The organism is Scandinavium sp. NPDC088450 (assembly GCF_044900545.1).
Classification (GTDB): domain Bacteria; phylum Pseudomonadota; class Gammaproteobacteria; order Enterobacterales; family Enterobacteriaceae; genus Scandinavium.
In genome coordinates, this window is record NZ_JBJDNI010000011.1 from 84,150 (window position 1) to 141,820 (window position 57,671).

Annotated in this window: 49 protein-coding genes (1 of these 49 only partly in view); 16 read left to right on the forward strand and 33 right to left on the reverse strand. The window is 55.0% G+C overall.

What is annotated here, in order from left to right; genetic code table 11:
* Positions 1-199: 199 nt before the first annotated feature.
* The 20 genes from eutR to maeB all read right to left on the reverse strand — a co-directional run bounded on the left by eutR (position 200) and on the right by maeB (position 18,288).
* Complete coding sequence (gene eutR / locus ACI2I2_RS12210; RefSeq protein WP_404658143.1) at positions 200-1,252, reverse strand: HTH-type transcriptional regulator EutR; 1,053 nt, start codon at positions 1,250-1,252, stop codon at positions 200-202.
* A 47-nt stretch (positions 1,253-1,299) separates the two neighbouring features.
* Positions 1,300-1,818 carry an ethanolamine utilization microcompartment protein EutK gene (gene eutK, locus ACI2I2_RS12215; RefSeq protein ID WP_404658144.1) on the reverse strand — a complete coding sequence of 173 codons (519 nt, stop codon included), beginning with the start codon at positions 1,816-1,818 and terminating at the stop codon, positions 1,300-1,302.
* 11 nt (positions 1,819-1,829) lie between these two features.
* Positions 1,830-2,489: an ethanolamine utilization microcompartment protein EutL gene (gene eutL, locus ACI2I2_RS12220; protein WP_404658145.1), complete on the reverse strand. Its 660-nt coding sequence runs from the start codon at positions 2,487-2,489 to the stop codon at positions 1,830-1,832.
* 9 nt (positions 2,490-2,498) lie between these two features.
* The gene (gene eutC / locus ACI2I2_RS12225; protein WP_404658146.1) at positions 2,499-3,395 is read right to left on the reverse strand and encodes an ethanolamine ammonia-lyase subunit EutC; all 897 of its coding nucleotides are present in this window, start codon (positions 3,393-3,395) and stop codon (positions 2,499-2,501) included.
* Positions 3,396-3,415: 20 nt separating this feature from the next.
* Positions 3,416-4,777: an ethanolamine ammonia-lyase subunit alpha gene (eutB, locus tag ACI2I2_RS12230; RefSeq protein WP_404658147.1), complete on the reverse strand. Its 1,362-nt coding sequence runs from the start codon at positions 4,775-4,777 to the stop codon at positions 3,416-3,418.
* A gap of 11 nt (positions 4,778-4,788) precedes the next feature.
* Positions 4,789-6,192, reverse strand: coding sequence for an ethanolamine ammonia-lyase reactivating factor EutA (gene eutA / locus ACI2I2_RS12235; RefSeq protein WP_404658148.1), 1,404 nt, complete (start codon positions 6,190-6,192; stop codon positions 4,789-4,791).
* Positions 6,189-7,421, reverse strand: a complete 1,233-nt coding sequence (gene eutH, locus ACI2I2_RS12240; protein ID WP_404658149.1) for an ethanolamine utilization protein EutH — start codon at positions 7,419-7,421, stop codon at positions 6,189-6,191. The genes eutA and eutH overlap by 4 nt, the downstream gene beginning before the upstream one ends.
* A gap of 119 nt (positions 7,422-7,540) precedes the next feature.
* Positions 7,541-8,728, reverse strand: a complete 1,188-nt coding sequence (eutG, locus tag ACI2I2_RS12245; RefSeq protein ID WP_404658150.1) for an ethanolamine utilization ethanol dehydrogenase EutG — start codon at positions 8,726-8,728, stop codon at positions 7,541-7,543.
* Positions 8,718-9,557 carry an ethanolamine utilization protein EutJ gene (eutJ, locus tag ACI2I2_RS12250; protein WP_404658151.1) on the reverse strand — a complete coding sequence of 280 codons (840 nt, stop codon included), beginning with the start codon at positions 9,555-9,557 and terminating at the stop codon, positions 8,718-8,720. Before eutJ ends, eutG begins: the two co-directional genes overlap by 11 nt.
* A gap of 12 nt (positions 9,558-9,569) precedes the next feature.
* A complete protein-coding gene (locus tag ACI2I2_RS12255; RefSeq protein WP_404658152.1) occupies positions 9,570-10,973 on the reverse strand; it encodes an aldehyde dehydrogenase family protein in 1,404 nt (467 codons plus the stop codon).
* An 11-nt stretch (positions 10,974-10,984) separates the two neighbouring features.
* A complete protein-coding gene (gene eutN, locus ACI2I2_RS12260) occupies positions 10,985-11,272 on the reverse strand; it encodes an ethanolamine utilization microcompartment protein EutN (RefSeq protein ID WP_404658153.1) in 288 nt (95 codons plus the stop codon).
* Between the two features lie 103 nt (positions 11,273-11,375).
* Entirely contained in the window at positions 11,376-11,669 is a 294-nt protein-coding gene (eutM, locus tag ACI2I2_RS12265; protein WP_330982964.1) for an ethanolamine utilization microcompartment protein EutM, read from the reverse strand.
* Positions 11,670-11,703: 34 nt separating this feature from the next.
* Positions 11,704-12,720: a phosphate acetyltransferase gene (gene pta / locus ACI2I2_RS12270; RefSeq protein ID WP_404658154.1), complete on the reverse strand. Its 1,017-nt coding sequence runs from the start codon at positions 12,718-12,720 to the stop codon at positions 11,704-11,706.
* Complete coding sequence (eutT, locus tag ACI2I2_RS12275) at positions 12,717-13,520, reverse strand: ethanolamine utilization cob(I)yrinic acid a,c-diamide adenosyltransferase EutT (protein WP_404658155.1); 804 nt, start codon at positions 13,518-13,520, stop codon at positions 12,717-12,719. The genes pta and eutT overlap by 4 nt, the downstream gene beginning before the upstream one ends.
* Before the next feature lie 9 nt (positions 13,521-13,529).
* Entirely contained in the window at positions 13,530-14,231 is a 702-nt protein-coding gene (eutQ, locus tag ACI2I2_RS12280; protein ID WP_404658156.1) for an ethanolamine utilization acetate kinase EutQ, read from the reverse strand.
* Positions 14,209-14,688, reverse strand: a complete 480-nt coding sequence (gene eutP, locus ACI2I2_RS12285; protein WP_404658157.1) for an ethanolamine utilization acetate kinase EutP — start codon at positions 14,686-14,688, stop codon at positions 14,209-14,211. The genes eutQ and eutP overlap by 23 nt, the downstream gene beginning before the upstream one ends.
* Before the next feature lie 12 nt (positions 14,689-14,700).
* Complete coding sequence (gene eutS / locus ACI2I2_RS12290) at positions 14,701-15,036, reverse strand: ethanolamine utilization microcompartment protein EutS (RefSeq protein WP_330982969.1); 336 nt, start codon at positions 15,034-15,036, stop codon at positions 14,701-14,703.
* Between the two features lie 216 nt (positions 15,037-15,252).
* Entirely contained in the window at positions 15,253-15,615 is a 363-nt protein-coding gene (locus tag ACI2I2_RS12295; RefSeq protein WP_404658158.1) for a type II toxin-antitoxin system HicB family antitoxin, read from the reverse strand.
* Positions 15,612-15,887 carry a type II toxin-antitoxin system HicA family toxin gene (locus ACI2I2_RS12300; protein WP_404658159.1) on the reverse strand — a complete coding sequence of 92 codons (276 nt, stop codon included), beginning with the start codon at positions 15,885-15,887 and terminating at the stop codon, positions 15,612-15,614. Before ACI2I2_RS12300 ends, ACI2I2_RS12295 begins: the two co-directional genes overlap by 4 nt.
* A gap of 121 nt (positions 15,888-16,008) precedes the next feature.
* Positions 16,009-18,288: an NADP-dependent oxaloacetate-decarboxylating malate dehydrogenase gene (maeB, locus tag ACI2I2_RS12305; RefSeq protein WP_404658160.1), complete on the reverse strand. Its 2,280-nt coding sequence runs from the start codon at positions 18,286-18,288 to the stop codon at positions 16,009-16,011.
* A gap of 277 nt (positions 18,289-18,565) precedes the next feature.
* Between maeB and tal the strand changes: the two genes are divergently transcribed.
* Both tal and tkt read left to right on the forward strand, forming a co-directional pair.
* Positions 18,566-19,513, forward strand: a complete 948-nt coding sequence (gene tal / locus ACI2I2_RS12310; RefSeq protein WP_404658161.1) for a transaldolase — start codon at positions 18,566-18,568, stop codon at positions 19,511-19,513.
* A gap of 21 nt (positions 19,514-19,534) precedes the next feature.
* Positions 19,535-21,529 carry a transketolase gene (gene tkt / locus ACI2I2_RS12315; protein WP_404658162.1) on the forward strand — a complete coding sequence of 665 codons (1,995 nt, stop codon included), beginning with the start codon at positions 19,535-19,537 and terminating at the stop codon, positions 21,527-21,529.
* 74 nt (positions 21,530-21,603) lie between these two features.
* On the opposite strand, the gene ACI2I2_RS12320 is transcribed toward tkt, so the two are convergent.
* Together ACI2I2_RS12320 and nudK are read right to left on the reverse strand one after the other, a co-directional pair.
* Complete coding sequence (locus ACI2I2_RS12320) at positions 21,604-22,650, reverse strand: DUF1176 domain-containing protein (RefSeq protein ID WP_404658163.1); 1,047 nt, start codon at positions 22,648-22,650, stop codon at positions 21,604-21,606.
* Between the two features lie 75 nt (positions 22,651-22,725).
* Positions 22,726-23,301, reverse strand: coding sequence for a GDP-mannose pyrophosphatase NudK (gene nudK / locus ACI2I2_RS12325; RefSeq protein WP_404658164.1), 576 nt, complete (start codon positions 23,299-23,301; stop codon positions 22,726-22,728).
* A 219-nt stretch (positions 23,302-23,520) separates the two neighbouring features.
* Here nudK and acrD point away from each other — a divergent pair, with 219 nt between their 5' ends.
* A complete protein-coding gene (gene acrD, locus ACI2I2_RS12330; RefSeq protein WP_404658165.1) occupies positions 23,521-26,634 on the forward strand; it encodes a multidrug efflux RND transporter permease AcrD in 3,114 nt (1,037 codons plus the stop codon).
* A gap of 260 nt (positions 26,635-26,894) precedes the next feature.
* On the opposite strand, the gene ypfM is transcribed toward acrD, so the two are convergent.
* Entirely contained in the window at positions 26,895-26,954 is a 60-nt protein-coding gene (gene ypfM / locus ACI2I2_RS12335) for a protein YpfM (protein WP_015572204.1), read from the reverse strand.
* A 354-nt stretch (positions 26,955-27,308) separates the two neighbouring features.
* On the opposite strand from ypfM, the gene ACI2I2_RS12340 reads away from it, so the two are divergent.
* The 4 genes from ACI2I2_RS12340 (at position 27,309) to ACI2I2_RS12355 (ending at position 29,807) form a co-directional block, all read left to right on the forward strand.
* Complete coding sequence (locus ACI2I2_RS12340) at positions 27,309-27,662, forward strand: ArsC family reductase (protein ID WP_404658166.1); 354 nt, start codon at positions 27,309-27,311, stop codon at positions 27,660-27,662.
* Between the two features lie 3 nt (positions 27,663-27,665).
* Complete coding sequence (gene dapE, locus ACI2I2_RS12345; protein WP_404658167.1) at positions 27,666-28,793, forward strand: succinyl-diaminopimelate desuccinylase; 1,128 nt, start codon at positions 27,666-27,668, stop codon at positions 28,791-28,793.
* Between the two features lie 27 nt (positions 28,794-28,820).
* A complete protein-coding gene (locus ACI2I2_RS12350; protein ID WP_330982979.1) occupies positions 28,821-29,015 on the forward strand; it encodes a YpfN family protein in 195 nt (64 codons plus the stop codon).
* 93 nt (positions 29,016-29,108) lie between these two features.
* A complete protein-coding gene (locus tag ACI2I2_RS12355) occupies positions 29,109-29,807 on the forward strand; it encodes an RluA family pseudouridine synthase (RefSeq protein ID WP_404658168.1) in 699 nt (232 codons plus the stop codon).
* 23 nt (positions 29,808-29,830) lie between these two features.
* Here the strand turns inward: ACI2I2_RS12355 and ACI2I2_RS12360 are convergent, their stop codons facing one another.
* Together ACI2I2_RS12360 and ACI2I2_RS12365 are read right to left on the reverse strand one after the other, a co-directional pair.
* Complete coding sequence (locus tag ACI2I2_RS12360; protein ID WP_330982981.1) at positions 29,831-30,370, reverse strand: DUF2058 domain-containing protein; 540 nt, start codon at positions 30,368-30,370, stop codon at positions 29,831-29,833.
* Between the two features lie 97 nt (positions 30,371-30,467).
* Positions 30,468-31,877 (reverse strand): MFS transporter, encoded by a 1,410-nt coding sequence (locus ACI2I2_RS12365; protein ID WP_404658190.1) that lies wholly within the window; start codon positions 31,875-31,877, stop codon positions 30,468-30,470.
* Between the two features lie 344 nt (positions 31,878-32,221).
* Here ACI2I2_RS12365 and ACI2I2_RS12370 point away from each other — a divergent pair, with 344 nt between their 5' ends.
* Positions 32,222-33,136, forward strand: a complete 915-nt coding sequence (locus ACI2I2_RS12370) for a LysR family transcriptional regulator (RefSeq protein ID WP_404658169.1) — start codon at positions 32,222-32,224, stop codon at positions 33,134-33,136.
* Here ACI2I2_RS12370 and ACI2I2_RS12375 read toward each other — a convergent pair.
* Positions 33,120-33,713, reverse strand: coding sequence for an L-threonylcarbamoyladenylate synthase (locus ACI2I2_RS12375; protein WP_404658170.1), 594 nt, complete (start codon positions 33,711-33,713; stop codon positions 33,120-33,122). The genes ACI2I2_RS12370 and ACI2I2_RS12375 overlap by 17 nt on opposite strands.
* A gap of 34 nt (positions 33,714-33,747) precedes the next feature.
* The gene (locus ACI2I2_RS12380; protein WP_404658171.1) at positions 33,748-34,527 is read right to left on the reverse strand and encodes an L-threonylcarbamoyladenylate synthase; all 780 of its coding nucleotides are present in this window, start codon (positions 34,525-34,527) and stop codon (positions 33,748-33,750) included.
* A gap of 234 nt (positions 34,528-34,761) precedes the next feature.
* Between ACI2I2_RS12380 and ACI2I2_RS12385 the strand changes: the two genes are divergently transcribed.
* The 8 genes from ACI2I2_RS12385 (at position 34,762) to ACI2I2_RS12420 (ending at position 41,815) form a co-directional block, all read left to right on the forward strand.
* Positions 34,762-35,238, forward strand: coding sequence for a YbhB/YbcL family Raf kinase inhibitor-like protein (locus ACI2I2_RS12385; RefSeq protein WP_404658172.1), 477 nt, complete (start codon positions 34,762-34,764; stop codon positions 35,236-35,238).
* Between the two features lie 46 nt (positions 35,239-35,284).
* Complete coding sequence (locus ACI2I2_RS12390; RefSeq protein WP_404658173.1) at positions 35,285-36,475, forward strand: HlyD family secretion protein; 1,191 nt, start codon at positions 35,285-35,287, stop codon at positions 36,473-36,475.
* A gap of 12 nt (positions 36,476-36,487) precedes the next feature.
* Complete coding sequence (locus tag ACI2I2_RS12395; RefSeq protein WP_404658174.1) at positions 36,488-37,093, forward strand: L-threonylcarbamoyladenylate synthase; 606 nt, start codon at positions 36,488-36,490, stop codon at positions 37,091-37,093.
* Positions 37,090-38,316: an MFS transporter gene (locus ACI2I2_RS12400; protein ID WP_404658175.1), complete on the forward strand. Its 1,227-nt coding sequence runs from the start codon at positions 37,090-37,092 to the stop codon at positions 38,314-38,316. The genes ACI2I2_RS12395 and ACI2I2_RS12400 overlap by 4 nt, the downstream gene beginning before the upstream one ends.
* A 110-nt stretch (positions 38,317-38,426) precedes the next feature.
* The gene (locus ACI2I2_RS12405; RefSeq protein ID WP_404658176.1) at positions 38,427-39,785 is read left to right on the forward strand and encodes an aconitase/3-isopropylmalate dehydratase large subunit family protein; all 1,359 of its coding nucleotides are present in this window, start codon (positions 38,427-38,429) and stop codon (positions 39,783-39,785) included.
* A complete protein-coding gene (locus ACI2I2_RS12410) occupies positions 39,772-40,311 on the forward strand; it encodes a 3-isopropylmalate dehydratase (protein ID WP_404658177.1) in 540 nt (179 codons plus the stop codon). Before ACI2I2_RS12405 ends, ACI2I2_RS12410 begins: the two co-directional genes overlap by 14 nt.
* Positions 40,312-40,398: 87 nt before the next feature.
* Positions 40,399-41,355 (forward strand): taurine catabolism dioxygenase TauD, encoded by a 957-nt coding sequence (locus tag ACI2I2_RS12415; protein WP_404658178.1) that lies wholly within the window; start codon positions 40,399-40,401, stop codon positions 41,353-41,355.
* 169 nt (positions 41,356-41,524) lie between these two features.
* Positions 41,525-41,815: a hypothetical protein gene (locus ACI2I2_RS12420; protein WP_404658179.1), complete on the forward strand. Its 291-nt coding sequence runs from the start codon at positions 41,525-41,527 to the stop codon at positions 41,813-41,815.
* A 62-nt stretch (positions 41,816-41,877) separates the two neighbouring features.
* Here the strand turns inward: ACI2I2_RS12420 and ACI2I2_RS12425 are convergent, their stop codons facing one another.
* The 6 genes from ACI2I2_RS12425 to purC all read right to left on the reverse strand — a co-directional run.
* Positions 41,878-51,483, reverse strand: coding sequence for an autotransporter-associated beta strand repeat-containing protein (locus ACI2I2_RS12425; protein ID WP_404658180.1), 9,606 nt, complete (start codon positions 51,481-51,483; stop codon positions 41,878-41,880).
* Between the two features lie 650 nt (positions 51,484-52,133).
* Complete coding sequence (locus tag ACI2I2_RS12430; protein WP_404658181.1) at positions 52,134-52,571, reverse strand: hypothetical protein; 438 nt, start codon at positions 52,569-52,571, stop codon at positions 52,134-52,136.
* An 845-nt stretch (positions 52,572-53,416) separates the two neighbouring features.
* Positions 53,417-54,112, reverse strand: a complete 696-nt coding sequence (ypfH, locus tag ACI2I2_RS12435; protein ID WP_404658182.1) for an esterase — start codon at positions 54,110-54,112, stop codon at positions 53,417-53,419.
* Positions 54,113-54,190: 78 nt separating this feature from the next.
* Positions 54,191-56,176, reverse strand: a complete 1,986-nt coding sequence (locus tag ACI2I2_RS12440) for a tRNA(Met) cytidine acetyltransferase TmcA (protein ID WP_404658191.1) — start codon at positions 56,174-56,176, stop codon at positions 54,191-54,193.
* Between the two features lie 17 nt (positions 56,177-56,193).
* Positions 56,194-57,072, reverse strand: a complete 879-nt coding sequence (locus ACI2I2_RS12445; protein WP_404658183.1) for a neutral zinc metallopeptidase — start codon at positions 57,070-57,072, stop codon at positions 56,194-56,196.
* Positions 57,073-57,199: 127 nt separating this feature from the next.
* Positions 57,200-57,671: the 3' portion of a phosphoribosylaminoimidazolesuccinocarboxamide synthase gene (purC, locus tag ACI2I2_RS12450; protein WP_404658184.1), read on the reverse strand. 242 nt of this gene lie beyond the right edge of the window; 472 of the gene's 714 nt are visible here — the last part of the coding sequence; the start codon falls outside the window, past its right edge; it ends in the stop codon at positions 57,200-57,202.

Genomic DNA, 57,671 nt, shown 5'->3' on the forward strand with positions numbered 1-57,671 from the left:
TCGCCCCGTAGGTCGGGTAAGCGTAAGCGCCACCCGACAACACAGACACCGCCCCGTAGGTCGGGTAAGCGTAAGCGCCACCCGACAACACAGACACCGCCCCGTAGGTCGGGTAAGCGTAAGCGCCACCCGACAACACAGACATCGCCCCGTTGGCCGGATATGACGCATTAGCGTCGCATCCGGCACAATAATTCCATTACGCCCAGTGGCGCATACGCTGATGCAGCGTTAACGACGGTTTCTCCGCAAACAATTGCTGGTAGTCGGTGGCAAACTGCCCCAGATGCCAGAATCCCCACTGCATGGCAGCCTCTTTGACCGTCGGGTTTTGCGACCACGGGCTTATCAGCTCGCGACGCACGGCATTCAGACGAATACGTTTTAACCAGGCATTCGGACCAATACCAAGTATCGTGTGAAAGGCGTTTTGCAACGTCCGGCGGCTAACATACAGCTGATTACACAGGTCGAGTACGGTCAGCGGTTCGGACATATTTTCCAGCACATATTCGTGCGCACGCGACAGCAGGCGACGATAGCTCTGATGGCTGATGCTCTCGGCCGTGATCATCGGCTGCGCTTCTTCCAGCATGGTGCCCATCGCCAGCAGCAGATTATCGCCCAGCACTTTGCGTACCGCGGGTTGGTGGAGGTGTTCCGGGTTCTCGCTAAAGGTCGCCAGCGCCTGTTGCACAAAGCCCCATAGCGCGGCTTTGTGCTGTTCTTTCACTTCCAGCGCCGACTGGTTACGCAGCATATGCAGCACCTTTTCCGGGTTATGCAGGAAATTGGCCTGACGGGCAATGGCCTCTTCTGAAATAACGACCCCCAGAATGGTGTAATCATCCGGCGTACTCAGTTCAAACTCCGTCCCGCCCGGGCGGGTGGCAATCTCAGCGTTCCCCAGACACTGGGTGCCAATAAATCCCTGTTCGCCGCGCGTGGCCGGAATACCAAACCAGAAGGAGTTCGGCCAGACCAGACACGACTGACGCAGCGCCAGTCCGGTGTATTCACGGAACACCTGAATATCGTCAAGCAGGATTTCCGTGAACTCGCCATGAAATTTTCCCGGATGCAGCTGGTCGTAGATCTGCTGCCATGCGGTAATCGTCAGCGCATGCTCATACACATCCGTTGTTCGCCGCTGGTGAACGTTGTCCACCTCCACTTTCGGCGTAAGTTTAACGTTTTCGGGTAATGCTTCATGATAAAGATGGTGCAGGTCGGCAGTACGGTTCTTTTTCATGATCTTTTAAGCCGGAAGCTTCAACGAAGCCCCGGCCCTCCGACTGATTAATTTTTTAAGCGGTAGCGACTACTGCGTTTACGCAACACTCCGTCAGAAAAGAGCTGTTCCAGCGCCTTTCTGGCTTCATCAAGTGACCAGCCAACGTGGGCAGCCACTTCCCCTGCCGTCATTCCTTGACGGACCGATGCCAACAGCGTCAGAAGTTGCCCGGAGGATTCAGGCGTCAACGGGGCGTCCTGCGTCTTCTCTGCTTTTCCGTCTGGCTTCTGTTCTGGTTTCTTCGGCTGGCGCTTAAAACCGCCGATCAGCCACTGGGTGTCCTCGTCCGGCCGGCCTATTTCCTTACGGCTGATAACACGGCCTGTACGCGCTACGGCTGCGCTGCCAGCATCAAGCGCTGCGCGGCACGCCGCCAGATCGCCTTCCACCACCAGCGTCAACCGGCCAGGATCGAGCACTTCGTGGCTGAGCAGACGCACGTTCGCGGCTTTCAGCATGGCATCCGCCGCCTCCACGGCAGCCACCATGCCATCCACTTCCAGTAATCCCAGTGCATTGATCATCACAACCTCTCTTACGCGCGCTGGACTGGATGACGGGCAATCTCCAGAACGGCATCGGCAAAGGCGTTACATGCAGCTTTACACGCGGCCTGGCTCCCGGTCAAAAACGCAGCCGAATAGTTGGTTTCTGACGGCGGCGGGACATAGGTCACCAGTTGAACATCGGCAGATTTCAGTGCTGCATCAATGCCCACTGTCGCTTCCAGCGGCGGTGCCACCAGATACGCCATCGGATCGCCAGGTCGGCATCCTGCGGTAGCCGAGAGATAGGACCCGGTACGCGAAACGACATGCGCCAGGAAAGCGGTATCCTCGGCATCATTCGCCCACTGGAACGCCGCACCGCTTTCAATATGGGCCACCATCGCGTCCAGACCTGCGCGAACTTCGGCCGGGTTTGGCCCTCCAAGCATAATCAGGACTTCGCCCGAGGTTGGAGAGGGACTGTGCGCCGCACCGGCATACAGCGAGCGGCCATAAACCACCTCAACCATGGCCTGTTTTGTCGCTTCGTCTGCGGCAATGTACGCCACGTCATCAGAATCGACTGTGATGAGTCCGAGGCTGCGTATCTGTGGCGCTAGTTTAAGTTCACGGGCAAAACCGTCATTTACCGAGGCAATCACGCGCATGGCGGTGACGGAAGGTCTGATCAAATCTAATGCTGGCATGATGCCTCCTTAACGGGTCATATTGATGCCGGATGCTTTTTGCTCCAGCATGCGCCTGGCCAAATCCACAATCACCGCCGCCGCTTCAACCGGTGGCGTCCCGCCCTGGTGAATGTTCGAGATACAGGTACGGTCAGCTTCAACGGTCGTCGCCACTCGTGGCGAATAGATGGCGTAGCAGGAAAGGCTTTCAGACTGGCCAAGGCCCGGACGTTCCCCAACCAGCAGGATCACCGCTTTCGCGCCCAGCAGTTCGCCGATCTGATCTTCGATTTTCACGCGACCATAGCGAACAAAGAACGGCGTCCCGACCTTCAGTCCGGCCTGGTTTAAGCCCGACAACAGCGGCGGCAGGATCTCTTCGTAGTTGGCGGTGATAGCGTCAGTCGACAGGCCATCAGAGATAATCACCTGCACATCCGGGTTCATTACACACTGTGATTTCAGCGCTTCAATGGCTTCCGCACTCAGACGACGCCCCAGATCCGGACGTGTCAGATACAAGTTCTTGTTACTGATTTCCGAGCGCACTTCCAGCAGCCCCTGGGCTTTTACCCACTCTTCCGGCACTTCTTTCAACACCGTATCTTTCGAACGCGAGTGGTCCGCCAGGAAACGCAGGAGCGCCTGGGTGCGCGGACGTGGACCGGCACGGCCAGTACAGACACGCGCGGCGGTGCTGCGACGCAACTCAGTCAAGACCTCTGGACGGTGCGGATCCTCAACGCCAATCCATGCTTTGGCTTCCGCTGAGCCTAAGTCCATCGCACAGCTTTCATCCGTCGGCGCGGCGCCTGGCGTGGTGCTGGATTTTTCTTGTTCTGACGGCGTCTGAGCCTGCTGTTGCGGCTCCCCCATTGATGCCATCACGCTACGTACAATGTCTTCAATCTGCTTTTGATCCATGATGTGTCATCCCCGCGTCATTAAAAGAACAGTGACGGATCGCCCGCCCGTTTGGTCAGGCGACCGTTTGCCATAATGCCCATGGATTCCAGCCAGCGTTCAAACTCCGGCGACGGCCGTAAATTCAGCAACTGACGGACGGTGGCGGTATCATGAAACGCGGTGGTCTGATAGTTGAGCATGATGTCGTCACCGAGCGGCATGCCCATGATGTAGTTGCAGCCAGCGGTGGCGAGCAGAATCATCAGGTTTTCGTTGAGGTTCTGGTCAGCATCAGCATGGTTGGTGTAGCAGCAGTCGCAGCCCATTGAAATGCCGCTCAGCTTACCCATAAAGTGATCTTCCAGACCCGCGCGAATAATCTGACGGTCGTTGTAGAGATACTCCGGCCCGATAAAGCCCACCACGGTGTTCACCAGGAACGGATCGTAGTGGCGCGCCAGCCCATAGTTACGTGCTTCCATCGTCACCTGATCGGCACCGAAGTTCGCACCGGCGGAGAGCGCAGACCCCTGCCCGGTTTCGAAGTACAGGCAGTTTTCCCCGGCGATGCGGTTGAACTCAGCGCCCACTGCGCGTGCTTCATCCAGCATAGCCAGCTCAACGCCAAACTCTTTTAAGCCTTTCTCGCTACCGCAGATACTCTGGAAAATCAGCCCGCCAGGCGCGCCGCGACGAATCGCTTCGATCTGGGTGGTCACGTGTGCCAGTACGCAGCCCTGGGTCGGGATGTTGAATTTGTCGATAACGCCATACACGGTATCGAGGACGCGGCTTAAGTTGTCCACGTCATCCGTTACCGGGTTAACGCCGATCACCGCATCGCCCGCCCCAAAGGACAGCCCTTCGTAAATTTGTGCGGCAATACTCTGCACGTCATCACGGGTGTCGTTCGGTTGTAAACGGCAGCTGAAGGTGCCCGGCAGACCGATGGTGGTGTTGGCCTTTTTGATCACCGGCATTTTCTTACCGCCGTAGATCAGGTCCGCGTTAGAGCAGATTTTTGCTACCGCAGCGACCACTTCCGACGTTAACCCTTTGCGTGTAAACGCAATATCATCAACGGAGGTTTCATCGCTCAGCACGTACTCGCGCAGTTCGCTGATGCTCCAGTTTTTGATGCGGTTATAAGCCGTTTCGTTGACGTCATCCTGAATCAGACGCGTCACGCAGTCCTCTTCATAGGCAATCACCGGGTTATTGCGGATATCCGCCACCGTCATTTCCGACAGCACCTGCTTGGCCGCCACGCGCTCCTGCGAACTGGTTGCAGCAACCCCTGCCAGCACATCCCCCGAACGCAGTTCGTTGGCTTTTGCCAGCACTTCTTTAACATCCTTAAACTGATAAACATTGCCGAACAATGTGGTCTTTAGTTTCATAAGTCGTTCCTTCAGGAAGGAAATGCGAGTGATTTCACCGTAACCGGCACAACCGATCCGCCAAAAAGAGGCGTACCTATGTCGATATAGTCCCCCGCCCGGACAACCACCTCATCGATGACCGCCAGCGGGTGTTGCTGTAAATGCGGGCGTAACAGCATGCCCAGGGCTTTACCAAAATCCTGCTCGGCGACCACCAGCAGGGGATGCGGATTCGGATAGCGCGCGACAAAGGCCAGCAGCGCATCAATAACGGTTAACAGCGAGGCGTAGCGCACCGGCAGCGAACCGGGCAATGCCAGCACGTAGGCGTCCGTTTGCGGATCCAGATCGAGTTGCATCAGCGCTTGCTGCCAGGCGGCAACCAAATCAGTCTCATCAACCGGGATCGCCACCGGCAGGTTGCGCAGCGGAAGCGCCACGCCTTCTAACCAGATAGTGCTGCCCGAAAGCGACAGCGTATGCGCACCGGCGCCAATCACCGTGGCGCGCACGGTTTGCGCCGGGAACTGCACCTTCATCTCACGCAGGCGCGGATGTTCATGCAGCGCCGTCGCTAACAGCGGCCCGATATCAGAAAAACAGAAAGGATCGGCAGGTTGGTTGCGGTAGCACTCGCCCACCCCACCGGACAACGTAATCACATCCGGCTTCACGCCAGTTGGCAGCAGACCGGTTTGCATCAGTGCCTGCGCCAGCGGTGACAGCGTGCCGTCAATCACCTCCACAATCAGCGCCGCCATCCGTCGGGCCACCTCAACAAGTTGCGCCGCGTTGAGGGTTCGGGCATCAGTGCCCGGACCCAATACGTCATCAACAATCCTCTGTCCCGGCGGATGCGCATGCCCCACTCGCCCCTGACCGTCCGTTTCAAGCAGCCGCCCACCAACGTTCAGGCAGGCCGAACCGCTGACCTTTCCGGCATCGAACAGAACGTAGTTCGACGTCCCGCCACCGATGTCGATATTCAGCACGCGGCACACCTTTTGCTCAGAGAGGGTTTGAGCTCCCGCACCGTGACCGGCAATCACCGATTCCAGATGCGGACCGGCGCTGGCAACCACGAAATCCCCCAGCGACTGGGAGAGCGCCATCACCGCCGGTCGCGCATTGCGGGTTTTGGCACTTTCCCCGGTAATGATGATGGCACCGGAATCGACGGTCTCAGGTTTGATCCCCGCCGCCTGATACTGGGCGAGGATCAGCGCCTCAAGTTCGGCCTCTTTCAACCCGCCCTGCTTATCAACAGGGGTAAAGCACACCGGGCTTTGCCAGCTAATTTCGCGTTTGATGAATTCGTAGCGCGGCACCTGCGACACAGCCGCACGGTTGACCAGCTCAAGGCGCGAGAAGATCACCTGAGTGGTGGTGGTGCCGATATCGATACCGACGCTCAGTAGCTGGCGAGTATTCACGATTGCGTCTCCAGGTTGGTTTCTACGGCTGCGGGCACATTTTCATCTTTCGGTACCAACAGCATAGCCACACCTATCGCCGTCACGCCGCCAATCAGCTTGCCGACAATCATCGGGAAGATCATCGCGTTCATGTTGGCAGCGGCGAAACCTAAGTGGTCACCCAGAGCGAAGGCCGCGGAGACAGCAAAAGCGCAGTTGATCACTTTGCCGCGGGTATCCATATGCTTCATCATGCCGAACATGGGGATATTGTTTGCCAGCGTCGCGACCATGCCTGCAGCCGCAATGTTATTGACTTTTAACAGGTTACCGACGTTCATCAGCGGTTTTTCAAACCAGCGAGTCAGCAGCAGCACCATGGGGTACGCGCCGAGCAGCACGCAGGAGATAGAGCCGATCACTTCGATGGCGCGCATCACTTCACCCGGATTGTCTCCCGGTGCCATGAAGATAGGATCAAGACCTGGAATCAGCTCCCAGCCGAGCAGGAATTTGACAACCGCTGCCGCCAGGCCGAGGGTGATCAGCGCCACCAGGCATTTCGCGAAGATCTGGAAACCGTTGATCATTTTTTCCGGGATGAATTTCAATCCCAGCGCCACCAGCACGGCCACGATCAGCACCGGGATCATGTTCATCAGGATCAGCGCGAAGGTGAACTCCACCGGTTGCCCGTTGATTTCGACGCCGGAGTACATCGCGACCAATCCCCCCGCAATACAGCCAACTGGAATGGTGACAATGCCGGCCAGCACGCCCAGTGCCAGATAACGACGGTCAGACGGTTCAATAATCCCCAACGCAACCGGAATGGAAAAGACCAGCGTCGGCCCCATCATCGCGCCGAGGATCAGGCCAGAATACAGCCACGCCGCAACGTCGCCGCCCGCCAGTTCTTTCGCCAGGAAGAAGCCGCCCATATCGCACGCCAGCAGCGTTCCGGCAAACATCGACGGGTTCGCGCCCAGCATTTCGTACAGCGGAATAATCACCGGCCCGAGCACATGCGCCAGTACCGGTGCCAGCGCGGTCATACCGACCATCGCCAGGCCCAGCGCGCCCATCGCCATAAAACCTTCTTCAAACTGGCCGCCCGCCCCCTCAATGCTTTTACCGAACTTTCCGAGGAAGCGCGCCGAACCGCCGAACTGCGACAGGATCCTGTCCACGGCGGCAATCAGCATAAAGAACATCATGATGTACATGATGATTTCGTTAATTCCCATAGCCCCTACTCCCTGTCATGTGTGATTTGTAGGCCGAATAAGACGTTTACGTCGCCTCCGGCACTCACGCCGTGCTATTGCCGGATGGCGGTGCGAGCACCTTATCCGGCCTACAGGCATTACCCGGCAGCCAGGTACAGGTCGATAATCTGTGCCTGCGTGGCGGTGCGTGGGTTACTGCGTATACAAATATCCTCCAGCGCGGCCTGAGCCCATGCGCTGTAATGCTCGGGTTTTGCCCCAACGTCAGAGAGTCGTTTGGTCTGGCCTACTTCGCTAATCAGCTCGCTGACCGCATGGATGGCATCGCGATCGTCCGACTTCTTGTTGGTTAACGCCCGTCCGATATGGCTGAAGCGCTCACGACACACCAGGCGGTTGAACCCCATTACCGTGGGCAGCAGCATGGCGTTAGCCTGTCCATGCGGGATGTGCAGCGCAGCACCCGGCTGGTGCGCCATCGCATGACACAACCCCAGTCCCGCACTGGAAAACGCCATCCCGGCCATACAGGAAGCCAGCAGCATACTTTCCCGCGCAGCCAGATCCTGTCCGTAGCCGACGGCCTTCGGCAGCGATTTACCAATCATCGCCATCGCGCCGATCGCCAGGCTGTCGGTAAATGGCGTCGCGTTCAGCGCGCTATACGCTTCAACGGCATGCGTCAGCGCATCGATCCCGGTCATCGCCGTGACGTGTGCGGGCACACCTTCCGTCAGCGCAGCGTCAAGGATCGCCACATCAGGCATCAGTGTTGCGTGGGCCAGCACTTGTTTGAGTCCGGTCGCGGCGTCGATAATCACCGTAACGTTAGTGGTTTCTGAACCGGTTCCGGCGGTAGTCGGTACGGCAATCAGCGGCAGACGCGGGCGTAACGGGCTGCGCTCGTCCATGTCAGTCAGCGTCTGGGTGGGGTTGGTCACCAGCAACGCCACTGCCTTTGCGGCATCCAGTACCGAACCGCCGCCGAAGGCCACCACGCCATCGCACTTCGCTTCACGCAATTGCGCGACCGCCGCACAGACGTCCGTAATGCACGGTTCGCCCACCGGACAGGGCCACAGCGTCATCGCCACGCCTTTCATCGCCAGGCTGCGCTCCAGTGCGGCGGTCATCCCCGCCTGATGCAGGAAGCTGTCAACCATGACGAACAGATGCGTCAACCCGCGCGTTTGTGCTTCCTGTCCGCAGGTACTGAGCGCTCCCAGTCCACATAACGTCACCGGGGGAACGCTAAACGTTTTTACGCGTTGTAGATTCAGGGTATCGAATGCCTGAAAGAGCGCGGTCTGCAATTCAGCTTGCATAGAGTCCTTCCGCTTTTTCTTTTCCGCTATTTGCAATCGCCAGCGGGGTCATAAACAGGCTGTGCTGGGGCAAATGCACCTGCAGCTCCGGGAAACGCTGACGAAACAGTTCCTCAACGCCCGGCTGCATACAGGAGCCACCGGCCAGCCACAAGTCAGCAACGTCTTGTCCGGCAATATGCTGGGCCACGATTTCCGCCATCTTTTCGTAGACCGGCTTCACCACCGGCCAGATTTCCTTGCCGTTGCTGCGCTTGTACTGCTCGGCTTCCTCGAGTTGAATGCGACGGTTCCCGGCCAGCGTCAGAGAAATGTGATGCCCGCCAGTCGCTTCATCGGCGGAGTAGGTCACCTTGCCCCGCTTCACAATTGCAATCCCGGTGGTACCGCCACCGATATCCACCACGCCAGCGTTATCGAGCTGCAACAGGTCTGCCACCGCGGTCGGTTCGTCGAGCGCATGACTCACTTCAAGCCCGGCAGACTCCAGCACGTTGATAGAAATTCGCGGGTCCGTTCCCGGTGGAAACGAGGTTGCCGCATGGGTAAAACGGCAACCCAGCTGTTGTTCGAGCGTATCGAGATGGCGGCGAACGAGGGTCACCGCGCCGAAGAAATCCCAGACGATGCCATCGCGCACGACATCGGCCCAGTCCAGACAAACCGCAACCGGCTGCCCGTCGCTGTCGACAACCATCGACACCACATCACAGGTTCCCAAATCAACGCCCAGCCACAGCGGTGAATCGCTGGTAGCAGGTGTCTGGTTACAGAGCGTGGCCGCTTTTAGCAGCCTGGGTGTCAGCCAACATTGTTCGTCGTGCGCCATCTCTTTGACTCCTTATACAATTCTGAAGGCGTCCACCAACACACAGCGACGCAGACGCACAAACGTACGCGCGCTGGTCACCCCTTCCCCGGTTGGCGTGGTAATGGTCATCGTGGTCCAGCCTTCGCCACCGAGTCCCAGACCGGCAATACACGGTCCGTTCTTGACGAAAATGCTGGTATCAATGGCATTTGCCATGCGGTTCATGTTGTCGATATTGCGCGAATGCATCGCCGCCGTATGGTGGCAGCCGTCTTCAAGCCTGACCGCCAGTTCAATGGCTTCATCGACGTTGGCAACCCGCATGACTGGTAGCACCGGCATCATCAGTTCGGTGACAGCAAACGGATGCGTCGCTGAGGTTTCGACGAATAACAGCCGGGTTTGCTCCGGCACATTCAGCCCTATCGCCGTAGCGATTTTTCCTGCGTCACGGCCTACCCAGTCGCGATTGACCGTGCCTTTACCGCGCTCATCGATATTTTTCAGCAGCACCGGTTGCAGCTGTTCGGCCTGAGCCGCAGTCAGCTTCACCGCATGCTGGCTTTCCATCAGACGCATCAGTTCATCCGCGACGCTATCGACCACGATCAGCACTTTTTCGTCGGCGCAGATGATGTTGTTGTCAAACGAAGCGCCTTTGACGATCGACTGCGCCGCGCGCGCCAGGTCGGCCGTTTCATCAACCACCACCGGCGGATTACCTGCCCCGGCGGCAATCAGACGTTTGTTGGTGTGCTTACGCGCGGCATCCACTACGGCTTCACCGCCGGTCACTACCAGCAAGCCAATACCTGGGTACTTAAACAGACGCTGGGCGGTCTCGATATCCGGATTGGCCACGGTCACCAGCAGGTTTGCCGGGCCACCTGCGGCAACCACCGCCTGGTTGAGCAGAGTGATAGCGCGCTGAGACACACTTTTAGCAGCCGGATGCGGTGCGAAGACCACGCTGTTGCCAGCGGCAATCAGGCTAATAGCGTTGTTAATGACGGTCGCGGCCGGGTTGGTGGATGGCGTCACCGAGGCCACCACGCCCCACGGCGCATTTTCAATCAGTGTCAGGCCGTTATCGCCGGTCAGGACCTGTGGAGACAGGCATTCCACCCCCGGCGTGCCACGCGCCTGTGCCACGTTTTTGGCAACTTTATCTTCAACTCGTCCCATGCCGGTTTCTGTGACGGCAAGTTCCGCTAATTCTCTGGCGTACTTCACGCCCGCCTCACGCACAGCCGCGATAGCCAATTGGCGCATGGCGACGCTTTTCAGCGCCTGCTGAGCCAGTTTTGCTGCCGCCACTGCGTCATCCAGGGAGGCAAAAACGCCCATTTCTTGAACGGCACTGACGGGTTGGCTGCTGTCTTTCATTTTCAGCAGCACCGCTTTCACAACCTGTTCAATATCCTGTTGATTCATGATTTTCTGCCTTATTTATGGAAGATCACCTGACCACCAGCCACCACTTCATCAACAATGCCAATCACGCACAGATCGACAGGTGACGATTCGTTACGGTGCGCCTGGCGGGCTGAGCTACCGCTGACCAGCAACACCCACTCGCCGGTTCCCGCCCCGATACTGTCGATAGCAACCGCACATTGCCCATCGGGATTTCCGCATTCATCAATCATTTCCACCATCAGCAACTTGTCGTGTGCGAGCCCCTGATGACGTACGGTACAAACAATTTGTCCTGTGACGATGGCCAGTTTCATACGCGCCTCCGTGGCCTGTTTTACCCCTACCTTTCACAGAAGGTCATGTGAAAAGGAGAGAGGATGACGCCAGCAATGAAGGTTGTGGCGTCACATCGACGACTTATATGTCGTTGCTGTCGCCTTTAAAGCCGATCGGGAACACGTCTTCCAGATCACCATGCGGACGCGGGATCACGTGTACGGAAACCAGCTCGCCAAGACGCTGTGCAGCCGCAGCACCTGCGTCCGTTGCGGCTTTGCATGCCGCTACGTCGCCACGGACCATCGCAGTGACCAGACCGCCACCAATCTGCTTCACGCCAACCAGTTTCACGCGTGCCGCTTTGACCATCGCGTCAGAAGCCTCAATCAGTGCAACCAGGCCCCGGGTTTCAATCATTCCTAATGCTTCCATTGTGTTTTCCTCATAAAAGGGTCCAGAACGGGACCTAAACAACCAGTGTGTGCGAGGCGTTTTCACGACTCACGTCAGTCTGGCGCGGCACGGCTGCCACTAACGCCAGCTCGATAATTTCCTGTACGCTACAACCGCGAGAAAGATCATGAAGCGGGGCGGCCAGCCCTTGAATCAACGGCCCCACTGCACGATACCCTCCCAGACGCTGAGCGATTTTGTAGCCAATATTGCCGGCCTCCAGCGACGGGAAGACCATCACATTGGCATGGCCCTTTAACGGACTGGCGGGCGCTTTTTGTGCGGCGACCTCCGGAACAAAGGCGGCATCAAATTGCAGTTCGCCATCCACGCTAAGCTGCGGAGCACGTTCACGAACAATCTCAGTTGCCTGCTGCACGTTTGCGACGTTGGGATGGCGAGCGCTGCCATTGCTTGAAAACGACAGCATCGCCACGCGCGGTGCTTCACCTGTGATCGCCTGCCATGTCTGCGCGCTGGCAATCGCAATATCCGCCAGCTGTGCGGCGGTGGGCTGCGGCACGACGCTGCAATCGGCAAACCCTAATGACGGCCCGAGGTACTGCGGCAGCATCAGGAAAATTGACGACAGTGTTTTACAGCCCGGCTGTAGCCCAATAATGCGTAATCCGGCGCGCAGCACGTTTGCCGTCGACGACAGATTGCCCGCAATACAGACGTCAGCGTTGCCCGCGCTGACCATTGCCGCGGCGAACATCAGCGGATCGTTGAGTTTTTCCAGCGCATCCTCAGGCGTTTTATCTCCCGCACGGGCCCGCCAACGCAGCGCAAATTCTTCACGCATTGGCAGGTTGAATTGCGGATCGATAACCTGAATGCCATCCATCGCCACCCGGTGGCTGAGGGCAAACTGGCGCAGCGTAAACGGACTGGCGACGAGAATGGGATGTGCCAGGCCCTGCTGGTGCAGGTAATTTGCTGCCTTCAGCACCCGAACATCCAGCGCATCCGGGAACACCACTCGTGCAGGCGAACGCTGGGCGAGTTGACGAGCACGTTCAATGATCATGGCTTCTCCCCCAGTCGCTGTTGAATTTGGCTAACCGTCAGCGGGTGCTTCACAACGCTTAAAATCATCATCACGTAGACCGTACTGGAAAGGCGGTTGAGTGCCTGCAGGATGTCCGGTCGCACAACGTCAAAACTACGGGTGATGAAAACCTGCGCCGCCACCGTCTCCGTTTCACGGACTTTGGTACGCAGCAGATTAAGCCACGCGCAATCACGGCCGTGGCTGGCTTCAGGCACCAGATGGTCGTGGTCCAGATAGCGCAGCGGCTGATGCGAAAGCCGATGTAAATCTTCGTCACTTAAGCCGACGATAGCTTGTGCTGCCAGTGGCTCGTCCATCGCGTCAGCGCGCATAATGTTGCCCAGGCGCGAACGGATATCCGCCAGCCACGGCTGCCACGGTTGCGCCAGCTCTATCTGCAGCCACACAGCCAACGCGATAGTGCTGTCCAGCGCAGCGCGAAATCCCAGGCGCGGATCGCTTTTAGCGACCATCTTGTCCGCCGTCAGATGCGTCAGCGTATCTGGTTTCTTCAACATCGGTTGATGACACAGTTCGCAGCTGGCCTGTGGAGACGTATCACTGCTGGTTAACCCATGCACCGGCTGCGGCTGCTGGTCTTCGTTATCAAGAAACAGGCTGCCCTGCTCGTCGATAAACTTAATGCGCAGACGTCGGCTTTCCAGTAATTCCCGGGCAGATGGCGTCAGGCGAGCGTCAGCGGGGAGATGAATTTCAGCCCCTTCGCTGAGCGTATGATTTGCTCTGAGCCATGCTTCGGTAATGAAATCCTTCATACAGCCGCCTTAGCAGGACTGCCAGTTCGCAGGCCAGGCCACATACAGAAACTTCACCGTCGAGGGCGTACCAAATTCGATGCTGGAACCTTTCGGGATAAACATCACGTCCCCGGCTTTAGCAATCAGGGTTTCGCCTTGGTGGCGAACGTGCAACTCGCCTTGCAGAATCATGTCGATTTCGTCGTAGTTCAGCGTCCAGGGGAAAAAGGCGTTATCCCACTGCATGAACCCGGCGGCCATGCTGCTACCGTCCTGGTCGGTCACCAGATCGGTTAACCCCACGCAGTGAGGCTGTGCGCCGTCAAAACGACCCAATTTCACGCTACTGCCGTCGATGACTTTGACGCCGCCTTTGCCGGTCACCGAGTGAAAGCTCGGCTGCATGCCGCCTTGCTCCAGCGACTGTTTCTCCTTCATGACTTTTTCCATCAGTTGGGTCACCAGGCTTTCGGTAAACTGCCCTTCCGGTAACTGTGCAATGATGGTTTCGCGAAGGCGTTGGCTTTCCGTTTTGCTCTCGTCCACCGCAGTCGGTGCAGCGGCGGCGCTTAGCGCGGATTCCTCGCATTCGCTGAGGGTAACGCCCAGTACCTCCGCCACTTCGCGAGCCTCCGGGGTGATAATGCTGGCGCGCAGAACAACCGACATTTCCTGTTCACCGCGTGCGTGGGCCGCACGAATATCGTTAGCTGTGATAAGTTTTTTCACCTGCCCTTTCCTCCTTTTGGCTGAGCTCAGTCAGATAATCCACCAGGTGCTGCACACTGCGCGGGTCATGGCTATTGAGCTCAAAAATCGGCTCCTGAAACCCCATCCCGCGAAGGAGTTGTCGCGTTGCGGCGACGTCGGCATCCGGCATGTCCGTTTTGCTGATAGCGGCGATTTGTCGTTTACTGGCGCCGATATCCAACAGCCCGGCAGGTAAGCGACTTTCTTTATCATTTGCCGCGTGTATATAAATCAACGTATCGACATCCTGCAGTGTGGTAATTAAGGCGTGATACCATCGCGGATGGCTAAAATATTCCCCTGGCGTATCAATATCGCCATTCTCATTAAATTCCACGGCCTGTGTTTTTCTGGCGAGAGAATAATTCCCCTGTAGCGCATTAAAGAGCGTTGTTTTCCCCGCCCCCACCGTACCGACAAACGCAATACGTTTCATCGCCGCTTCTGATTAACTTTTTGTCAGATTGCACAAAGTGAAATTTAATAACCGACCCAGACCACTGACCGTTTGTAATAACGCTTCTTCTACCGCACCTACCGAGCCGTAGATAACCAGCGCGCCGCTGAATCTATCGAGAAAGCCAATATGTACCTCTGCCGCCTTCAGGGCTAAGTCACCGGCAATCATCGCGGTTTCGCCTGGTGTCAGCGTCATGATGCCGATGGCGCCCACTTCGGGAACGCCAATTTTTTTCGCCAGTTCTTCGCCGGGGTGCGCAATGAGATGCGCCAGCGTGACCTGTTTCCCCGGCACAAATTCCTGAATAATGCGTTCTTTTTCCATTGCTCACCGCCTCCGCTAAAAACTGCCCTCATCGTGGCGTTTTTTTGTCAGAGTAAATAACAAAATTCGGCAAGCAGGTTTAAAAGGTGAAGTAGATCACTAAGAAAGGGAAAATAAAAAGGCGCGGAAAAAAACTCGCTGGAAATACAATTTCCGGCCAGAAGAAAGCAGCCCGGAGGCTGCCTTGAGTGAGTTTATTCAAGTCCGGGAATGGGTTTAGCCGCGGTTCATCCGCTCGGCTAAGGTTTCAACAATGTAGGCATTGACCGACTGTTGCTGCTCTGCCGCGGCGAGGCTAAGCCGCTCGCCAAAAGACTCAGGATACCGCAGGGTGAACGTTTTCACTTTTTCATCCTGCTCAAACGGCTCAATGTCATTTTCACGGCAGTCTTCCAGATATTCAGACAGTGAAATCTGCCCTTCCGACTTCAGTCCTTCAATGCTGTCGGCCACAAAATCACAATACCCCGTTAATCCGAGAAATTTCCCGCGAAACATACTCAGCTCAGGGACATAGGTGATGATCGCCGACTGGCCGTCGATAACCATAATATTGAGGATAGTTGGTGTTTTGGTCATGGCTTAACTCCCGTGCTTTCCAGCCACTCTCTCAGACTGGCCACTGCGCCCTTATCGGTATCCGGTGACGGATGAGGCCGATGAAACCGGGCGATACTCCCATTTAATAAGAGGCGAACTCGCGATCCACTGCCCTGCTTAATCTCACCGCCCAGCGCAACAACCAACGCCTCAACAGCTTTCCATTTAAGCCCGGAAGAGGTTGGCACGCGGAAAATTAACTCCAGCGTCGCACGGTGGCGTGTGCTAAGTGAAACAGTACTCTCGTCCATGAGCACATCCGTGATGTCAAATTATGAAGTCATCATAGCAGTCATTGAAATGAAGTCAATTTATGAAGTCACAAAATAAAAAGCGCGGGAGAGCCCCGCGCTGAAAGAAAGGAAAAAACGATTAAAGCGGCTGAGTCTGAGCCTCGACCACCGCCAGAGCCACCATATTGACGATGCGGCGTACTGAAGCAATCGGCGTCAGGATATGCACCGGTTTCGCCACGCCCATCAACACAGGCCCTACCGTCACCCCTTCTGAACTCGACACGCGCAGCAGGTTATAGCTGATACGCGCCGCTTCCATGTTTGGCATCACCAGAATGTTGGCCGCGCCTTTCAGCGGGCTGTCTGGCATCCGTTCGTGACGGATGCTTTCCACCAATGCCGCATCACCGTGCATTTCGCCGTCGATCATCAGTTCCGGATCGCTGGCGCGCACCAGGTCGAGCGTGTTGCGCATTTTGGTCGCAGCCGGGCAGTTTGATGAACCAAAGTTGGAATGCGACAACAGCGCCACGCGCGGCTCAATACCGAAGCGACGCACTGTTTCAGCCGCCATCAGCGTGATCTCCGCCAGCTGTTCAGGCGTTGGATCGTCGTTGACGTAGGTATCAGCAATAAAGGTGTTGCCGCTTGGCAGCAGCAGCGCGTTCATGGCACCCGCGGTGTGTACGCCATCGCGATAGCCGAACAGTTGCTGAATCACCGTAAAGTGCTCGTGATAGTCTCCGATGGTCCCGCAAATCAGGGCATCCGCCTCGCCGCGCTGCACCATGATCGCCCCGATAACGGTGGTATTGCTGATCACATGGCGCTGCGCCTGTTCCTGGGTTATCCCTTTGCGCTTCATGATGGCGTAATACTCCATCCAGTACTCTTTGAAACGCGGATCGGACTCATTGTTGACGATTTCAAAATCGATGCCCGGCTTCATCTGCAGCCCCAGTTTTTGCAGGCGCATTTCGATAACGTTCGGACGACCAATCAGGATAGGCTTCGCCAGCCCCAGCGTGATCAGCTCCTGGGTGGCGTGCAGGACGCGAGTATCTTCCCCTTCTGCCAGCACGACGCGTTTTGGCTCTTTGCGCGCCTGAGAGAAAATCGGCTTCATAAACAGGTTGGTTTTGTAGACGAACTCGCTCAGCTTCTCTTCGTACGCTGCGAAGTCTTCAATCGGACGCGTTGCCACGCCGGAGTCCATCGCTGCTTTTGCTACAGCGGGTGCGATTTTCACAATCAGACGCGGATCGAACGGTTTCGGGATGATGTATTCCGCGCCGAAGCTCAGGTCCTGATCGCCGTAGGCAGACGCCACCACTTCACTCTGCTCTGCGTGTGCCAGTTCAGCAATCGCGTGAACGGCCGCCAGTTTCATCTCTTCGTTGATAGCCGTTGCGCCGACATCCAGCGCACCGCGGAAGATGAACGGGAAGCACAGCACGTTGTTCACCTGGTTCGGGTAATCCGAACGCCCGGTGCAGATGATGGCATCCGGACGCACTTCTTTCGCCAGCGGCGGCAGAATTTCCGGTTCCGGGTTCGCCAGCGCCAGAATCATTGGCGCGCGAGCCATTTTCTTCACCATCTCCTGGGTCAGCACTTTCGGGCCTGAACAGCCCAGGAAAATGTCCGCGCCTTCAATCACGTCATCCAGTGAGCGTTTACCGTCATCTTCGACCGCATACGCTGCTTTGGTTTCCGCCATGTTCGGCTCGCGGTCTTTGTAGATAACGCCTTTCGAGTCGCAGACCACAATGTTGTGTTTCTGCATGCCGAGCGCCACCAGCAGGTTCATACAGGCAATGGCTGCAGCACCTGCGCCAGACACCACCATGCGCACGTCAGAGAGCGTTTTTTCAACCACGCGAAGGCCATTGAGAATCGCTGCGGTACTGATGATCGCCGTGCCGTGCTGATCGTCGTGGAAGACTGGGATCTTCATACGTTCACGCAGTTTCTGCTCGATGTAGAAACACTCTGGCGCTTTGATGTCTTCGAGGTTGATGCCGCCAAACGTAGGCTCAAGTGCGGCCACCACGTTGATAAATTTGTCCGGATCGAGTTCGTCGACTTCGATATCAAAAACGTCAATCCCGGCAAATTTTTTGAACAGTACGCCTTTCCCTTCCATCACCGGCTTACCGGCTAACGCGCCGATGTTGCCTAAACCGAGTACCGCCGTTCCGTTGGAAACGACGGCGACGAGGTTGCCACGGGCCGTGTATTTGTAAGCCGCTAAAGGGTCTTTTTCGATTTCGAGGCACGGGGCGGCAACGCCGGGTGAATAAGCGAGCGCCAGGTCGCGCTGAGTCGCCAGCGGCTTGGTAGGAGAGACCTGAATTTTCCCTGGGATCGGGAATTCATGGAAGTCGAGCGCGCTTTGTTTTAACTGGTCGTCCATTTGATGTTCCTTTCACGTATCGTTTTTTTCAGGAGAAATCTGTTCCCGGTGCTAACCGGTGAGTATCGCCTTTTGCCGCTCTGTAAACTTTGAAGGCCGCCATACTCTCGTCAATGAAAAGCGATTTTGTTATTAATTTTTAACACTCATGTTAAGGGTTGTCGTAAAGCAAGGCGAGTCCTGTCTGCTATGCTTTTGAATCAGCCAGGGCAAAATTTTCCCCAAAACGCGGGCGAACGTATTCGACTAACGCTTTGCTTTGTAAGGAGCTTTTTTCATGAACCAGCTAGAAGGCATTAAAAAATTCACCACCGTGGTCGCCGACAGCGGCGATATCGAATCCATCCGCCACTATCAACCTGAAGATGCCACCACCAATCCGTCACTGCTGCTGAAAGCCGCGGGCCTTGAGCACTACGCTCATCTGATTGACGATGCCGTGGCCTTTGGCAAGAAGCAGAGCCGCCGCGAACAGCAGGTCATTGATGCCTGCGACAAGCTGGCTGTGAATTTCGGTGCAGAAATTCTGAAAAGTATCCCGGGTCGTGTTTCTACCGAAGTGGACGCGCGTTTGTCGTTTGATAAAGAAAAGAGCATTGCCAAAGCCCGTCACCTGGTTGAACTGTACGCCGCTCAGGGCATCGACAAATCGCGAATTCTGATCAAACTGGCCTCCACCTGGGAAGGCATTCGCGCCGCCGAAGTGCTGGAAAAAGAAGGCATTCACTGCAACCTGACACTGCTCTTTTCTTTCGCGCAGGCCCGGGCCTGTGCCGAAGCGGGCGTATTCCTGATTTCCCCGTTTGTCGGGCGTATTTACGACTGGTATCAACAACGTGAACCGATGGACCCGTACGTGGTGGATGAAGATCCGGGCGTGAAATCGGTGCGTAATATCTACGATTACTTCAAACAGCACCGCTACGAAACCGTGGTCATGGGAGCCAGCTTCCGTCGCACCGAACAAATTCTGGCGTTGGCAGGCTGCGACCGGTTAACCATCGCGCCAGCCTTGCTCAAAGAGTTGCAGGAAAAAGAAGCGCCTGTGACCCGCAAACTGATCCCGGCCTCCCAGTCCTTTAATCGCCCTGCCCCCCTGACCGAAGCGGAGTTCCGCTGGGAACACAATCAGGACCCGATGGCGGTGGATAAACTGGCTGAAGGTATCCGCCTGTTCGCCGTCGACCAGCGCAAACTAGAAGATTTACTTGCCGCCAAACTGTAACTTTTGCCACGGAGAAGAACTATGTCCCGCAGAGAGCTCGCCAACGCCATTCGCGCCCTGAGTATGGACGCCGTGCAGAAAGCCAATTCCGGTCACCCTGGCGCCCCGATGGGGATGGCCGATATCGCCGAAGTGCTGTGGAATGATTTCCTCAAACACAACCCGAACGATCCGCACTGGTACGATCGCGACCGCTTTATTTTGTCGAACGGGCACGCCTCAATGTTGCTCTACAGCCTGCTGCATCTGACGGGCTATGACTTGCCGATGGAAGAGATTAAAAACTTCCGCCAGTTGCACTCCAAAACACCAGGCCATCCGGAAATTGGCTATACGCCAGGCGTTGAAACCACCACCGGGCCGCTGGGTCAGGGGCTGGCGAATGCGGTTGGGATGGCGATTGCAGAACGCACGCTGGCCGCGCAGTTCAATAAGCCCGACCACGACATTGTCGATCACTACACTTACGTCTTTATGGGCGATGGCTGCCTGATGGAAGGCATTTCTCATGAAGCCTGTTCCCTGGCAGGCACACTGGGGCTCGGCAAATTGATTGGCTTCTACGACCACAACGGCATCTCCATTGATGGCGAAACCGATGGCTGGTTTACCGATGACACCGCCAAACGCTTTGAGGCCTATCACTGGCATGTGGTACATGAAATCGACGGCCATGATCCTGAAGCCGTGAAAAAAGCGATCCTCGAAGCGCAGAGCGTGAAAGATAAGCCGTCGCTGATTATCTGCCGCACGGTGATTGGCTTCGGCTCGCCAAACAAGGCGGGGAAAGAGGAGTCTCACGGCTCGGCACTGGGCGAAGAAGAAGTGGCGCTGGCGCGTAAACAATTAGGCTGGAAATACCCGGCTTTTGAAATTCCTAAAGAGATTTATCAGGCCTGGGATGCGCACCAGAAAGGCGAGAAGGCTCAGCAAAGCTGGAAAGAGAAACTGTCGGCCTACCAGAAAGCACACCCGGAACTGGCTGCTGAATTTCTGCGTCGTATGAGCGGCGAGCTGCCGGAAAACTGGCAAACCACTTCTCAGCACTATATCGAGAAATTGCAGGGCGAACCGGCCAAAATTGCCAGCCGCAAAGCCTCACAGAACGCGCTGAACAACTTCGGGCCGCTTCTGCCGGAACTGCTCGGCGGCTCAGCGGACCTTGCGCCAAGTAACCTGACCATCTGGAAAGAATCCGTTTCGCTGAAAGAAGATCATGCCGGGAACTACATTCACTACGGCGTGCGCGAATTTGGGATGACGGCTATCGCCAACGGTATCGCCCATCACGGCGGTTTTGTGCCCTACACCGCCACCTTCCTGATGTTTGTCGAGTACGCCCGTAACGCCGCGCGTATGGCGGCGCTGATGAAAGCCCGGCAGATTATGGTGTATACGCACGACTCCATTGGGCTGGGCGAAGACGGGCCAACGCACCAGGCTGTGGAACAACTTGTCAGCCTGCGCCTGACGCCAAACTTCAGCACCTGGCGACCCTGCGATCAGGTAGAAACCGCCGTGGCGTGGAAAGCGGCTATCGAACGCCACACCGGGCCGACGGCGCTTATCCTCTCCAGGCAAAACCTGGCCCAGATGGAACGTACGCCGGATCAGGTGAAGGACATTGCGCGCGGGGGCTATATCCTGAAAGACGCAGGCGGCAAACCAGATCTCATCCTGATTGCGACAGGTTCAGAGGTGGAAATTACGGTACTGGCGGCGGAGAAGTTAGCCGGTGAAGGCCATAACGTACGAGTGGTTTCCCTGCCGTCTACCGATGTGTTTGATGCTCAGGATGAGGCGTACAAAGAATCTGTCTTGCCTTCGAACGTTTCCGCTCGCGTGGCGGTGGAAGCAGGCATTGCCGACTACTGGTACAAATACGTTGGGCTGAAAGGCGCGATTGTCGGGATGACCACCTTCGGCGAATCCGCGCCTGCCGATAAGCTGTTCCCGTTCTTTGGCTTTACGGTGGAGAACATTGTCGAGAAGGCGAAGAAAGTTCTCGGGAAATAAGACAGTTTGCCCGGTGGCGGCATACGTGATGAGCGTTTCCAGGCCTGATAAGCGCCAGCGCCATCAGGCAAAACTTATCGAGTAATCCATAACGTGGGCCAGCCGTCTGGCCCCTTCCAGTTATCGCAGGTCGGCTGTCCGGCGTAACGCACCAGCCGGAAACGCTGACCATCATAGCGCCAGCGTGTCTGCACGCCACAGTCGCCCTGCCCGCGTCCTTTATCGAGCGTGATAAGTTCGCGGGTCTTATCGTTGAAGCTCAAATTCACCAGTTCAATTTCGCGCTCTTCGCTATCCGGGGCCTGAAACGGCAGTCGTAATCGTATCGACTGAGCGCTGAACGGCTTCGCGCGTGAGACCAGCCATGCGCGATAAATCGTGTTGTAGGCGCCGGATTCACAACTCACCATCAGCAGCGCCTTATCGTCGGTCAACGGCGTAACCCACACTTCACGGCGCAGTGGGTCAAGCGAGCACTGGCTGTTGCTCATGCGCAAGGTGCCGTAATCGAGCAGGTCGTTAAACTCTTCGCGGGTGAATGGCGTCGGCGTGGGATTGACCTTCTTCACCGCTTTGAGCGCAGGTGCAGGGGGAACGCTGAGCGGCGGTTCATCCCCTTTGCCGATCCACGCGGTTTCACTGCCGACACGCTTTTGCCTGTCATCAATAAACAGTAACGCCGCCTTCAGCCCGACCAGCGAAATCACCTGCTTGCCGCCATTCAGTGTCAGCGCCTGGCCTTCCTGAATATGCTGTAAGAAAGTGGTGATGCTCGGCGTGTCACTGGTGGTCAACAGCCATGGCGTGAGCTGCCAGTGTACACCCGGCAACGTCAGCGGAACGCCATCGAGCTGCAAACGGGTCGAAATCGCCGGGATTTTCGGCAGCAGATTTTCCGGCCCGCCGAGTTCAATACGCAGAGAAGAGTCGTTATGTGCGCCCGCGCTGCGGCTGAGCGTCATCACCAACCCGTGATGCTGCCCGACATTACGCGCGGTGCAAAAATTTTGGTTATTACAGGTGACCTGCCAGTCGCTGAATTCCTGTTGGACGGGCGCAGCCCAGCCGGGCGTTAACGGCAGCCCGATAAGCAGCATGAGGAAAAAAAGACGGTAAGACACGAGACGACCCCAGAAGAAAAAATCACCAGCAACTGCGGCGTATCCTCACCTGGCGGACCGACTCGCTCAATCGGATTAGTCCATTAAACCGGCGCTTTGCAGATACTGCAGCAGGATAACGGCTTTGCCATCACGAATTTCGCCTCGCTTCACCATGGCGAGCGCCTGCGCAAAAGGCATTTCCAGCACGTCGATATCTTCATCTTCCACGCCGCCGCCCGCGTTAGCTCGCTGGCTGTCGTCATACTCGGCAACGAAGAAATGCACCAGTTCCGTCACGCCGCCCGGCGACATGTACAGTTCGAAGACTTTACGCACATTGCTGACCTGATAACCGGTCTCTTCCACCGCTTCTTTGCGGATGCAATCTTCAGGTTCATCGTCATCCAGCAGGCCAGCACACGTTTCGATTAATCGACCATCTGCATTGCCATTCACCCACGTCGCCACACGGAATTGACGCACCAGCACGACACTTTGTTTGCCAGGGTTATAGAGTAAAATGGTCGCGCCATTGCCACGGTCGTAGACTTCACGCTTATGGCGAATAACTTCACCGTTGCTGCGCGTCAGGTCGTAGGTGATATTGCGTAAAACGAAGTAGTTTTCCGACAGGATCTTGTCTTTGATGATTTCGATATTGAATGACATGCAGGCTCCACAGCGTCAGAAGGAAGCGTTCAAGTCTACCTTCAGGACATGTTTTTGTCGTTACGCACTTTTATCTTGTTTTATGTATTCTTATGCATGAAAGCGGCATGATAATTTACACTATCTCCTTTTTTTCTCCACGTTTCGCTCAGGCCTTGCCGTTACAGTGTTCAAAGCCTGTCATAACAAAAAAATACGCGTAATGAGGTCCTGATTCCGATGGCGAATTTCTTTATCGATCGCCCCATTTTTGCCTGGGTGCTGGCCATCCTGTTGTGCCTTACCGGCACACTGGCAATTCTGTCGCTTCCTGTTGAGCAATATCCTGATTTAGCCCCGCCGAATGTGCGCATTACTGCGAACTACCCCGGCGCATCAGCCCAAACGCTTGAGAACACGGTGACTCAGGTTATCGAGCAGAACATGACCGGGCTCGATAACATGATGTATATGTCTTCCCAGAGCAGCTCCGCCGGGCAGGCTACCATCACGCTCACTTTCACCGCGGGTACCGACCCGAACGAAGCCATGCAGCAGGTACAAAACCAGCTGCAATCTGCGTTGAAGAAACTGCCGCAAGCCGTGCAGGATCAAGGGGTGACCGTACGTAAAACCGGGGATACCAACATCCTGACCATCGCCTTCGTCTCGACGGATGGCAGCATGGATAAGCAAGATATCGCCGACTACGTCGCCAGTAACGTGCAGGAACCGCTTAGCCGCGTGAACGGCGTCGGGAATATCACCGCTTACGGCTCACAGTATTCAATGCGTATCTGGCTGGATCCGGCGAAGCTCAACAGCTACCAGATGACCACCCAGGATGTGACGAATGCCATCAGCTCGCAGAACGCCCAGGTTGCCGTTGGGCAGTTAGGCGGCACGCCGCAGGTGGATAAGCAGGCGCTGAACGCAACCGTCAACGCACAATCGCTACTACAAACGCCGCAACAGTTCCGCGATATCACGCTGCGTGTGAATCAGGACGGTTCTGTTGTCACGCTCGGGGATGTCGCAACCGTCGAACTGGGCGCAGAAAACTACGATTATCTGAGCCGCTACAACCGCAACCCGGCATCCGGCCTTGGCGTTCAGTTGGCTTCCGGTGCGAATGAAATGCAGACCGCCGAGGCCACGCTGGCTCGTCTTGATGAACTCTCGCACTACTTCCCGCACGGGCTGGAATACAAAATCGCCTATGAAACCACTTCGTTCGTCAAAGCTTCGATTCACGATGTGGTGAAAACGCTGCTGGAAGCCATTGCGTTGGTGTTCCTGGTGATGTACCTGTTCCTGCAAAACTTCCGCGCCACGCTAATTCCGACCATCGCCGTGCCCGTGGTCTTGATGGGCACGTTCGCCATCCTTTACTCCTTCGGCTATTCGATAAACACCCTGACGATGTTCGCGATGGTGCTCGCCATCGGCCTGCTGGTGGATGACGCCATCGTGGTGGTGGAAAACGTCGAACGTATCATGACCGAGGAAGGGCTTTCGCCGCGTGAAGCGACACGTAAATCGATGGGCCAGATTCAAGGCGCGTTGGTGGGTATTGCAATGGTGTTGTCGGCGGTATTCATCCCGATGGCCTTCTTCGGCGGCACCACCGGGGCGATTTACCGTCAGTTCTCGGTGACTATCGTGTCGGCGATGGTGCTGTCGGTGCTGGTGGCAATGATCCTGACGCCAGCGCTGTGCGCCACGTTGCTCAAGCCATTGCACAAGGGTGAACAACATGGTCAGAAAGGCTTCTTCGGCTGGTTTAACCGCATGTTCAACCGCAATGCTGAACGTTACGAAACCGGCGTCGGCAAAATTCTGCATCGCAGCCTGCGCTGGATGTTGATTTACGTCCTGCTGCTGGGCGGCATGGTGTTCCTGTTCCTCCGCTTACCCACATCGTTCCTGCCACAGGAAGACCGTGGGATGTTCCTCACCTCTATTCAGCTGCCAAGCGGCTCTACGCAGCAGCAAACGCTGAAAGTGGTCGAGAAGGTCGAGGACTATTTCTTCAAAAACGAAAGCGCCAACGTGGCGTCTATCTTTGCCACCATCGGTTCCGGCCCTGGCGGGAACGGACAGAACGTCGCGCGTATGTTTGTCCGTCTGAAAGACTGGGACGACAGGGATGCGAAAACCGGCACCTCTTTCGCGGTTATCGAACGCGCCACCAAAGCGTTTAACAAAATCAACGAAGCGCGAGTCTTCGCCAACAACCCGGCGGCGATTAGCGGCCTGGGCAGTTCCGCTGGCTTTGATATGGAACTTCAGGATCACGCCGGTTTAGGCCATACGGCATTGATGGCGGCCCGCGACCAGTTGCTCGATATGGCGAGTAAAGATCCGCAGCTAACCCGCGTGCGTCACAACGGTCTGGATGACAGCCCGCAGTTGCAGATTGATATCGACCAGCGTAAAGCGCAGGCGCTTGGGGTGTCTATCGACGACATCAACGACACCATGCAAACCGCCTGGGGTTCAGACTATGTGAATGACTTTATGGATCGCGGGCGTACCAAGAAAGTGTACGTGCAGTCCGCTGCGCCGTATCGCATGCTGCCTGACGATATCAATTACTGGTATGTGCGTAACAGCAGCGGGCAAATGGTGCCGTTCTCAGCGTTTGCCACGTCGCGCTGGGAAACCGGTTCTCCGCGTCTGGAACGTTACAACGGTTATTCCGCGCTGGAAATCATCGGTGAAGCTGCGCCGGGCGTCAGTACCGGTACGGCAATGAATGTCATGGAACAACTGGTGAGCAAGCTGCCAACCGGATTTGGCCTGGAATGGACAGCCATGTCCTACCAGGAACGCCTCTCCGGAGCGCAAGCCCCTGCCCTGTACGCGATTTCGCTGCTGGTGGTGTTCCTGTGTCTGGCGGCGCTTTATGAGAGCTGGTCCGTGCCGTTCTCGGTAATGTTAGTCGTGCCGCTTGGGGTGATTGGGGCATTGCTCGCAACATGGATGCGCGGGCTTGAGAACGATGTGTACTTCCAGGTGGGCCTGCTGACGGTAATCGGGCTCTCGGCGAAGAACGCCATACTTATCGTCGAATTTGCTAATGAGATGAATGAGAAAGGCCAGGATCTGCTGTCAGCGACGCTGCACGCCTGTCGCCAGCGTTTGCGCCCTATCCTGATGACCTCGCTGGCGTTTATCTTCGGCGTACTGCCGATGGCCACCAGCACGGGCGCAGGTTCCGGCAGCCAGCATGCTGTGGGCACCGGGGTGATGGGCGGGATGATTTCCGCGACGGTGCTGGCGATATTCTTCGTGCCGCTGTTCTTCGTGCTGGTGCGTCGTCGCTTCCCGCTTAAACCGAAGCCGGAATAAGAATCGTGGGCACTAAAAAGGCGACTATTTAGTCGCCTTCAGACTGATGACAAACCTCATGCCAGTGCAGAACGAGTACATCCCACCAGGAAAAACATGGAAAATCAATTTATTGATTTTCGGCTGATAACCACAAAGAAGGAAAAACCACGCTTTTTCCTTCTTTGTATGTGATATCAAGGCGACTATTTAGTCGCCTTTTTTATCGCTCCTGCACGGATAAAACCTATAAACAGTTAGCGCATTTGCTCACGGTGGAATTATTTACGAAGCATGCCTTCGATAAAATCTTTCCAGTTTCCCAGTTCACGTTCGATCATAACAACCTCTCTTATTATTATGGTTAGTGTATAAAAATAGCCTGGTGATGTGAAGACACTTTAACCAATCGCTGCGATGACTGCCTCCGGGTACCGTGTAGCTGGGCTTGAGGTAACTATGGGCGAGTCACCATTAATTTAATGTGACTTGCAGCAACATTTCGAAACAGTAATACTTCTGCATGATTTCACAATCTTATGCAGGCTGAATGACATTTCATTCAGATGAGTGCCTCAGATATTTCTCAGTCGCAGAGGTGGGGCTGAATGCTTATTTCGCGTATGATTTGAAGCCGAAGAAATCTATTCTAAAAAACTGAGCGATTCACCTGTTTTCACGCAAAAGGATTAACCATGATAACGATGTATGGCATTAAAAACTGCGACACCATTAAAAAGGCGCGCCGCTGGCTGGAGGACCACCAGCTGGAGTATCGCTTTCATGATTACCGTGCCGATGGCCTCGACAGTGCATTGTTAGCCACTTTTATCACCGAACTGGGCTGGGAAGCACTGCTCAATACTCGCGGCACCACCTGGCGCAAACTGGACGAATCCTTGCGCGCCTCCATCAACACCCCCGAGGCCGCCGCTGCGCTGATGCTCGAAATGCCAGCAATCATCAAACGCCCATTGCTCTGCGCGCCCGGTAAGCCTATGCTGCTGGGCTTTAGTGATTCCAGTTACCAGACGTATAACGAGGTGTAGTGTATGTCATGCCCGGTCATTGAGCTGGCTCAACAGCTTATTCGCCGCCCTTCCCTGAGCCCCGACGATGCGGGCTGCCAGGCGCTGATGATTGAGCGCCTGCGCGCGATTGGATTTACCGTTGAAGCCATGGATTTTGGCGATACACAAAATTTCTGGGCATGGCGCGGCAAAGGGGAAACCCTCGCGTTCGCCGGGCACACCGACGTGGTGCCGCCGGGCGATGCCGATCGCTGGATTAACCCTCCTTTCGAACCGACCATTCGTGACGGCATGCTGTTTGGCCGTGGCGCCGCGGATATGAAAGGTTCACTGGCGGCGATGGTCGTTGCTGCCGAACGCTTTGTTGCTCAGCATCCGAACCATAAAGGCCGTCTTGCGTTCCTGATAACGTCTGACGAAGAAGCCAGTGCCACCCACGGCACGGTGAAAGTGGTAGAAGCGCTGATGGCGCGCAACGAACGTCTGGATTATTGCCTCGTCGGCGAACCCTCCAGCACAGAAGTCGTGGGCGATGTCGTCAAGAACGGTCGTCGTGGCTCGATGACTTGTAACCTGACCATTCACGGCGTGCAGGGCCATGTGGCCTATCCGCATCTGGCCGATAACCCGGTTCACCGCGCCGCGCCTATGCTTAACGAACTGGTGGGCATCGAGTGGGACAAAGGTAACGAGTTCTTCCCGCAGACCAGCATGCAGATTGCCAATATCAAAGCAGGCACCGGCAGCAACAACGTTATCCCTGGCGACCTGTTTGTTCAGTTCAACTTCCGTTTCAGCACCGAGCTGACGGACGAAGCCATCAAGCAGAAGGTTATCGCCCTGCTCGACAAACATGAGCTGCGCTACAGCGTGGACTGGTGGGTCTCCGGGCAACCCTTCCTGACCGCACGCGGTAAATTAGTGGATGCGGTGGTGAATGCCATTGAGCACTATAATGAAATTAAACCGCAGCTGCTGACCACAGGCGGCACCTCAGACGGGCGTTTTATCGCGCAAATGGGTGCTCAGGTTGTGGAGCTGGGGCCGGTCAACGCCACCATTCATAAAATCAACGAATGCGTGAACGCCGCCGACCTGCAACTTCTGGCCCGGATGTATCAGCGGATTATGGAACAACTGGTCGCGTAAGCGGCCTCATTTGAAGAGGTATCAGGCATGGACTGGCTGGCAAAATATTGGTGGATCCTGGTGCTGGTGTTTTTGTTAGGCGTTATTCTTAACGTTATCAAAGATCTCAAGCGCGTCGACCCGAAGAAGTACATGGCAAACAAGCCAGACCTTCCCCCGCATCGTGATTTCAACGACAAGTGGGACGATGACGACGACTGGCCGAAAGATAAGAAGTCTTGATCCTGTAACGCCCAGGCAAAGCCTGGGCGTTTTGTTTTCACCCTCGCCCGAAATTGGTTATCATCCGCCTCCACTCTTTTGCCGGGCGGCCTGATGTCTACCGTTATCGATACCTTTATTGCTCCGCCGTGCCACGCTGAAATCGAGATTCTGTGGCAGGACGACCATCTGCTGCTGATAAACAAACCCACCGGTTTGCTTAGCCTTTCCGGGAAAAACCCGCAGAATCTGGATTCGGTGCATTATCGGTTAGCCCAGCAATTCCCCGGCTGCACGCTGGTGCATCGTCTTGATTTCGGCACCTCCGGCCTGATGGTGGTGGCCCGCAATAAAGCCATCAATGCTGCACTTTGCCAGCAGTTCAGTCATCGAAGCGTGACGAAAGAGTACAGCGCCCTGCTGTGTGGGCATCTGGCGGAGGACGAAGGGATTATCGATGCGGCAATAGCCAAAGATCCGGCGCTGTTTCCGCTGATGTCGATTTGCGAAATTCACGGCAAGCCCGCGCGTTCCCACTATCGGGTCGTTGAGCGTTTTACACGTGAGGTGGAAGACGGGAAACTGCTGCCGTTAACGCGAGTCCAGCTCACACCGGAAACCGGGCGCACACATCAACTGCGCATTCACTGTCAGTATTTAGGCCATCCTATTTTAGGCTGCGATTTGTACGGCGGGCTTGATTTGCCGGGTACTGAGCAAGCACCACGGCTGATGCTGCATGCCAGCGCGTTGAACTTTGTTCATCCCATCACTGGCGAAAAGATCAATGCCAGAAACGCCAGCCCGTTCTGAACGGCTGGCATTTTGGCCGCGGTTTACCACATCAAATCGTCTGGCACTTTAAAGTCTGCATACGGATCGTCTTCGTCCTGCTCTTCCTGACTCAGGGCGCTATTGAGCACAATGCTGCTGGCATCTCGCTGTGCGATTTTATCCGCGACGCTTGCGGGAATGATGGCGTACTGAGCGTCGCTGCTGCCTTCAACAAGCAGGCGTGCAATCGCCAGACGACCATTAATAAGCTGAGTCTGGGTCGCTTTATCGACCACGATTTTTTTGATCAGCGTGCCGTCGGTAAAGTTGAAATCAATATTGCCTCTGGCGACAGTGATGCGGTTCATCTCAATCAGTTGCTTCACCTGAGCTTTGTATTCTTTCGCTAATGTCGCTTGCTTCTGCTGCTCGCTTAACTCTTTGTCACGCTCAAGCTGGGCTTTCTTATTCTCTTCCACCGCCTCGCGCGCTTCACGTGCCTGAACGCGGGATTTTTTGGCCGTGCGCTGAACCTTGGCGACTTTCTTGCTGGACACTAAGCCAGCTTTGAGCATCTGCTCTTGTAGGGTGAGTTTTGTCATTTTCTACTCTGAATCGTTTGGATAATGCGGAGATTATACCTGTAATTTTGTTCGATACACCCGCGCACGTCTCCCCTCTGCAACATAGCCTCTGCGATCAGATATTTTCGAGATCGATCCCCCGGGTTTTAGGACCAAAAATGCCGATGGTCAGCATCACAATAACCATGCTGGCCACGATAAAAGCAATCACGCCCACCGAGCCGCTGTATTGCAGGATCAGGCCGATAAGGATGCTGCTGAACACCGTTGAGAGTCGGCTGAAGGAGTAACAAAAACCGACCGCCCTGGCCCGAATGTGAGTTGGGAAGACCTCAGACTGATACGAGTGATAGCTGTAGGTGAGCCAGGCATTGGACCAGGTAATGAAAAACCCGCAGAGAATCAGCCACACAGGATTGTTCTGGAGCGCGAACAGTGAGCCGAAGACGACGGTAGTCAGGCAGGAGAGTACAATCTGCCATTTATTTTCCATCCTGTCTGCATAACGGCTACAGATCAGCGCCCCCAGCGGATAAGCCAGGGTGATGAAAAAGGCATACAGCAGGCTATGGGTGACCGACGCGCCCTTGCCAGACAGCAGTGCAGGCAGCCAGTTGCCAAAGCCAAAAAAGCCAATCGCCTGGAAGAAGTTCATGACAACCAGCATCAGCGTGCGGCCGCGATACTGCACTGACCAGATATCCTTAAACCGGCCTCGCGCCGTCGGGTGGGTGGCTGACGGGCTCTCTCGCAGCGGGAAATCAGGCTGCTCGCTCATACCGCAGCGCTTTTCCATGGCCTGCATGACCGTGCGCACATCCCCAAAGCGCCTCTGCTGCAATAACCAACGAGGCGACTCCGGCAACCCTTTACGAACCAGCCAGATAATTAACGAAGCCAGTGCCCCAATAATGACGACATATCGCCAGCCGCTAAGGCCCAGAATGGTTTGCGGTACCAGCCACCATGACATCAGCGCAACGGCGGGCACAGAGAGAAACTGGATGAAAAAGGCAAAAGCAAAAGCCCGGGTACGCAGATGAGCCGGCACCCATTCAGTCAGATAGGTGTCGATGGTCACCAGCTCCACGCCAAGACCAATCCCCACCATAAAGCGCATGAAAATGACCCCTTCCGCATGATGCTGAAACGCCATCCCCAGAGAAAAAACGCCATACCACAGCAGCGCGTACATAAAGGTCACCCGTCGACCAATACGATCGGCATACGGGCTAAGCAGGCTCGCGCCCAAAAAGAGGCCAAGAAAAGTGGCTGACGCAAAAGCCGCCTGATCGGCTATGCCAAACACCCCCTGAGTGCCGGTATGGAAAATCCCTTCCGCAATCAGGCCAGTACTGATATAGCCCGTCTGAAACAGATCGTAGAGCTCAAAAAATCCCCCGAGGGAGAGCAAAACAATGAAGCCCCAAAGCCCTCCGCTGGCTGGCAGCGCATCGATTCTTGCCGCCAGATCGTCTTCCCGGATAGGGGAATGCCGCTGAACGGCGCTTTCTGAAACCAACACATCACTCACAGTTAACCTCTGTGTAACATTTCGTACATGCCGTTATGCTAGAGGGAAATGTTCGGATTTAAATTTTTAATTCGCACCGCTGCGCAATTAATTAAGCATAAAAAACCATTTTTCTAACGATTAGTGCCTGAAAATTTACCTCACCGTATTTCAACAGGGTTGAATAAAATACGGCATGCCCAATAGAAGCAGGATTAAAACGTTAACGGTTCACCTTTTCATCATCGCCATTATCTCGCCGGAAAATAGCCGTCAGGAAAAATTTTCACTTGACGTTAACAAAGGCTTTTGCCACTAATTATGGCGTTTTCGCACAGCAGACAGTGGATAGCAGAATGGAAAAAGTCGAGAATTTAATTCCGATGGTTGTATTTGCACGCGTGGTCGAAACCCTGAGTTTTACCGAGGCAGCACTCTCGTTGGGGATGTCTAAATCCTCTGTCAGTCGCGATATATCAACGCTGGAAAAACGTATTGGTGCAATGCTGCTCAAGCGTACAACCCGTAAAATAGAAATTACTGAATTTGGCCTAAGCTACTATCAGCACTGCTTCAAAATATTAAATGAACTGCGCGCGGCAGAAAGATTTGTCCGCGATTATTATGAAGAACCCACTGGCACAATTAAAATTCTCGCCCCGGTAACCTTTGGAAAACAATATGTCGTCCCGGCATTAAACGCCTATCTGGAAAGAAATATGATGGCGAATGTCGATCTCGACTTGTCGGATAAAGAAGTGGAAATCAAAGAGAGTCCGTATGATCTTTCGGTCCTTGTGGCTCAGGATACCCCAACGCATGAACACACGACGTTTCTCTGCTCTATTCAATGGGGGCTTTATGCCACGCCGGAGTGTGTCGCCAGAATGCGCCCCATTCAGTCGCCTGCCGATCTCCCCGCACACAACTATATTTTGTTCCGCGGAGTGGCAAGAACAGTATCGCTGCCATTTCGTAAAGAAAAACAAAAAATCAGTGTGGATGTTCACAGCCGTTTTCGCAGCAACAATAGCGTGGCGCTGATTAATATGGCGCTGTCTGGCCTCGGTATCGCCTATTTACCGAATTACGTTGCCAGGGAAAGCATCGCGACAGGAAAACTGATTCGCCTTCTGCCCGGCTGGCAAATGGACGAATATAAAGTGTGGCTGCTGTCCAAAACCAAAAACACGATGACCTCGGGTATTAAACGCTTTAGCGATGAGCTTCAGCAGCTTATCTCCGGGGCTGAGCTTAAAGAAGCGCGCTGATATCCAGTTCGCCACGACGGAGGATCGAGACCTGGTCATTCAGCAAAGAGATATGGGTTGTGGCCTGACGGGTCAGGTTTTTGCTGTTGGAAGGCACCACCAAATCCACCCAATCACCCAAATCTTCGCGGGCGATCGTGAAGCTGACCAATCCGCCTGTATGCTGCTGAGCACCTGCGGGGATAACCATCAGCGGCCTGCCAAGCCGACTGATGATGTTTCGCATCTGGTGATTTTTCACGCAAACCACAGAGACTGTATTGCCCTCACCGGGTAATGCCGCTTCCTGCTGCCTTTTCTGCAAGTGCACTTTCAGCGTACCGGGCCAAAAGGCCCGGCTCAGGACTTCAATTTTATTTCTTTGCCACTGGCTGACCTCTACCCACGCCCAGATCCCAGTGAGATCGCAGAAGCACAGCGTGATGTCTTTCACCGACAGCGAGGTTTTCAATAACATCAGCTTACTCACCGCATCCGGGCAGAAAGGATCGGCCGCCAGAGCAAAATGCGTATCCGTCGGGACAAGGATGATCCCACCTTTTTGCAATACTGAAACTGCTTTGTCTGTGAATGACATCGTGGTCCACGCTCTCGCTGCAATCGAGCCTTAACTAGTAATAATCGCCGTGACGGTAGTCCCAGGTATTAAACTGCGAAGACATAAAATTGACGATTTTATGCACATCCAGGCCTTTACGAATCAACACCGGGCAAGGGGTAATTTTTCGGCTACCGGCTTGCTCCGGCACCAGCTTCCCTTCGCCGTCAACCATCGATACCATCACGCCCTGCTCATAACGGCTTTCCAGGCTTTCATCAGGCTGAATGGATTTGACATACTCGTTGGCGCAAATAATAAGATCCGCACGCTCTTCAATCCGCTCGCCGATAAATTCCACCATTCCTCGGTTTCCTTTTCCTGAAGGATTCGCCGAGCTGGCAAAAGAGTATTTTTGGTGCTTTTCCCATAATTCTTTGGCAATCATTTCACCCGGCTTACCAAATTTAATGACGAAGCAGCTGGTTTTTCTACCATCCATCATCAGCGCTTTCAGTCCATTATCTGGCAATTTATTAATGGCCTCTTCACGCCACGGTAAAATACAGCCCAGAAGCACATCTGCATCCCAGTGCGACTGGTAAAAGGCTTCAATTTCCGGATTCAACTCAGCCAGTTCTCTCAGCTGTTCCATGCTGCCACATAATACCACCCCTGGCTTATTACGGTTACGCTGCTTCGCTTCGAATTTTCTTTCCAGCCCCTCTTTATCGGAGGTCATAATGATATAACCGACCTTTGTCGGGCAAACAATCATGCCGCCTTCTGCACTTAAGACATTAATGGCTTCAGGCTGAACATCACCATTCCAGTTAACTTTCTTATTCATCATTTATTCTCCCTGCAATAAGCTTGTGTCATCAATTGAGGGCAAGAATGTCATCCAAAAACTGACCGCGCAATCCGCTCTCTGTTATTCCCGATATTGTTTCGCTGTTGCAACAATAATGCATTATTCCCGGGTAATTCGCCGGGTTTGTGAATTCCGTTTTCGCTTTCACCTTTCATCGGTTACCAATAAAACGACACGACGGCACCCGCCGCTGATCAAACCGAGGTAAATACAATGAAATTATCCATTCCTGGCTTAAGTGACTACGGATTCCTTAGTAAGCAGAATGAGTACAACGCATTTGGCGGAAATGGCGACAATCTCTCCCCGGCACTCAGCTGGGAAAATGCGCCACAGCAGGCCAAAAGTTTCGCGCTCACTGTCTACGATCCGGATGCGCCGACCGGAAGTGGTTTCTGGCACTGGGTGGCATTCAACATTCCTGCCGACACCACAGCACTCAAGGCTGGCGCTGGCTATCCGGATGCTCAGGCTCGGTTTACACAAGCCAGCTCTGATTTTGGCCAGCCGGGTTATGGCGGGTGCTGCCCTCCTGAAGGCGATATTCCCCACCGCTACATCTTCACCCTCCACGCGCTAAGCTGCGAAGATCTTGGCGTAACGGCCGATTTACCCAACGCCGTGATCCGCTTTCTGATCCAGATGCACACGCTCCAGGCCGCCAGCGTCATCACACTCTACCAGCGCTAACGGTGAGTCTGTGATTAACCCATTTAAGCGAGCTCCTGCCCTGCCTATGAAGACTAAAATCGCCGTGACGGTCGGCCTTCTGGGCAGCATGCTGCTCCTTTATTACAGCGCGTCGGGGGTCTCCAGTAAGGAGGCTTTCATTAATGGCCGGATCTCTACCGTGCTTTCGCCGCTGCCGGGGCAGCTGGTGCTTGCTGATGAGGTTGCACCGGGTCATGTCGTGACGGCCCATCAGCCTCTGGGCAGCGTCATGACCACTCAGGCCAATGACCAGATCCCAGGGCTCATTGCGCAAAAAAATACGCTGGAGATTGAGCTCGCTGGACTCGACAGGCAGATCTCCGGGCTTGACCGCCGCCTGCAGGTCTACCAGGGCCAGCAGCGGCAGTACGTTGCAGAAAGTCAGACTCAGCAGCAGTTAGGCGAAAAACAGTCTGCGGCCACCTGGATGCAGCTAAAAGAGGAGCTGAGTGCCATCACCGCTCAGGCAGCCTTTTCAAAACAGCAGTTTCGCAGCTATGAGGATTTATACCGCCAGCACGTCATCAGCCGGATCGAGTACGAGCAGAGAAAAAGCGATACTCAGGTGATGCAGGCCAGCCAGCAGGCCAAAGCGGCAGAGCTGCACCAACGCTTACTGGACGTGAGTGCAGCGAAATCGGGCCTGCAGCTCACAGGGCCAAGAACGCTTGATGCCCCCCAGCAAAACCAGCGCGACCTGGCGCTCACCATTGAGAGCATGAAGCAGGAGCGATTGCAGCTGATTGCCCGCCAGCAGGCGACCACACAGAGCATTCAGGAGGTTGCCACACTCCTCAACTCGCGCCGACAGGCGGTGTTAAGCAGCCTTTCGGACGGCGTCATCTGGGATGTGGGCGAGGAAAACGGCGCCAGCGTGCAGCCAGGCTCCCCCATTGTCCGGGTCCTCGATTGCCGCACCCGCTGGGTGGAAGCATTCTTTGATGAAGCCGATGCGGACAGGTTACATCCGGGCATGAAGGTCACCGTGCATCTGACCACCTCTTCCCGCGAGCAGTGGAGCGGCACACTCAAAACTCTGCGCGCTGGCAGTGGTCGTATCGTGGTAGGTGAAAGAGACGTCCAGCCGCCGCCGGAAATTGCAAGGCGTCAGCTTCCGGTCAAAGTCCTGACGGCACATATTGAAATTCAGTGGAAAGAAACCCCTGATCCGGCCAGCTTTTGCCTGGCGGGTCGCAGCGTAACCGTGAACATTTAAACAGGAAAAACCATGGAGCATATCTACAATACCGTTGCCGCCCTGAAGCGTGGCGAAGTCGTGCTGGTCCCGACCGACACCAATTATGCGTTAGCCGTCGATCCCTGGAATGTCGAGGCCTGCAAAAAAATCTATGACCTCAAAAAAAGAGACCCTGAAAAACCGCTCACCCTGTTTGTCGCAGATCCAGAGCAGGCGTGGGACTACATTCAGATCGATAAAATCCGCCACCCCTCTGCGCTGAAAAAGCTCATTGCCGCCATGCCGGGCGCATTAAATCTGGTGGTTCCGGCCTCGGAAAAAGTGCCCGTGAATCCTTACCTGAAAACGGATTCCGTCTCGCTGGTCTGCAACCAGCAAAGCGTTTTGCGCCAGGTGATAGCTTTGTTCGGTCGCCCTTTAGGCATGAGCTCAGCCAATCTTTCGGGCGTTGAATCAGAGGGACTGATCGACCTAACAGCAGCCAGCGAAACGTTTGGTGAGCGCGTCGGGTATATCCTGCCAGCCTCGCAGAAGCCGCTGACGACAATTTCAAGCACCATTGTTTCGTTGCTGGGGGAAGAGGTTCAGACACTGCGCAAAGGCGATATTGATATCGCCACGATGCTTGCGCCATGAACGCCTGCCGGTTGTCCACGGGCACCGCAAACCAGCGCCTGTTTCTGGGCTACCGTATTATTTCGCGCTGCTATTTCCATTTGCCCGTGCTGTTGCTCTATTTCTGGACAGCGGAAATAGGGATGTACCGGATAATCTTCCTGCTGGCGCTGTACGGCTTAACCAGTACCTTTAGCGGCAGTATCACCTCCCGGCTGCTGCGGTATTACTCTCCCCGGCAGACGGTGATGCTGGGTGAGTTCATCAAGGCGCTCGGCATCGGGCTGGTGCTGTGGAGTACCCGGCAAAGCGAAGTCAGTCTCCCTCTGTTAGTGCTTTCACAGCTGCTTGGCGGCGTAGGGTTTACCCTTGCGTTGACGACGGACGCCGCCCTGCTGCGCCAGTTGACTGCGGGAAATCAGCAACAGTTTATGCAGATCCAGACGGCATCGCAGAGTGGCATGTTCATTGCCACGCTCGTAGCGGGCTCGCTCGGCAGCGTTTTATTTGACTACAACCCGCAGTGGCCGTTTATCGCCGCCATTCTGATGAGCGTGATAGCGGCTGGCTTTGTGTTGCCGATTGTCGCACCGAAGGAGGTGTCTTCTGCCGAGCCCTCCGCCGCCTTACCCACCCTGATGATTCGTGCCGATCAGCGTTTCTGGATGCTGTTCTATGCCGTTTCTCGCGCGTTCACCCTCGCCCCGTTTATTGGCTTTATCCCCTTCTATTTCATTATGATCAATGTCGACCCACTGCTTTTTGGTGCGGTGCTCAGCTGCTTCACGCTGTCGTCATGGCTGGCGATTCGCATTGCCGGAGGCGTCATCACCCGCTATGGCGTCGCAACGCTACTGGCGGCCACCAGCCTCTTTATGACCGTGTCACTTGGCTTATTTGCCAGCGGGGAATGGCTGTCGGACCAGGGGATCGACTACTTCTTTTCAAGCTTACTTGCGCTGGTGATGCTCGGCTTTGGCTCCGGAACCATTCGCCCGGTCACGTTGGCCAATCTGGATCTCAGCGCCAACACCGCCGCAGAACGCATGCAAATATTCTCTTTGATGGAGCGCGACTTTAGCCTGGCAAACGCGTTTTTACTCGCCAATGGCGCCTGGCTCCTGATCACGAAAAGCTTTACCGACCTGATGCTGACCTTCTGCGTGCTCTATATCATTGTGAGCGGAATATCAGCATTATTTTACGTAAAGCACTCCACCCGCAACGCTCACAGTTCCATCTAAGCAACAATCAATACACATACTGAAACTAATGCGGCTTCTTTCTGATTCACATTGAAGATGACAGTTCTTTACGTTGTAATTTCATTATTGAAACCGGGTGGAGATCCTAAATGCCAACACACAACACCAATACTTACTCATCGCAAAATATCCCTGACGCAATGACCTTAACGGAAAAAATATTAGCCAACGCGAGCAACAGAAAAAGCGTCTCGCCGGGTGAAGTTATATTTGTGAACGTTAATGTATTGATGTCGCATGACCCTTGTACGCCAGGAGTAGCAAGCGTATTTAAACAAGAATTTGGTGAATCTGCGAAGGTCTGGAACCCGGATAGATTTATCATGATTCCGGATCACTTTACTTATTCTGCTGATCCTCAGGCCAATCATAATATAAGAGTTATGCGCGAATTTGCGAAAGAGCAAAATATTACTCACTTTTATGACGTTGGCACACCTGATTATAAAGGTGTCTGCCATATCGGTCTGGCCGAAGGCGGTCACACCCGCCCTGGCGAAGTTTTATTAGGTACGGATTCACATACCGTTACGGCGGGGGCATTTGGCACATTTGCTATTGGCGTTGGGATCACCGACGGCGCATATGCATTGGGGACGGGAGAAATACCGTTAATGGTCCCTGCCACCATTAAAGTGAATTATATCGGGAAAAAAGCCCAAAGCGTTCAGGCTAAAGATTTGATTTTAGTCTTAATGAAAGAGCTCGGCGTCGAAGGCGCCACCTATAATGCGATTGAGTTTTCCGGTAGCGTGATCGATGAACTGTCGGTCGAAGAGCGCATGACCATGTGTAATATGGTGGTGGAGTGCGGGGCCAAAAACGGCATTATGGTGCCCAATCAGGCCACCCTGGATTATCTGAATGCAAGAACCCGCGTTCCTTTTGAGGTTGTCACTCCGGATGACAATGCAGCCTATATCCGGACCATTACCATTGACGTCTCGGCATTAACCAGCGTGGTGGCGCGTCCGCACTCACCGGATAATGTGACGCCGATTGACCATCTTGAAAATATCGCCATCTCCCAGGCCTATATTGGCTCCTGCACCGGTGGGAAAACGGCAGACTTTATTGCTGCGGCGCAGATCCTCTATCAGCGAAAAGTCTCCATACCGACCTATGCAGTACCGGCGACCAAAGAAGTCTTCCATAATTTGATTACCACTCAGGTCAACGGCAGCTCCGTGTATGAGATCCTCACCCAGGCGGGCGTCACGTTATCCTCAGAACCCGGTTGCGCCGCCTGCTGTGGCGGTCCGGCGGACACCTTCGGGCGGGTTCGGGAGCCCATTAGCGTGATCTCCACCACCAACCGTAACTTTGTTGGCCGCATGGGTCACAAAGGCGCCATGATTTATTTGGCCTCCCCTTACGCGGTCGCCGCGGCAGCAGTGTCCGGCTTTATTACCAATCCAGAACGGTACTTAACTCATGACAACAAATAAACCGATGCGCGGTACAGTTTATGTATTAGGCGACAATATTGATACCGACCAGATATTAACGGCGGAATACCTGAAGATAAATCCGGCTTCAGCAGAAGGCCGTGAAGAGCTGGCTACCCTTGCGATGTGTGGCTTACCCGAAGGCGCGCCCGCCTTTATCGATCCGCAGACCCAGCGGGCCGGGTACGACTTTATTGTGGCGGGTAAAAACTTCGGCTGTGGCTCTTCAAGAGAACATGCCGTGGTCGCTCTTGGTGCTTCCGGCGTTAAAGCCGTGGTGGCTCACTCGTTCGCCCGTATTTTTTTCAGGAATTGCGTTTCTACCGGACAGCTGATGCCGGTGACGTTGAGCCAGGATAGCACTATCCACACGCTGAAAACCGGTGATGTGATTGAAATAGATTTAGAGAACTATCAGGTCAGTGTGCCGGATGGCGTTCTGAAAACCGCTCCGGTAGGGGAACTGGCGAATATTGTCGCGGCTGGCGGCTTGTTCGCTTATGCAAGACAAACAGGAAAAATTTAATCCATTACATCCATAAGACTCAAAACAAGACGCCTTACTTTCTCAGGGTGCAGCGTCTGTTTTGAGCGTACATAAGGCAATCACACTATGATCACCCGACTAGAGTTTAACGATCTTCAGAAAGATGAGCTATCAAAACTTATCAGCAGCATTACTACAAGCCCGTACAGTGATTACAAACTTTTCAAACAGGCCATTGCCAGGTTGATTGAAAATGGGCTGGTCCCGACTTTTTTTGTTCAGGCCTGCGAGCGCGTCAGGCAGGAGCGCAAAGAACAAGACATTAACGCGCATTTGCTGAGAAACGTTCCGCTGGACACCATTATTCCGGAATTCGACCAGACCAATCCCGTCAATGACAAATATGCTAAAAAACTGACCTTTGTCGGCGAAGCTTTGCTCGAAATGTTCGCTCAGTTGACCGATTCACCGCTGCTGGCTTATCGCACGCGTAATAACGGCGATTTTTTTCATGACGTCTATGCCGATAAAAAATACAGCAACACGCAAACGCAGAAAACAGACGGTGAACTTTACTTCCACAACGATCGCACCGCCCATCCGGTACGTGCTGACTTTCTCAGCTTATTAGGGATGCGCTGTAGCGAAGAGAATTTGATTTTTACCGGCTATCTCGACGGAAAAGCCATTCTGGAGAACCTGAAAGAAACATCACAGGAGTGGCTGCGCAAACCGGTATACATGACGCCTTTTGACGAATATTCCCGTGATTCCAACGCTCAGCAGATTGATTCTGAACTGCATCCGATCCTTGAGAATATTCATTCCTTCCGTTACTACGACACACGCACTACCTATGGCCCGGATGCGCCCGCAGAGGCTATCAAAGCGCTGATTGATCTCAAGGTTGCCATTACCAAGGCGGCAAAAGGCCGCGTAGCCATCCACAAAGGCGCTTTATTCTCCTTCGCCAATCAGGACTCACTGCATAACCGTGAAATTATTCAGGTCAATGATCCCTATTCTGCGGAAAAACGCTTAATATCGGAAATATCCCATTCAGATATAAAAACACACCTTTAATTATAACCATGGACGTTGAACGAAAATAGAAACACCACAGTAAAATATCGAATCAAAATCTAAAAATAAACGTATTTCCCGGCCACGATGCCATGATGTCATTTATAATCCTGCCATCCAAAACAACGTCTGGACGATAATATTCAGGCGGAATGATATAGGTGACATCATGAAAAAAATTCTGCTGACTCTGGCTTTAACCACTCTGGCGCTTCCGGCGTTTGCTAATCACCCTATCGCCCGTGCGACTGCGGTTGCCACTTCCGATCACCCGGTTGCAATGGCTGCCGCAACCAACGGTAACGGCAATTCTGTTGGCCGTGCTGCTGCTGTGGCGGCGTCCGACAACCCTGCGGCGATGGCAGTAGCGACCGGCAACGGTCATCACCCTATCGCACGCACCGCTGTTGTGGCTGGCTCTGACCACCCAGTTGCGGCGATGGCAGTGACCTCGCACTAATATTCTGCTGTAAAAAAGGGCGACCCAAAGGTCGCCCGTAATACTCCACACTGACTCTCTACTTAAAAACTCCCCTTAAACCCAATGCTGCCGGTCACATCTTTGCTGACTTCGCTTTGCTGACCTTTATTACTCCATTCGCGCCCGACTTCCCCGTAGAATTGCAGATTCGGTTTGATGCTCCAGGTGGCGCCGGCTGCGGCTTCGGTGCTGGAATAGCGTTGGCCTGCTGTCAGGTGAGTGGTGGCGGTGTTATTGCTGAAGCGGGTGTCATCTGAACCGCCCATGCCTTGCCACAAATTCACGCGGACATACGGCGTCACTTCACCCTGGCGAGTCTGATAATGGCCCACCAGACGAGTGCCGATACGTGCGGTCACGGAGTCTCCGGCATCAATGCTGGCTTTGGTTTTGGTGTCGCCTTTCACGTCGATATCATCAAAGCTGCTGTGCTGCCAGATAAGCTGTGCCTGCGGTTCAATCTGCCAGCGGCTTTCACCGAGCTGATACGGTTTGCCGATTTCCACCGAAGCCGCCACGCTGTTGCCGTTTGGCTGGTAGGTTTTACCGTCCGTTTTCAGGCGCAAATCGTGGCGGCCGTATTGCAGAACGTTATCGACATAGAAGCCGTTATCGGCAGTCCAGGTCGCATAGCCGCCAAGATACAGCGCGTGATCTTTGATATCGCCCACGTAGCCATGGCTGCCGCCTGCCTCACCATAAATAGACGAATCGTTATCCATCAAGCTGGCGTACAGCCCGGTTTTCCAGTGCTCGTTGGTCCAGATATCGCTGCCGACCTGCACGCCGTTCATGTGGGTGTCGAGCGAAGTGCTGGCGGCATCGTTCAGACGCGTGCGCCCTGCTTCACCGAGGTAACGCGCCCAGACGCGTTTGTCGTCCGGATTGCCTTTGGTGAAGCTGTTCTCGTCGCCCATGCGTTTATGCAGATTGCTTAGCACTGCCATGTCGCCAGTGCGTACGGCTTGTGCGATGCCATTAAACAGCGGCACTTCTGAACGATAATCGGTGCGCAAATACCAGTTCTCACCCTGAGCTTTCAGGTCACCGGCAAACAGGTGATATTCAAACGCCCCGGCTTCCAGATGATCTGTGCCCAACGTGAACGCATCACGAGTGGATTGCGCGGTGGTGGTTGCGCCATTGCGAGCTTCAACCACTTCGATACCGTCGCCGTGTGTTGGCGCGCCGAGGCGTGAGATATCGATATCCAGCGTTGTGTGCCCGGAAGCTTTGCCGCCGTCGATAACCAGTTTATCGGCTGTCCCTTCGCTGCCTTGCTGCTGTGCAGCGAGTTTGAGGGTGCCGTTATCACCGGCATAATTGCCTTTTACCGTCAACGCTGTACCGATGTGATTGCTGGTCAGGTTGACCGTCCCGGCGTTGTTCATGCCCGCAATCTGCTGGTCATAGCCTTGCGTATCAAGCAGCGCCCCCTGATAAACGGTGTGCACTGAATTTTCACTCAGCGTCTGCGTACCGCCCGCGCGCAGAATACCGTTGGTGACTCGGGTCATGCCGCTGTAGCTGTTATCTCCGTTTAGCACGGTCGTGCCGCTGCCAATTTGCTGCACTTCCCCTTTACCGCTGATAGCGCCGTCAAGCGTCAGCATGTTACTGCGGTTAACTGCCAGCGCGGTGTTATCTTCGATGTCACCGATGACCGCGCCAGTGGTGCCGCCGTTACCAAGTTGCAGCACGCCGCCGTTAATCGTTGTGCCGCCCGTGGCTTTGCTGTCTACGGTTAGCGTCAGGGTTCCTTTGCCGAGTTTCGTCAGTTTGCCGTTGCCGACAAGCGCCGTTGAAAGCGTGGCTTGATTGCCATTGGTATCAATGCCACCGCCGTTTTCGCCCAGCACCACCTGACGGTCAGTATCGAAGCCTTTACCGTATTGCAACGTGCCGCCGTTCAGGGTCAGCGTGGTGTCGTGTACGCCCAGATTGTTATCTGCGCTTACGTTCAGCACGCCGCCGCTCACGGTAGTGCCGCCGCTGTAGGTATTGTTGCCGTTCAGGATAAGCGTGCCGATATCGGTTTTATCGATACCGCCAGTGCCCTGGATAACGCTGTTGATCGTCGCCGTCATATCCGCCCCCTCAACCGTGCCATCACCTACGCGCAGAACGGTGTCTTCGGTGTGAGTATTAAGCGCATCGCCCTGAACTACATAACCATCTGTCGCGAACTGTGCCCCGCTAATCCACACGTCGCCCAGCGATTTATCGACGGTGACCGTGCCTTTCGCGCCTTCAAACACGGCAAAGGCATCGTCATCGAAAGGCGCGTTGAGCGCACCTGATGGATTGGTGCCATCGGTGGTCCAGTTGTCGTTCCCGGCGCTGCTCTGCCACACGCCGTCGCCGCCGTCGATAGCACCGTTGTTTTTCAGCTTGCCGTCTTTACCGCCCGCACCGTCCCAGAAGCGCAGTTGCAGGCCCGCGCGGTTCACCAGGTTGACCTGATGATTCACCGACGTTTGCACGTACAAGCTGTCTGCGGCTTCAGGCGCATTGGCGATATCCAGCACGTTGTTGGTCAGGCTGCCGGTGTAGTTGATCAAACGATAAACCCCGACGCCGAAGCTGCCGCCGCTGGTCTCGGTGATGTTTAGTTTACCGTCGAGATTCAGGTCGCCGTTCACGTCGATCAGGTCGTTGAGTTTGCCGCCCACGATATAGGCTTCACCCAGTTGGTAGTCCAGCTGCGAATTCTGATTCAGTGTCAGGCTGCCGGTCGTCAGCTTGCCTACGCTGTTGAGGTCGGCACCCGCCGCGATATGGCCGTTATCCGCAATGGTGACATCCCCGCCGATAATGCCGTTCCCGCCCAGAGTGGTGCCCGCATCGACAGTGACATCGCCGGTTGCCGCATGCTGATCGCCATTCACCAGCAGCACGCCCTGCTCGACGTGGGTGGTGCCGGTGTACGTGTTATCGCCACTCAGCGTCAGCGTGCCGCTGCCCTCTTTCAGCAGGCTGCCATTCGCGCCGCTGATGATACCGCTGATGGTATCATTGCGGTTCAGCGCCCCTTCGTTGAGCGTGTTTGCGCCCAGCTCCACGTTCCCCGCGCCGAACAGCGAGCCGATGTCCGTTTCATCTGCCGCACCGGCGATAGTCACCGTGCCGCCTTGCTGGTTGTTCACGGTGGCGTTTCGAGCCTGCGCGTTATTGCTGAAGCTGACCCGCCCTTTATTGACGATCTGCGCCTTGCCCGCGTCTGAATCGTTATTCATTGCAAGCGTAGCCCCCGCGCCCACGTTAATCTGCGCGTTGTCGCCCTGCGCCTTGTCGTTGAACTGCACGCTGCCTTTGTTGCTGATATCAATGACCGAATCCGCCGCGCGACTGGTGTCATTCAGCGCCAGAAGGCTGTCGTCGACGGTGAAGTGGTGAGTCTGCGTCGAGCTGGCATTGTTGATGTTCAGGGTTGCGCCATGGCTCAAATCCACTTTGCTGTTGCCCGCGCCCAGCGCCGCTGTGGATTCAGCATCCACCACAACATCGGAACGGTGATCGGTACCGATAATCGCCGTGCCGCCCTGCCAGGTATTGTCGCCAAGCAGCGTCAGCAGGCTGTCGTCGGAAGAGGAACTGCTGCGTACGGTGAGTTTGCCTTTACCGCTGATCACGCCGTCATCTTTCAGCGCATGGCTGTTCAAATCCAGCTGACCGCCCGCATCGCCCAGAATAATGCCGCGCGTGGTTTGCCAGTCGGCACCGTTTTGCAGCGTTGAGTTGTTATTGATGGTGATTGTGGTGTCCGCTGCGCCCAGGTTCTGGTTGCCCTGAACCTGGAGAGTGCCGCCTTCAATACGCGTGCCGCCAAGATAATCATTGTTCCCTTTGAGGATCAGCACGCCGGTGCCGCCTTTGACCAATGAGATATTGTCATTGGCATTCGCCTGCACGATATCGGACTCAATGGTGGCTTTCCAGCTCGCTGAACTGGCCGTACCGTCACCCACATTTAGCCACAGGTCGCCTTTTTTCAGTGACGAATCCGATGGCGCTGAGCTGTCGCTGGATGCCGCTGAAAGTGTGTCTACCGCGTGCAGCGCATCGCCCGTAATCACATAGCCATCACTGGCGAACTGTGCCCCGGCAAAACCGACATCCCCGGCAGCACTGGAAACAGTGACCGTACCCGGTTTGCTCTGGAATATCGCATACGCATACTGCGCCCACGGTGCGTTGCCTTTCCCGGAGGCCGTTGTCCAGTTGTTATCCCCTCGTTCACCGCGCGCCGTCCAGGCACCGTTGCCGCCATCAACGCGCCCGTCGCCTTCGATCCCTGTTGCCCCGTGATCTTTGGTGATAGTGTTTTCTTCGCCGTCCCAGAATTGCAGGTACAGACCGCCGTCGTTCACCAGGTTCACTTCATGGTCGATATCGGTCTGAATGTAGTAATGATCGTCAGACGTTCCCGCAGGCAATGAGCCCAGCGCGAGTTGCCCGTCGTTATGCAACGCACCGCCGTAGTTATAAATACGGTAAACCCCCGGGCCGAAACTGCCGCCGGTCGACGTGCTGACATTCAGCTTGCCGCCGAGGGTTAAATCGCCAGCCACATCGACAAGATCATTCAGGTTGCCGCCAGGTTTGTAGGCTTCACCAAATTCAAAATCAGAGAGCGTGTTTTTGCCGAGCGTCAGCGATTTATTGTTGCTGATAGTCAGGGTGCCGGTGCCGCCATCGCCCGGTTGCAGGGTCGAGTTATCGCCCATCACCACATTGCCGCCCAGCGTACCGTGACCGCCGAGCAGAGTGTTATCCGCCACCGTTACCTCGCCTGTCGCCGCGCTCTGGTTGCCGTTGACGATAAGTGAACCCTGGTTCACTTTGGTTTCGCCTTTGTAAGCATTATCGCCATTCAGGCGAGTCAGCCCGCTGCCGTCCTGATGGAAGCTACCGCTGCCGCTGATCATGCCGCCAAGGGTCAGCACCTTACTGAGATCAATCGTGAACAGGCCATTATCCAGAACACGGGTAGCAGCCGAAAGCGCACCAGCGATACCGCCGTTCCCCACTTGCAACGCCGTGCCGTTATCAATGGTTGTCTGGCCGGTATAGGTGTTGTCGCCCAACAGCACTGTGGTGGCAGAACCCGCGCGTTCCAGCTGCCCGTCACCGCTGATCACACCGCTGTAAACGGTGTCGCTGTCGCCATCCAGCACCAGCTTGCTGCCTGCGCCCGCGGTCGTCACGTTACGATTGCCAATGCTGTGCTGCCCCGTGCTGGCGGCGTTATCACCGGAACGTAAGGTCGCGCCCCCAGTGATGTTGACCGCGCTGGCACCCAGCAGATTATCCACCACGCGTACGTCGCCTTTGCTGCCGTCGACCGTCAGGCTGTTCCAGCCGCTGCCGATATTAGTGCCTTTGCTGAGATCGTCGCTGTTGAAGCTGCCGATTTTCGCTGCGCTGCCGTGGGTATCGGTCAGGGTCAGCGCATTGCCAGTGTTCGATGCGGTGAGCACATGCGTCACTTTGCTAAGATCCACATCGCCGATGTTGGCCTTGTCGTTACCCTGAGTACCGCTGAAGTCCACGCTCCCCGCCAGCGTGCCTGCGTTCCAGCTAAAGGTATCGCTGCCGTTGCCCATGTCGATGCGGCTGGCGACGCTCCCGCCGGAAATCTGCAGGGTATCGTTGCCATCACCCGCCAAAACGTTACCGGTAACATTTCCGGATTCAAAAAGAATAGCATCGCTGCCAGCGCCGCTTAAAAGTGCTGTACCGCCGTTTGCCGCAATCAAATCTCCGCGGTTAGTCACCGTGTTGTCGGTATCGCTGCTGACGTTGAGCACAATCGAGTTCTGGCTGGCCGTTTTCAGGTTGCCGCTGTTGCTAATGGTTTTGCTGCTGCCGGTATCGTCGTCGGTACCAGAAAGATCGACCAGTGAAGCCATGCTGCTGGTGCTGGTAGATTCCACATCACCGGTGTTGGTGAACGTGGTTGCGGCTTTAGCGTTGATGGCGGCAGAGCCGTCGCTGGCGGTCGTGATTTTGCCGCTGTTGGTGACGGTTTTCGCATTTTCAGCCAGCAGCGCACTGCCGCCGGTTTTGTCCTTGATATTGATGGTGGTCGACGTTTTCACATTCCCGGTGGTTCTGGCGCGAATACCGCTGCCGGTCGCATCCCCTGCCGCGTTGCCGACGTTGATGACGTAGCTGCCATCAATGGTCAAATCCTTGCCCTGAATCAGATCGTCAGAGTTTTTGTTCTCAAACGCAAAACCAGCGCCATCACCTGAAGCATTATTCCCCGTCACATTCAGGACGTTATTTGAACCGCCTGCCGTCAGAGAAACCGACGTTCTGATCGCCGGGCCATCACCTGCGTTGATGGTGACAGTGTTCAGTTGAATATCGGAGTTGTTGGCATCGTTCTGAATGCCAGCTCCCGACCCTGTGACATCAATCTGGGTGTTGGAAGCAGTGAGCTGTTTGGCACCATTCGCCAGCAGGATCGCATCCGCGCCATCCGCGGCAGAGATGTGGTTATCCGAACCGGAGATATTCAGCGTTGCCCCGTTTTGCAGTTTCACCGCCGCTTCACCGCCATTAGCGGTGACCGTGCCAAGCTGTTTCACCGTGGCATTCGCGCCATTAACCAGCACGCCAATATTGCCCGACTGACGGCCATTGCCGCTGACCGTTAACGCCGCCGAGGATTGATTATCCAGCGTGCCGTCGGTATCGAGATTCACCCCGATATTGTTCTGCCCGCGAATGTCGAGGCTTGAAGCGCCACTCAGATTCAGCACGCCCTGATGACTGACGTGATAGCCCGTCACCCCGCTCTGGCTGTCTTGTGTCGCGATGTGAGCATCGGACGTAACGGTAGTTGCCAGCGTTTTATTGTTGTCCGTGCCGTCCAGACCATGACCCTGCCCGTCCACCACAACCGCCGTGGTGTTGTCGTGCTCCAGCACAATCGCCCCGTCGGCAATGGTGCCACTTGCGCCACCAGTGACTTCAACCCCAACGCCACCTTCGTTGTTGACGTGAATTTTGGCTTTGCCGGTACTGACAGTCGTGCCGTTGCCATTGGCGAGCACGCCGACGGAGTTATCCCCGGTTAGCGTCAGGTCATAGCCAATGCTGTCGCCGTCAAAGCTGGCACCGTGATCGAGCAGGAACAGCGTGGTGTTGGTTTGCTGATTGTCGTTAAGCGTCAGGTTATCGAGGTTGATACGCGCATTTTCACCGTAAGCGTAATAGCCAATCTGGTCGCTGTTGTTGAACGACACCGAGGTGTTGGCTCCTAAATCGGCTTCGGCGTTATTGCGCACATGCACGCCGATAGCGCCTTTCGCATTCAGAATAATGCTGGAATCGATGTTGCCCGTCGCTTCGTGAGTGTCATCGCGGCTGGCGATGTACACCGCGTAGTTGCGGTACATCAGGTCATCAGAGCCGTCGGTGTTTTTAATGACGGTAATCGCCCCGCTGGCGGTGGAATCCGCATGCGCCTTGGCGTTGTCAGCATACACACGCAGGCCGTTATTCCCCGCCCCACCGACATTGATTTCACCGTTATTGATGACGCCGGAAGCATCGTGAGCGTAAAGCCCGAAGTTGCCCGCCATATTGCCCGAACCCGGTAACGCAGTACCGAGCACATCAATTCGGCCGTTGTTGATGACTTTACCCGCGCCGCCTTCAGAGAGCATGCCGACAGCGTTTCGCACATATTTTGCCAGCAGGATCATGCCGTCGTTGATGACATCGCCGGTGCTTTGGCTGCGGATCGCCGCACTTTGGGCGCTGCCGCCTGCCATCACTGCATCGTCGCTGGTCGTTGTGGCGCTGTCGAGTTTCTCGCCCAGCGTAATGGTGCCAGTGCTGGCGTTGGTGAAGGTTGAATTGCCCAGCACGTTCACGCCATAAGCCGTAGCAGTGCCCAGCGCGTTACGAGGATTATTCACCACATTGATTGCGCTGTTGTTCAGCGCCGTGGTGTTTCCTTCCGCGTGGATGCCTTCCGCCAGACCGTTGCCGTTATCGGCTAAGGCAACGTTTAGCGTGCCGTTATTGGTGACGCTACTGGTGCCGGAGCCTGTGGTGGTGGAGTAAATGCCCACCGACCCCTGATTGCTGAGATCAACGTTGCTGACATCAATGTGGCTTACGCGAGAGCCGTCTTTTTCGATAAACAACCCGGCATTGAGCGTGCCGTTGTTTACCGCCGTCGCATTGCTGGTGTATATGCCATCCGCGCGATAACCGGTGTCATTCCAGGTGTTCAGCGCGCCGTTGTTGATAATCTGCGCGCCTTCCTCCGCATGCATCACCCCAAGATGACTGCCAGACACCGCCAGGCTGCCCTTGTCGGTGATTTCACCCAGCGCATCTTTCCCGGTGGCAAAAATCACGCTGACGGTGCCCGCGCCCTGAGTCGCATTCCCGCTATGGCTTTGATCGTCAGACCACAGGTTGTAAGTCCAGTTAACGTTCTGGGTTTGCTTCGCGTCGAGCAGCTCTTTAATGATGGCCTGATAGGCATCCTGCACGCCGGTGGCATCGCTGATCTTACTGCCGTTAACCGTCTCTTCGCCCGACAGCCAGAGCTGAAGCTGCGAAGGCTGACCGTTTGCCGATTGAGTGAGGAAATCATTCACCGCCGCAATGTCGCTCAGAGAATTAATGGTGAAACTTTTCGCCGGACCCGCCACCACATTGCCGTCGGCATCCTCGGTGAAGGTGGGCAATTCGATGGTTTTATTCCAGGCATTCAGCGAGCCGCTGCCGCTGGTGGTTTCCGTTGGCAGGGTGATGGCCCCGCCGAACTGAATGTAGTTATCCGATTGCCAGTGAGTCTGGCTGGCGTTGCCCTGAGCCCCTTCCGCACGCGTCAGTTCGGTGTTTTTGGTGTACAGACGCAAGGTGTTCTGCGCATCAGCAATCGCCGTGCTGCCGTTGGTGTCAGCTCCGATATCAACAGTGACATCACCGCCGTCATCCGTAATGTGGCTAATGCCAAAATGGTTGTATTGATAAATGCTGTCAAAGTCATAAATGGGCACGCTGATATCACCCAGCGTGTTGGTGCCCGCATCCTGAAAATCAGCAGAATCAAAGACATTAATTTGTTCCACGCCACCGTTGATCCCCGGCACGGTAATATTCATGCCCGTGTTCGCGTTCGGTTCGTTATAGCCCGACGACACAACGTACTGATCAATATTGCCAAGGGTAATAGTATTACCATGGCTGTCCGTAATGGATTTGATCGCTCCCGAAGCCAGAAGTTCTTTTAATGTTTTATTCTCAGAAGTGCCGTTGGTGCCCATTTCAATCTTCGGTACCGGGCCGTTAATCGTCAGCTTCGTTCCGCCAACATAGGTTTTATGCTGTGCATCCGGTAAGGCCGCAATAGCATCACTCAACGTCGCGAAATAACCAAAATCATCGTAAACCCCGTCTTTATCGGGCGCTGGCTGGTAAGTGCCCGCCTGACTCCAGTTCACCGTTTCATCCGCCAGAACAGCAGAAGAGAACAGTAATGTGGTTAATGCAGTCGCGGTGGCAGCCCGCATAGCGCGGCGCACGCGGCCTTTTTTACGGCTACGGGTAGTTTCAGATGCGACAACCCAAAGCCCCAATGCAGAGCTCCAGACAACACGGTAAATTTTGTTCATAACGGCGGACCTTTCTTCCTGCCTGTTTATGGTGCAGAGCGGGTTTCAACGGGCAGTTAAAAAATGAAATATCGTCCAGCCTGTATGGCGGACAGGCGTGCAGGACGATGCGAGTGGCTGTGAGGGTGTTGTGGTGTTTTGTTTCGAACCTATACTATTTTTGATGTATTAAAATTTTTTTGAGAACGATCAACAAAAACACCCCAGAGATATTTAACCAGGAAAATTCCTATTCGAGATGTGAACGATTTAACCTGAGCAGCACATTTATTTCTCATTGCGTCAGGTTGAAATACACCGGAGAAAGACTGTGATCGGGATAATATTCACTGAGCAGAAATCATCACGCAGAGGGATTATTATCTATTGCGAAAGGATGCGGCGCCAAGCCAGGCCAGCACTGGCTTCAGAGTTTCAAATGAAACTCTGTATGTTTATTTTCGATACGAAGCTGTGAAGGCACGTTTTATTTATGGGTAATTATCCCCAGTAAAAACAAATACCAATCTCGAGTGAACGAAGCATTGCAGGGGAAATTTCAGTGCACAGAAAAAAGCCCCTTAATATTAAGAGGCTATTCTTATCAGGTAACCATAAAACCTATTGAGCAGACGAAGTGCCGCCGGGCAATATTCAGAGAGCCATCGTGCTCAGTGCTTCACCTGCTCACGAGCCCAGCGCGGGGCTTTGAGATCGCCCGCAAACATCCACATCAACTCACACAACAGCCCTTTCAGCGCCTGTTCCGTTTCTGGCAACTGAGACTGCTGACAAAGCACGTGGGTTAACGCCTGACAGTATTCACACAGCGCTTCAGCATCAGGTTCAAAGCACGCCTGAGTTTCGGGGAGCTTGTCGACAGTGAATCGCTCAATCAGGTGCGCAGGGATCGGGTCGTTAAGCGTCGGGCGCAAAAGTGCCAGACAAGATCCGATGCGCGCCAACAGCGCCATCTTATAAACGCTCTCGTTGCATTCCATCAGCGTGACGGCCAAACGATCGCAGCACTCCGCCAGATCGGTGAAATCGGTGGCGGCGTTAAAGGGAAGAGTTAATACATCGGTATGTTGGGGAAGGTAGGAAGTCATAGGGCAATCTCCAGTATGTGGCACTGAAATACTGCCAGCGGAGAGGTCAATCTCACGGGTGGCAGATCCGAGCGGGGTTGACCTTACCGGCCATACTGGAAACCGGCGCGTCTTGCGACGCCCCCGCCCGGACTGCCATTGTAGCGTAGCCGTGGGCACGACACAAAAAGGCGCAGACGCGCCAGTGTGTCGTCAGTATGGAATTTCAGGAGGTCAATCCCGGCACCTGATTTGGCAGGCGCGTAGGAAGAATACGGCGATAAACCCACTTAAACAATGGTTATTACTGGAAGGAAGATCCCATTGCGGGATGTAATTGCTTTTTGGTTATTACATTCTTTGGATCAATGGGTTAGGTAGTTATAATAGGATAGCTTATATCTGAGCAGGACGAGAAACAAACGTCAAATCAATAGTTGATACTTGAGAACTAGCATTAAATTTTTGGAGATCTATATTTCATATTGAAATATCTAATCAAGGGTTATTGATATGGTTATTGGTCAAGTGGAAGAAAAGAACTGCCCTGTATGTAACTCTGATGCGACATGGACAAATCATGATAGATCCTGGAGGATATCATGCTCCGGATTTTGCGAGGTTTACTCCATCCTACACATCACAACAGAATACATTTCAGCCGATATAACTCGCCGAGTGGATGCAATGGATCTTCTCCAGCAGAAACTATTAAGGACAACACTTACTAACTCTATTCTTGCCGACTTTGCGAAGGATAGGCATACACAACAAAGTTTTGAAGCCCATTACCCGGGCTTTAAATATTGATAACATTAATAAATCGATTAATTAAACGCTCCAGCCTAAACTGGAGCGTTTGACGTTTAAAGCAACTCAATAATATCGTCGTCCTGAGGCTTGCTGCCGCTGAGTGCTTCGTCGAAATAGTGCTTCGGCACGGTGTAGCGCAAGTGGTCGAGGGCAAACTGCATGCTGCGGTCATCAATGGCGTGACCCAGGTCGTCTACGATATCCAGCGTGACGTCGCCGCCGACTTCCAGCAAGGTTTCTTGCGCTTTCACCGCATGCGCTAAATCAATCACTCTGTCGTCGCCACCGTGGATCAAATGCACCGTTGTGTTGGTGCTGGCTTTGGTCGGCAGTGTGGCAAAGCGCCCGTTGAAAGCGATGATGCGCGAGGCCAGATCCGGTGCCGCTTTGGTGCTTTCCAGCGACATTATTGAGCCCTGCGAAAAACCAATCAGCGCGGTGGCCAGTGGGCTTACGCCACTCTCTTTCTGCCAGTAGCGGACTGTATCGATAAACGCGGGCATTGCCGCATCAACGCGTTGTTGACGATTTTCTTCCGTCACGCCTTGCACTGAAAACCACTGTCGGCCTGTTGGCCCACACGGTTCAATGCCGCCGATGCTGACAATCAAGGCTTGCGGAAACAGCGGCGCAAACCAGCTGCCAATCTGCCCCATCGCCACCGGGTTATCGCCCACGCCATGAAACAACAGCAGCAACTGTTGGGCTGGGGCTGAGGGACTCTGTACAACAAAATGGTCGTGTTTCATGGCTCTCTCCTTAACGTGTTGCAAGGAAGTCTACGCCGCGTGGCGATAATGACCATGACATTTAACTGAATGAGTTAGTTAAAAAAGTTGCAGCTTTTTAACCTGTTCAGCAAGCTGTGAACAACGACTGGCATCCAGATGAGCCAGCGCACTTGCCACTTCCTGACGCTGTAGAGCCAGCAGCGCTTTGCGCCCGCTCACGTTGACTTCCTCTGACTGGTGTTGAAGCGCGCCTCGCAGCGCTGGCAGAGGCAGAACAACGTTGTTCAGCAGTCGATTAAGACTCCCGAGCGCCGCCATCAGCGGGCGATGAGCAAACGCAAACCCTGCCAGCTCAAGCCAGTCGCTTTCATTAAGCATAGTCTCTGGCGAAGTCAGTGTGTTTAACGCCACATCTCGCCATTTATCGAGCCAGACGGCGTCGCGCTGCAATCTTGCCTGCTCTGCTTCGGCCAAAGCTTTCCCCGCTGGCGTTAAGGGATAAACCGCCATCGCGTTATAACACCCGCTGCTGGCTTCCCGATGAGTGCCTAATCGCACAAGGTGAAAGCCGCAACGCTGCCAGAAACGCCACAGTTCGTCGGTGAAACCAAAGCTGACGGAGAGATAATCACAGTCTCCAAGGTGCGCCACGGCCCCGGCTATCATTTTCTGCCCTATACCCTGGCGTTGATGTTCGGGGTGAATGGCTATTCTGCTGATGCGTTTACTGCGCAGCGTCGCCGCCAGCGGAGAGCCGCCATGGGCTGCCAGTGACTGCGCCACCAGATTGCCACGCGGACGACGGAAACCAGCCCAGACAGCCTGACTGAGCGCCGGGCTCAATCCGCCTTCGTCGACCAGCCAGAGCGCTCCGGCAAGATGTTCCTGATAGTGAGCGCGCCAGAAATGCTGACCGGGCGCGTCCATCATTCTTCGCAGATCCAACGGTGACGTGCGGTAATGCGCAGCAGAAAGCAGGTGGTACATAGCTTCTAAACGCTCGGGAGAGCTTTGCCACTCAGCCTGTTCTACGGGCTCAATGCTCAATTCTCCCTGCGTTGTAAACGCGGGCAGCTCGTCTTCAAATAAAAGAGCCTGACTGACAAAACGTTCCAGCGGGCAGCCCGCAGCCCAGCGGATGGGGTGTTGCAAGGAGAAAGCGTTTAGCTGTGGGAAGCGAGCACAGAACTTCAACAGGAAGCCTCGCCCGGTGCCTTCGTAGCCTTGCACCGTTGTCGTCAGCAGTATGCGAGGAAAACGGCTTACCAGTTTTTCCAGCAATGGGCCGGGAATGGCCGCCGCTTCATCCACTATCAGCCAGTCGGCTTGTTCGGTGGATTGTAACAACGCATCCGGAGCCATAAAGCGATAAGCTTCACCCGCGAAGGTAGCCAGTACGTCAGTGGCTGCTTTCGCGGGTGCGGTAACCATCGCTGTGCCGGTCAATTTACGAAGATGCATTCCCGCCAGTGCAGATTTTCCTCGCCCGCGTTCCGCCGTCACGACCGCAACGCCGGGTTCCATTGTGGCAAGGGCCGCTAAAATCCTCGCCTGCTCTGCCTGAGGTTCGCCGTTGGCTTCATGCCAGGCCGGGCGAGTTGACGTTTCTGGCAAGGTAAAAGGCTGATTCTGCCGCCAGACGGCCGCTTCAGCATCGTCCTTTAAAGTTCGACAAAAATGGTGGATGAAATGGGGGACAGGAATGGGATCTGCGCTGTCGCTCCAGCGGACGGAATCGCCGTCTGCCCTTTCCGACCAGCTGTCGATATCGGGAACGAGCAAGACCAGCCAGCTTCCCGCTTTCAGCGCCCCGGCCAAAGCGGCAAAGGCGGCGACGTCGAACCCTTCGCGGGCATCAAAAAAGGCGTGAAGAAATTCACGCCCGAGCAGAGTTTTCAGGGCCGAAGGTGCGCAACAGGGTTCAGCGACAGCCTCCGGTCCAATCCAAATGCCATCACCCGCCAGTTTCTGGCGCAGTTGCTGTGCCTGGCGATAAACCCAGTCACCCTCGCCGCTCACTACCAACAGGCGACGAATGCCTTGTTCCTTCATGCGCATCGCCCCGGCGGCGATGGCCTCCATATCACTCATACGTCACTTTAAAACTGTTTGCCAAAGGTGTTGCACTGGGAAGGATCGCCGTTATCAAAACCGCGTTTGAACCAGGTGTAACGCTGCTCTGAAGTACCGTGCGTGAAGCTGTCTGGCACCACGCGGCCCTGGCTTTGCTGTTGCAGACGGTCATCACCGATGGCTTCGGCGGCATTCAGTGCTTCCTGAACATCACCTGCTTCCAGTACGCCTTGTTGCTGCATGCTGTGGCCCCAGACGCCCGCGAAGCAGTCGGCCTGCAGTTCCATTTTCACGGACAGGCGGTTCACTTCAGTTTGGGAAGCATTCTGCTGCATCTGGCGCACTTTCGGCTCGATGCCCAGCAGTTTTTGCACGTGATGCCCGACTTCGTGGGCGATGACATAGCCCTGCGCGAAATCGCCGTCCGCACCGAGTTTGTTTTTCATGTCATCGTAAAAGGAGAGATCGATATACACGGTGCTGTCCGCCGGGCAGTAGAACGGCCCCATGACGGATTGCCCGGTGCCGCAGCCTGTGCGGGTTGCGCCACGGTACATCACCAGCTTCGGTTGCTGATACTGGCGCCCCATTTTCTGGAAGATTTGCCCCCAGGTGTCTTCGGTGGTCGCCAGAATCACCGAGGTGAATTTCGCCGCTTCGTCATCATTAGGGCTTATCGAACGCTGGGTACTTTGTTGCTGCACCATTGGCTGACCGGTCAGCATGCCGGTGAGGTCGACACCGTAATAGCCTGCGACGACCACGACAATCAGCAGAATAATGCCGCCTTTGCCGCGCGGGAGACGGATATTACCCCTGCCGCCGCCCATCATTGGCGGCATCCCGCCGGAATCATTACGTCTGTCTTCGACATTGTCGCTTTCGCGACGACCTTGCCAACGCATAACTACCTCTATCTTTCCTGATATTGATAGGATGATCGTAGGCGCTTAAGGCGCGGATTACCATAGTCAGCAAGTCAGAAAACAAAAGAGGATGCTAAGCATCCTCTGATTTAATAAGGGTTTAGCCTTAATCCAGCTCAACACCTAAACGACGAGCCACTTCTTCGTAAGCTTCAATCAGGCCGCCGAGGCTTTGACGGAAACGGTCTTTGTCCATTTTATCCATGGTTTCTTTGTCCCACAGACGGCTGCCATCCGGGGAAAACTCATCACCCAGCACCACTTTGCCGTTGAACAGACCAAATTCCAGTTTGAAATCGACCAGGATCAGGCCCGCGTCGTCAAACAGCTTTTTCAGCACGTCGTTGGCTTTGTACGTCAGCTCGCGCATCGTCGCCAGATTTTCTTTATTGACCCAGCCGAAGGTCTCACAGTAAGACTCGTTCACCATCGGGTCGTGCATGGCGTCATTTTTCAGGAACAAGTCGAACAGCGGTGGGTTCAGTTCGATACCTTCTTCAATGCCCAGACGTTTTACCAGTGAACCGGCAGCGCGGTTACGGATAACACACTCAACGGGCACCATCTCCAGTTTCTTC

Bases quoted from the DNA above. Each gene is read 5' to 3' on its own strand.
- eutB (WP_404658147.1), bottom strand. From the start codon at position 4,777: ATGAAACTAAAGACCACATTGTTCGGCAATGTTTATCAGTTTAAGGAT.
- ACI2I2_RS12295 (WP_404658158.1), bottom strand. From the start codon at position 15,615: ATGACCAAAACACCAACTATCCTCAATATTATGGTTATCGACGGCCAG.
- ACI2I2_RS12445 (WP_404658183.1), bottom strand. From the start codon at position 57,072: ATGCGTTGGCAAGGTCGTCGCGAAAGCGACAATGTCGAAGACAGACGT.
- ACI2I2_RS12375 (WP_404658170.1), bottom strand. From the start codon at position 33,713: ATGTCATTCACAGACAAAGCAGTTTCAGTATTGCAAAAAGGTGGGATC.
- ACI2I2_RS12340 (WP_404658166.1), top strand. From the start codon at position 27,309: ATGATAACGATGTATGGCATTAAAAACTGCGACACCATTAAAAAGGCG.
- ACI2I2_RS12420 (WP_404658179.1), top strand. From the start codon at position 41,525: ATGAAAAAAATTCTGCTGACTCTGGCTTTAACCACTCTGGCGCTTCCG.
- ypfH (WP_404658182.1), bottom strand. From the start codon at position 54,112: ATGAAACACGACCATTTTGTTGTACAGAGTCCCTCAGCCCCAGCCCAA.
- ACI2I2_RS12405 (WP_404658176.1), top strand. From the start codon at position 38,427: ATGCCAACACACAACACCAATACTTACTCATCGCAAAATATCCCTGAC.
- ACI2I2_RS12440 (WP_404658191.1), bottom strand. From the start codon at position 56,176: ATGGAGGCCATCGCCGCCGGGGCGATGCGCATGAAGGAACAAGGCATT.
- tal (WP_404658161.1), top strand. From the start codon at position 18,566: ATGAACCAGCTAGAAGGCATTAAAAAATTCACCACCGTGGTCGCCGAC.
- ACI2I2_RS12390 (WP_404658173.1), top strand. From the start codon at position 35,285: ATGAAGACTAAAATCGCCGTGACGGTCGGCCTTCTGGGCAGCATGCTG.
- ACI2I2_RS12385 (WP_404658172.1), top strand. From the start codon at position 34,762: ATGAAATTATCCATTCCTGGCTTAAGTGACTACGGATTCCTTAGTAAG.
- ACI2I2_RS12395 (WP_404658174.1), top strand. From the start codon at position 36,488: ATGGAGCATATCTACAATACCGTTGCCGCCCTGAAGCGTGGCGAAGTC.
- tkt (WP_404658162.1), top strand. From the start codon at position 19,535: ATGTCCCGCAGAGAGCTCGCCAACGCCATTCGCGCCCTGAGTATGGAC.
- ACI2I2_RS12255 (WP_404658152.1), bottom strand. From the start codon at position 10,973: ATGAATCAACAGGATATTGAACAGGTTGTGAAAGCGGTGCTGCTGAAA.
- eutM (WP_330982964.1), bottom strand. From the start codon at position 11,669: ATGGAAGCATTAGGAATGATTGAAACCCGGGGCCTGGTTGCACTGATT.
- ACI2I2_RS12380 (WP_404658171.1), bottom strand. From the start codon at position 34,527: ATGATGAATAAGAAAGTTAACTGGAATGGTGATGTTCAGCCTGAAGCC.
- eutJ (WP_404658151.1), bottom strand. From the start codon at position 9,557: ATGGCGCACGACGAACAATGTTGGCTGACACCCAGGCTGCTAAAAGCG.
- ACI2I2_RS12400 (WP_404658175.1), top strand. From the start codon at position 37,090: ATGAACGCCTGCCGGTTGTCCACGGGCACCGCAAACCAGCGCCTGTTT.
- eutS (WP_330982969.1), bottom strand. From the start codon at position 15,036: ATGGAAAAAGAACGCATTATTCAGGAATTTGTGCCGGGGAAACAGGTC.
- ACI2I2_RS12360 (WP_330982981.1), bottom strand. From the start codon at position 30,370: ATGACAAAACTCACCCTACAAGAGCAGATGCTCAAAGCTGGCTTAGTG.
- eutP (WP_404658157.1), bottom strand. From the start codon at position 14,688: ATGAAACGTATTGCGTTTGTCGGTACGGTGGGGGCGGGGAAAACAACG.
- maeB (WP_404658160.1), bottom strand. From the start codon at position 18,288: ATGGACGACCAGTTAAAACAAAGCGCGCTCGACTTCCATGAATTCCCG.
- ACI2I2_RS12430 (WP_404658181.1), bottom strand. From the start codon at position 52,571: ATGACTTCCTACCTTCCCCAACATACCGATGTATTAACTCTTCCCTTT.
- eutT (WP_404658155.1), bottom strand. From the start codon at position 13,520: ATGAAGGATTTCATTACCGAAGCATGGCTCAGAGCAAATCATACGCTC.
- ACI2I2_RS12350 (WP_330982979.1), top strand. From the start codon at position 28,821: ATGGACTGGCTGGCAAAATATTGGTGGATCCTGGTGCTGGTGTTTTTG.
- nudK (WP_404658164.1), bottom strand. From the start codon at position 23,301: ATGTCATTCAATATCGAAATCATCAAAGACAAGATCCTGTCGGAAAAC.
- eutH (WP_404658149.1), bottom strand. From the start codon at position 7,421: ATGGGAATTAACGAAATCATCATGTACATCATGATGTTCTTTATGCTG.
- ACI2I2_RS12355 (WP_404658168.1), top strand. From the start codon at position 29,109: ATGTCTACCGTTATCGATACCTTTATTGCTCCGCCGTGCCACGCTGAA.
- eutC (WP_404658146.1), bottom strand. From the start codon at position 3,395: ATGGATCAAAAGCAGATTGAAGACATTGTACGTAGCGTGATGGCATCA.
- eutG (WP_404658150.1), bottom strand. From the start codon at position 8,728: ATGCAAGCTGAATTGCAGACCGCGCTCTTTCAGGCATTCGATACCCTG.
- ACI2I2_RS12410 (WP_404658177.1), top strand. From the start codon at position 39,772: ATGACAACAAATAAACCGATGCGCGGTACAGTTTATGTATTAGGCGAC.
- acrD (WP_404658165.1), top strand. From the start codon at position 23,521: ATGGCGAATTTCTTTATCGATCGCCCCATTTTTGCCTGGGTGCTGGCC.
- eutK (WP_404658144.1), bottom strand. From the start codon at position 1,818: ATGATCAATGCACTGGGATTACTGGAAGTGGATGGCATGGTGGCTGCC.
- eutL (WP_404658145.1), bottom strand. From the start codon at position 2,489: ATGCCAGCATTAGATTTGATCAGACCTTCCGTCACCGCCATGCGCGTG.
- eutN (WP_404658153.1), bottom strand. From the start codon at position 11,272: ATGAAACTGGCCATCGTCACAGGACAAATTGTTTGTACCGTACGTCAT.
- pta (WP_404658154.1), bottom strand. From the start codon at position 12,720: ATGATCATTGAACGTGCTCGTCAACTCGCCCAGCGTTCGCCTGCACGA.
- ACI2I2_RS12425 (WP_404658180.1), bottom strand. From the start codon at position 51,483: ATGAACAAAATTTACCGTGTTGTCTGGAGCTCTGCATTGGGGCTTTGG.
- ACI2I2_RS12300 (WP_404658159.1), bottom strand. From the start codon at position 15,887: ATGGACGAGAGTACTGTTTCACTTAGCACACGCCACCGTGCGACGCTG.
- dapE (WP_404658167.1), top strand. From the start codon at position 27,666: ATGTCATGCCCGGTCATTGAGCTGGCTCAACAGCTTATTCGCCGCCCT.
- ACI2I2_RS12415 (WP_404658178.1), top strand. From the start codon at position 40,399: ATGATCACCCGACTAGAGTTTAACGATCTTCAGAAAGATGAGCTATCA.
- ACI2I2_RS12370 (WP_404658169.1), top strand. From the start codon at position 32,222: ATGGAAAAAGTCGAGAATTTAATTCCGATGGTTGTATTTGCACGCGTG.
- eutR (WP_404658143.1), bottom strand. From the start codon at position 1,252: ATGAAAAAGAACCGTACTGCCGACCTGCACCATCTTTATCATGAAGCA.